The 54,786-nt window shown below is 74.0% G+C and carries 53 protein-coding genes and 1 pseudogene (2 of these 54 running past the window's edge); 13 read left to right on the top strand and 41 right to left on the bottom strand.

Translation table 11 applies throughout. From position 1 onward, the window contains the following. The 3 genes from ACZ6CZ_RS10840 to ACZ6CZ_RS10830 form a co-directional block, all read right to left on the bottom strand. Positions 1-1,881 carry the 5' portion of a rhamnogalacturonan lyase gene (locus tag ACZ6CZ_RS10840; protein WP_469017780.1) on the bottom strand. 36 nt of this gene lie to the left of the window's left edge, so only the first 1,881 of its 1,917 coding nucleotides appear in the window; the start codon lies at positions 1,879-1,881; the stop codon falls past the left edge of the window. Between the two features lie 117 nt (positions 1,882-1,998). Then, positions 1,999-2,748 carry a class I SAM-dependent methyltransferase gene (locus ACZ6CZ_RS10835; RefSeq protein ID WP_469017778.1) on the bottom strand — a complete coding sequence of 250 codons (750 nt, stop codon included), beginning with the start codon at positions 2,746-2,748 and terminating at the stop codon, positions 1,999-2,001. 5 nt (positions 2,749-2,753) lie between these two features. Further along, on the bottom strand, positions 2,754-3,059 hold the full coding sequence (locus ACZ6CZ_RS10830; protein ID WP_469017775.1) for a 4a-hydroxytetrahydrobiopterin dehydratase: 306 nt from the start codon (positions 3,057-3,059) through the stop codon (positions 2,754-2,756). A 129-nt stretch (positions 3,060-3,188) separates the two neighbouring features. On the opposite strand from ACZ6CZ_RS10830, the gene ACZ6CZ_RS10825 reads away from it, so the two are divergent. The 3 genes from ACZ6CZ_RS10825 to ACZ6CZ_RS10815 all read left to right on the top strand — a co-directional run bounded on the left by ACZ6CZ_RS10825 (position 3,189) and on the right by ACZ6CZ_RS10815 (position 5,812). Next, the gene (locus ACZ6CZ_RS10825) at positions 3,189-4,061 is read left to right on the top strand and encodes a helix-turn-helix domain-containing protein (protein WP_469017772.1); all 873 of its coding nucleotides are present in this window, start codon (positions 3,189-3,191) and stop codon (positions 4,059-4,061) included. 102 nt (positions 4,062-4,163) lie between these two features. Beyond that, a complete protein-coding gene (locus ACZ6CZ_RS10820; RefSeq protein ID WP_469017769.1) occupies positions 4,164-5,027 on the top strand; it encodes a helix-turn-helix domain-containing protein in 864 nt (287 codons plus the stop codon). Positions 5,028-5,260: 233 nt separating this feature from the next. Continuing rightward, a complete protein-coding gene (locus ACZ6CZ_RS10815) occupies positions 5,261-5,812 on the top strand; it encodes a nitrate reductase molybdenum cofactor assembly chaperone (RefSeq protein ID WP_469017766.1) in 552 nt (183 codons plus the stop codon). Between the two features lie 92 nt (positions 5,813-5,904). Here the strand turns inward: ACZ6CZ_RS10815 and ACZ6CZ_RS10810 are convergent, their stop codons facing one another. The 4 genes from ACZ6CZ_RS10810 to ACZ6CZ_RS10795 all read right to left on the bottom strand — a co-directional run bounded on the left by ACZ6CZ_RS10810 (position 5,905) and on the right by ACZ6CZ_RS10795 (position 11,676). After that, positions 5,905-7,101, bottom strand: a complete 1,197-nt coding sequence (locus ACZ6CZ_RS10810; protein WP_469017763.1) for a cellulose-binding domain-containing protein — start codon at positions 7,099-7,101, stop codon at positions 5,905-5,907. A gap of 93 nt (positions 7,102-7,194) precedes the next feature. Then, positions 7,195-8,577 (bottom strand): cellulase family glycosylhydrolase, encoded by a 1,383-nt coding sequence (locus ACZ6CZ_RS10805; RefSeq protein ID WP_469017760.1) that lies wholly within the window; start codon positions 8,575-8,577, stop codon positions 7,195-7,197. A 345-nt stretch (positions 8,578-8,922) separates the two neighbouring features. Next, positions 8,923-9,348, bottom strand: a complete 426-nt coding sequence (locus ACZ6CZ_RS10800) for an OsmC family protein (RefSeq protein WP_469017758.1) — start codon at positions 9,346-9,348, stop codon at positions 8,923-8,925. Positions 9,349-9,507: 159 nt separating this feature from the next. Continuing rightward, positions 9,508-11,676: a phage holin family protein gene (locus ACZ6CZ_RS10795; RefSeq protein WP_469017755.1), complete on the bottom strand. Its 2,169-nt coding sequence runs from the start codon at positions 11,674-11,676 to the stop codon at positions 9,508-9,510. A gap of 574 nt (positions 11,677-12,250) precedes the next feature. On the opposite strand from ACZ6CZ_RS10795, the gene ACZ6CZ_RS10790 reads away from it, so the two are divergent. Both ACZ6CZ_RS10790 and ACZ6CZ_RS10785 read left to right on the top strand, forming a co-directional pair. Then, positions 12,251-13,303 (top strand): fatty acid desaturase family protein, encoded by a 1,053-nt coding sequence (locus ACZ6CZ_RS10790; RefSeq protein WP_469017753.1) that lies wholly within the window; start codon positions 12,251-12,253, stop codon positions 13,301-13,303. Between the two features lie 566 nt (positions 13,304-13,869). Beyond that, positions 13,870-15,060, top strand: coding sequence for a PP2C family protein-serine/threonine phosphatase (locus ACZ6CZ_RS10785; protein ID WP_469017752.1), 1,191 nt, complete (start codon positions 13,870-13,872; stop codon positions 15,058-15,060). 175 nt (positions 15,061-15,235) lie between these two features. On the opposite strand, the gene ACZ6CZ_RS10780 is transcribed toward ACZ6CZ_RS10785, so the two are convergent. Further along, the gene (locus ACZ6CZ_RS10780) at positions 15,236-15,667 is read right to left on the bottom strand and encodes a hypothetical protein (RefSeq protein WP_469017749.1); all 432 of its coding nucleotides are present in this window, start codon (positions 15,665-15,667) and stop codon (positions 15,236-15,238) included. 83 nt (positions 15,668-15,750) lie between these two features. On the opposite strand from ACZ6CZ_RS10780, the gene ACZ6CZ_RS10775 reads away from it, so the two are divergent. Both ACZ6CZ_RS10775 and ACZ6CZ_RS10770 read left to right on the top strand, forming a co-directional pair. Next, positions 15,751-16,524 (top strand): MBL fold metallo-hydrolase, encoded by a 774-nt coding sequence (locus ACZ6CZ_RS10775; RefSeq protein ID WP_469017747.1) that lies wholly within the window; start codon positions 15,751-15,753, stop codon positions 16,522-16,524. A 5-nt stretch (positions 16,525-16,529) separates the two neighbouring features. Beyond that, positions 16,530-17,177: a DedA family protein gene (locus ACZ6CZ_RS10770; protein WP_469017915.1), complete on the top strand. Its 648-nt coding sequence runs from the start codon at positions 16,530-16,532 to the stop codon at positions 17,175-17,177. Positions 17,178-17,216: 39 nt separating this feature from the next. Here the strand turns inward: ACZ6CZ_RS10770 and ACZ6CZ_RS10765 are convergent, their stop codons facing one another. From ACZ6CZ_RS10765 to ACZ6CZ_RS10755, 3 genes are all read right to left on the bottom strand, one after another. After that, a complete protein-coding gene (locus ACZ6CZ_RS10765) occupies positions 17,217-18,308 on the bottom strand; it encodes an MBL fold metallo-hydrolase (RefSeq protein WP_469017745.1) in 1,092 nt (363 codons plus the stop codon). Beyond that, positions 18,305-19,552: an aminotransferase class I/II-fold pyridoxal phosphate-dependent enzyme gene (locus ACZ6CZ_RS10760; RefSeq protein WP_469017742.1), complete on the bottom strand. Its 1,248-nt coding sequence runs from the start codon at positions 19,550-19,552 to the stop codon at positions 18,305-18,307. The genes ACZ6CZ_RS10765 and ACZ6CZ_RS10760 overlap by 4 nt, the downstream gene beginning before the upstream one ends. 211 nt (positions 19,553-19,763) lie before the next feature. Further along, on the bottom strand, positions 19,764-20,441 hold the full coding sequence (locus ACZ6CZ_RS10755; protein ID WP_469017740.1) for a hypothetical protein: 678 nt from the start codon (positions 20,439-20,441) through the stop codon (positions 19,764-19,766). Positions 20,442-20,936: 495 nt separating this feature from the next. On the opposite strand from ACZ6CZ_RS10755, the gene pdxR (ACZ6CZ_RS10750) reads away from it, so the two are divergent. After that, positions 20,937-22,457, top strand: a complete 1,521-nt coding sequence (gene pdxR, locus ACZ6CZ_RS10750) for a MocR-like pyridoxine biosynthesis transcription factor PdxR (RefSeq protein WP_469017737.1) — start codon at positions 20,937-20,939, stop codon at positions 22,455-22,457. Here pdxR (ACZ6CZ_RS10750) and ACZ6CZ_RS10745 read toward each other — a convergent pair. From ACZ6CZ_RS10745 to ACZ6CZ_RS10680, 14 genes are all read right to left on the bottom strand, one after another. Beyond that, complete coding sequence (locus tag ACZ6CZ_RS10745; RefSeq protein ID WP_469017734.1) at positions 22,399-23,916, bottom strand: UbiD family decarboxylase domain-containing protein; 1,518 nt, start codon at positions 23,914-23,916, stop codon at positions 22,399-22,401. The two genes, pdxR (ACZ6CZ_RS10750) and ACZ6CZ_RS10745, sit on opposite strands and share 59 nt — an antisense overlap. Further along, complete coding sequence (locus ACZ6CZ_RS10740) at positions 23,913-24,239, bottom strand: chorismate mutase (protein WP_469017731.1); 327 nt, start codon at positions 24,237-24,239, stop codon at positions 23,913-23,915. Before ACZ6CZ_RS10740 ends, ACZ6CZ_RS10745 begins: the two co-directional genes overlap by 4 nt. After that, on the bottom strand, positions 24,236-24,580 hold the full coding sequence (locus tag ACZ6CZ_RS10735; RefSeq protein ID WP_469017728.1) for a cupin domain-containing protein: 345 nt from the start codon (positions 24,578-24,580) through the stop codon (positions 24,236-24,238). The genes ACZ6CZ_RS10740 and ACZ6CZ_RS10735 overlap by 4 nt, the downstream gene beginning before the upstream one ends. A gap of 104 nt (positions 24,581-24,684) precedes the next feature. After that, positions 24,685-25,353, bottom strand: a complete 669-nt coding sequence (locus ACZ6CZ_RS10730) for a flavodoxin family protein (RefSeq protein ID WP_469017725.1) — start codon at positions 25,351-25,353, stop codon at positions 24,685-24,687. A 119-nt stretch (positions 25,354-25,472) separates the two neighbouring features. Further along, a complete protein-coding gene (locus ACZ6CZ_RS10725) occupies positions 25,473-26,777 on the bottom strand; it encodes a TrpB-like pyridoxal phosphate-dependent enzyme (RefSeq protein WP_469017723.1) in 1,305 nt (434 codons plus the stop codon). Between the two features lie 60 nt (positions 26,778-26,837). Continuing rightward, positions 26,838-28,064, bottom strand: coding sequence for an MFS transporter (locus tag ACZ6CZ_RS10720; protein WP_469017721.1), 1,227 nt, complete (start codon positions 28,062-28,064; stop codon positions 26,838-26,840). Between the two features lie 2 nt (positions 28,065-28,066). After that, positions 28,067-29,365: an ATP-grasp domain-containing protein gene (locus ACZ6CZ_RS10715; RefSeq protein ID WP_469017719.1), complete on the bottom strand. Its 1,299-nt coding sequence runs from the start codon at positions 29,363-29,365 to the stop codon at positions 28,067-28,069. Between the two features lie 32 nt (positions 29,366-29,397). Continuing rightward, positions 29,398-30,174: a B3/B4 domain-containing protein gene (locus tag ACZ6CZ_RS10710; RefSeq protein ID WP_469017716.1), complete on the bottom strand. Its 777-nt coding sequence runs from the start codon at positions 30,172-30,174 to the stop codon at positions 29,398-29,400. Positions 30,175-30,335: 161 nt separating this feature from the next. Beyond that, positions 30,336-31,556, bottom strand: coding sequence for an MFS transporter (locus ACZ6CZ_RS10705; RefSeq protein WP_469017714.1), 1,221 nt, complete (start codon positions 31,554-31,556; stop codon positions 30,336-30,338). Continuing rightward, entirely contained in the window at positions 31,556-32,878 is a 1,323-nt protein-coding gene (locus ACZ6CZ_RS10700) for an amidohydrolase family protein (protein WP_469017712.1), read from the bottom strand. The genes ACZ6CZ_RS10705 and ACZ6CZ_RS10700 overlap by 1 nt, the downstream gene beginning before the upstream one ends. Before the next feature lie 18 nt (positions 32,879-32,896). Beyond that, on the bottom strand, positions 32,897-33,586 hold the full coding sequence (locus ACZ6CZ_RS10695) for a hypothetical protein (RefSeq protein ID WP_469017709.1): 690 nt from the start codon (positions 33,584-33,586) through the stop codon (positions 32,897-32,899). Beyond that, entirely contained in the window at positions 33,570-34,991 is a 1,422-nt protein-coding gene (locus tag ACZ6CZ_RS10690; protein WP_469017707.1) for a phenylacetate--CoA ligase family protein, read from the bottom strand. The genes ACZ6CZ_RS10695 and ACZ6CZ_RS10690 overlap by 17 nt, the downstream gene beginning before the upstream one ends. A 394-nt stretch (positions 34,992-35,385) precedes the next feature. Then, positions 35,386-35,973 carry an anthranilate synthase component II gene (locus ACZ6CZ_RS10685; protein WP_469017705.1) on the bottom strand — a complete coding sequence of 196 codons (588 nt, stop codon included), beginning with the start codon at positions 35,971-35,973 and terminating at the stop codon, positions 35,386-35,388. Then, positions 35,970-37,439, bottom strand: a complete 1,470-nt coding sequence (locus ACZ6CZ_RS10680; protein WP_469017702.1) for an anthranilate synthase component I family protein — start codon at positions 37,437-37,439, stop codon at positions 35,970-35,972. The genes ACZ6CZ_RS10685 and ACZ6CZ_RS10680 overlap by 4 nt, the downstream gene beginning before the upstream one ends. Before the next feature lie 334 nt (positions 37,440-37,773). Between ACZ6CZ_RS10680 and pdxR (ACZ6CZ_RS10675) the strand changes: the two genes are divergently transcribed. From pdxR (ACZ6CZ_RS10675) to ACZ6CZ_RS10665, 3 genes are all read left to right on the top strand, one after another. Beyond that, positions 37,774-39,213, top strand: coding sequence for a MocR-like pyridoxine biosynthesis transcription factor PdxR (gene pdxR / locus ACZ6CZ_RS10675; RefSeq protein ID WP_469017700.1), 1,440 nt, complete (start codon positions 37,774-37,776; stop codon positions 39,211-39,213). A 90-nt stretch (positions 39,214-39,303) separates the two neighbouring features. Then, the gene (locus tag ACZ6CZ_RS10670; RefSeq protein ID WP_469017698.1) at positions 39,304-39,681 is read left to right on the top strand and encodes a DUF2795 domain-containing protein; all 378 of its coding nucleotides are present in this window, start codon (positions 39,304-39,306) and stop codon (positions 39,679-39,681) included. Between the two features lie 107 nt (positions 39,682-39,788). Beyond that, a complete protein-coding gene (locus ACZ6CZ_RS10665; RefSeq protein ID WP_469017695.1) occupies positions 39,789-40,334 on the top strand; it encodes a type 1 glutamine amidotransferase domain-containing protein in 546 nt (181 codons plus the stop codon). Positions 40,335-40,397: 63 nt separating this feature from the next. Here ACZ6CZ_RS10665 and ACZ6CZ_RS10660 read toward each other — a convergent pair whose 3' ends face one another. The 3 genes from ACZ6CZ_RS10660 to ACZ6CZ_RS10650 all read right to left on the bottom strand — a co-directional run bounded on the left by ACZ6CZ_RS10660 (position 40,398) and on the right by ACZ6CZ_RS10650 (position 43,247). Then, positions 40,398-40,685: a DUF6158 family protein gene (locus ACZ6CZ_RS10660; RefSeq protein WP_469017693.1), complete on the bottom strand. Its 288-nt coding sequence runs from the start codon at positions 40,683-40,685 to the stop codon at positions 40,398-40,400. 87 nt (positions 40,686-40,772) lie between these two features. After that, entirely contained in the window at positions 40,773-42,392 is a 1,620-nt protein-coding gene (locus ACZ6CZ_RS10655) for an ABC-F family ATP-binding cassette domain-containing protein (protein WP_469017691.1), read from the bottom strand. Between the two features lie 108 nt (positions 42,393-42,500). After that, complete coding sequence (locus tag ACZ6CZ_RS10650; protein ID WP_469017689.1) at positions 42,501-43,247, bottom strand: histidine phosphatase family protein; 747 nt, start codon at positions 43,245-43,247, stop codon at positions 42,501-42,503. A gap of 72 nt (positions 43,248-43,319) precedes the next feature. Between ACZ6CZ_RS10650 and ACZ6CZ_RS10645 the strand changes: the two genes are divergently transcribed. Together ACZ6CZ_RS10645 and ACZ6CZ_RS10640 are read left to right on the top strand one after the other, a co-directional pair. Then, on the top strand, positions 43,320-44,813 hold the full coding sequence (locus ACZ6CZ_RS10645) for a phosphatase PAP2 family protein (RefSeq protein ID WP_469017687.1): 1,494 nt from the start codon (positions 43,320-43,322) through the stop codon (positions 44,811-44,813). Between the two features lie 199 nt (positions 44,814-45,012). Continuing rightward, positions 45,013-45,834 (top strand): class I SAM-dependent methyltransferase, encoded by an 822-nt coding sequence (locus ACZ6CZ_RS10640; protein ID WP_469017684.1) that lies wholly within the window; start codon positions 45,013-45,015, stop codon positions 45,832-45,834. 45 nt (positions 45,835-45,879) lie between these two features. Here ACZ6CZ_RS10640 and ACZ6CZ_RS10635 read toward each other — a convergent pair whose 3' ends face one another. From ACZ6CZ_RS10635 to ACZ6CZ_RS10575, 13 genes and pseudogenes are all read right to left on the bottom strand, one after another. Further along, a complete protein-coding gene (locus tag ACZ6CZ_RS10635) occupies positions 45,880-46,161 on the bottom strand; it encodes a gas vesicle protein K (RefSeq protein ID WP_469017682.1) in 282 nt (93 codons plus the stop codon). Further along, on the bottom strand, positions 46,158-46,388 hold the full coding sequence (locus ACZ6CZ_RS10630) for a gas vesicle protein (RefSeq protein ID WP_469017680.1): 231 nt from the start codon (positions 46,386-46,388) through the stop codon (positions 46,158-46,160). The genes ACZ6CZ_RS10635 and ACZ6CZ_RS10630 overlap by 4 nt, the downstream gene beginning before the upstream one ends. Next, positions 46,385-47,161, bottom strand: coding sequence for a GvpL/GvpF family gas vesicle protein (locus tag ACZ6CZ_RS10625; protein WP_469017678.1), 777 nt, complete (start codon positions 47,159-47,161; stop codon positions 46,385-46,387). The genes ACZ6CZ_RS10630 and ACZ6CZ_RS10625 overlap by 4 nt, the downstream gene beginning before the upstream one ends. Next, complete coding sequence (locus tag ACZ6CZ_RS10620) at positions 47,158-47,496, bottom strand: gas vesicle protein (protein ID WP_469017675.1); 339 nt, start codon at positions 47,494-47,496, stop codon at positions 47,158-47,160. The genes ACZ6CZ_RS10625 and ACZ6CZ_RS10620 overlap by 4 nt, the downstream gene beginning before the upstream one ends. Continuing rightward, complete coding sequence (locus ACZ6CZ_RS10615) at positions 47,493-48,743, bottom strand: SRPBCC family protein (protein WP_469017673.1); 1,251 nt, start codon at positions 48,741-48,743, stop codon at positions 47,493-47,495. Before ACZ6CZ_RS10615 ends, ACZ6CZ_RS10620 begins: the two co-directional genes overlap by 4 nt. Then, positions 48,740-49,465, bottom strand: a complete 726-nt coding sequence (locus ACZ6CZ_RS10610; RefSeq protein WP_469017671.1) for a DNA primase — start codon at positions 49,463-49,465, stop codon at positions 48,740-48,742. Before ACZ6CZ_RS10610 ends, ACZ6CZ_RS10615 begins: the two co-directional genes overlap by 4 nt. Beyond that, positions 49,462-49,725: a gas vesicle protein GvpG gene (locus ACZ6CZ_RS10605; RefSeq protein ID WP_469017668.1), complete on the bottom strand. Its 264-nt coding sequence runs from the start codon at positions 49,723-49,725 to the stop codon at positions 49,462-49,464. The genes ACZ6CZ_RS10610 and ACZ6CZ_RS10605 overlap by 4 nt, the downstream gene beginning before the upstream one ends. A 28-nt stretch (positions 49,726-49,753) precedes the next feature. Further along, the gene (locus ACZ6CZ_RS10600) at positions 49,754-50,524 is read right to left on the bottom strand and encodes a GvpL/GvpF family gas vesicle protein (protein ID WP_469017666.1); all 771 of its coding nucleotides are present in this window, start codon (positions 50,522-50,524) and stop codon (positions 49,754-49,756) included. Then, positions 50,521-50,949 (bottom strand): gas vesicle structural protein GvpA, encoded by a 429-nt coding sequence (locus ACZ6CZ_RS10595; RefSeq protein WP_469017664.1) that lies wholly within the window; start codon positions 50,947-50,949, stop codon positions 50,521-50,523. The genes ACZ6CZ_RS10600 and ACZ6CZ_RS10595 overlap by 4 nt, the downstream gene beginning before the upstream one ends. Positions 50,950-51,076: 127 nt before the next feature. After that, positions 51,077-51,427 (bottom strand): annotated as a pseudogene (gene gvpO, locus ACZ6CZ_RS10590) (gas vesicle protein GvpO); the annotation flags it as partial. A gap of 562 nt (positions 51,428-51,989) precedes the next feature. Beyond that, positions 51,990-52,916: a non-homologous end-joining DNA ligase gene (gene ligD, locus ACZ6CZ_RS10585; RefSeq protein ID WP_469017662.1), complete on the bottom strand. Its 927-nt coding sequence runs from the start codon at positions 52,914-52,916 to the stop codon at positions 51,990-51,992. Further along, a complete protein-coding gene (locus ACZ6CZ_RS10580; protein ID WP_469017660.1) occupies positions 52,913-54,763 on the bottom strand; it encodes a transketolase in 1,851 nt (616 codons plus the stop codon). Before ACZ6CZ_RS10580 ends, ligD begins: the two co-directional genes overlap by 4 nt. Next, a protein-coding gene (locus tag ACZ6CZ_RS10575; protein WP_469017658.1) for an NAD(P)/FAD-dependent oxidoreductase crosses the window boundary here: on the bottom strand, positions 54,760-54,786 show its 3' end. Its footprint extends 1,326 nt past the window's final position; only the last 27 of its 1,353 coding nucleotides appear in the window; the start codon falls outside the window, past its right edge — the gene reads right to left on this strand; its stop codon occupies positions 54,760-54,762. Before ACZ6CZ_RS10575 ends, ACZ6CZ_RS10580 begins: the two co-directional genes overlap by 4 nt.

The raw sequence follows: 54,786 nt of genomic DNA, 5'->3' as shown, positions 1-54,786 counted from the left end.
CATCCCGTCGCCCAGGAAGAAGCTCGGGTGGGGCGGCTGGTTGTAGGCGGTGTTCTGCCAGGCCAGGGCCGTGCGGTACTGCGTGTCGTGCAGCAGGGTGGTGATCCTCGTGGTGGTGTCGTACGGCGTGGAGTAGATCCGCAGGGCGGTGTTGTCCGTCGTGGGCCAGACGACCTCCTCGCGCCAGTCGCCGAGGATGTCGCCGGACAGGGACGGGGTCGCCTTGGTGCCGTTGCCGGAGTGGACCGAGGCTCCGGTCAGCAGCCGGGTGTCACCGGACGTGCCGTACTTGTCGATGTGGGTGCCGTCGAGGAGTTCCCGTACCGGGTCGCCGTCCCACCAGGACAGGAAGTTGGTGCTGGACGGCTTGCGGGTGGCCACCACGGTGCCCTTGGGGTTGCGGACGCCACTCTCGGACGACGACCAGGACTCGGCTCCCGCGCTGCCCGCCCAGACGTCGCCGGAGACGCCCCGGCCGTTGTCGCCGTTGGCGGGCGTGGACCACAGGACCTGCCCGGTCCTGGCGTCCGCCATCCAGGAGGACGGCTTCGAACCGTCCTCGTCGACCTTGAACTCCTCCAGGCCGGCGCGCGCGGGATCGAGGTCTCCGACGTGCAGGGCGTCGCCGTGCCCGTTCCTGGTGGTCCACAGACCGGATCCGTTGTCGTCGACGGCCATCGAGCCGTACACGATCTCGTCCCTGCCGTCGCCGTCGACGTCGGCCACCGACAGCTGGTGGTTGCCCTGACCGTCGTATCCCTTGCCGGAGTTGGACGAGGAAGCGGTGTCGAAGGTCCACCGGCGGGTGAAGGCGCCGCCCCGCCAGTCCCAGGCGGCGATCACCGTGCGGGTGTAGTAGCCGCGGGCCATCACGAGTGAGGGCCGGGAGCCGTCCAGGTAGGCGGTGGCGGCGAGGAAGCGGTCCACGCGGTTGCCGTAGGAGTCGCCCCACGACGACACGGTGCCGCGCGCGGGGACGTAGTCGACGCTCTGCATCGCCCTGCCGGTGCGGCCGTCGAACATGGTCAGGTACTCGGGGCCGGACAGCACGTAGCCGCTGGAGTTGCGGTGGTCGGCCGAGGCGCTGCCGATGACGGTGCCGGTCCCGTCGACCGTGCCGTCGGCCGTCTTCATCGCGACCTCGGCCCGGCCGTCGCCGTCGTAGTCGTAGACCTGGAACTGCGTGTAGTGCGCGCCCGAGCGGATGTTGCGGCCCAGGTCGACGCGCCAGAGGCGGGTGCCGTCGAGGGTGATGCCGTCGACGATCGTGTCGCCGGTGTAGCCGGACTGGGAGTTGTCCTTGGCGTTGGTCGGCTGCCACTTCAGCACGAAGTCCAGCCGCCCGTCGCCGTCGAGGTCGCCGACGGAGGCGTCGTTGGCCTCGTAGGTGTAGGCGACGCCGTCGGGTGTGGTGCCGCCCGCGGGCGGGCTGATCGGTACGTCCTTGTAGCCGGTGCGGAACTGGACGGCGTGCACCGAGTCCGGCCCCTCCACGCCGCCCACGACCGCGCGGACCGTGTAGTCGGCCTGTGCGGGGGCGCCGGCGTGGAAGAACGTGGTGGAGCCGGTGATCGGGGAGGCGTTGACCTTCGTACCGGCCCGGTAGACGTTGAAGGAGACGGTGTCGGGGTCGGTGCCGAGCCAGCGCCAGTCGACCAGGTTGCCGCTGTCGGTGTGGACGCTGACCACGCCCCGGTCCAGGGCCTCGACCTGCCGTGCGGTGGCCGCCTCGGCGGTCTGGGTGGACAGGGCGGTCAGGCCGGCGCCGAGCAGGGCCGCGACGGCCGTCAGCGCGGCGAGGCCGGCGGCCCGGCGGGCGCGGGGGCGGTGCGGGTGCGGACGGGGGCGTGGTGCGTGGGGGTGCGGGTGCGGGTGCTTCATGTGACGTACCTCCTGGGGAGGACGGACGGGTTCCTTACTCGAGTCGCCGCCGTTCGCGTTCACGTTGCCGGGTCCCCCGGGGGGATGGGCATCAACTCCCGTGCGGTACCGCCCGGTTCAGCCGGTCGTCGGCTTGGCGAAGGCCCGCAGGGCGAAGCGCGGGTCCGGGCGGCGCCGGTCCTGCTCCGGCAGCCGGGCCAGCCGCCCGGCGAGGTCCTCGGTGCGCGGATCGCCGGGCGGCAGCAGGGTGAACCAGCCGCGCCGCAGGTCGGCGATGGTGTCACGGGGGCTGCGGCCCTGCCCCAGGCCGGCGAAGGAGGCGGCACCCGCGGGGCGCAGTCCCGCCGCGGCGGCGCAGGCGGCGACGGTGCCGGCCGCGTCGGCGGCGGGGCGGCGCGGGCGCGGGACGAGGACGGCGTCGATGTCGCTGCCGACGTCGTGGGCGGCCGCCTTGTCGACGGTGGTGACGTACACCCCGCCGGGCCGCAGCACCCGGGCGCACTCGGCGACGACGGCCCGGACGTCCGCCGGGTGGTGCAGCAGGTGCAGCAGCCAGATGCTGGTGACCGCGTCGAACGTGCCGTCGGCGAACGGCAGTCGCCTGCTGTCGGCGAGGAGCACCGCGCCCGGCAGCCGGGTCGCCGCCAGGCGGGCCATGGGCGGGGTGATGTCGGTGGCCGTCACCCGCAGCCCGGGCCGGGCCGCCGCGAGCCGCCGGGTGACCAGTCCGGTGCCGCAGGCGGTGTCGAGGAGCCGGCCCGCGTGCTGGGATATCAGGCCGAGGGCGGCTTCGGCCGCCGCCCGGGCGCGCGGTTCGCCGCCCCGGGTCGCGTCGTAGTCCTCGGCTTCCTTCCCGTAGTCGAGCATGCCCGTCAGTGTGCCCCGTGGCCGGGGGCGATGTCCTCGATCCGGCGGGCCAGCCGGAAGTCGAGCGCGGTGACGGCGCCGCCCACGCTGTGGGTGTGCACGGTGAGGGAGACGATGTGGTAGCCCAGGGTCAGGTCGGAGTGGTGGTCCAGCTCCTCCTGGATGGCGGCGATGTGCATGACCAGCGCCGCCGCCGCGAAGTGCGAGCCGAGCCGGTACGAGCGGGCCAGGCGGTCCCCGTCGAGCGTCCAGCCCGGCAGCTCGGCCAGCCGGTCCTCGATCTCCTTCTGCGACAGCGGTTCCACGGCCATGCTCGGCTCCCTGCGTCGGTGACGGACCGTCGGTGGCGGATACCGGTTCAGCGTGCCACAGGGCGGCCGCACGGGCCCGCCGCTCCGGCCGCGTCCGCGGCCGGGTCGCCGTCGGTTACGGTCGTCCCCATGACCACTGCCGCGCCGAGCACCGCCGCGTCCCGGCCCGCCGTCGCCACCGCCCCCTCCGCCGGCCGGGGCGTCGGCCCCCTGCTGCGGGCCTGGCGGGAGCGGCGCCGGGTGTCCCAGCTCGAACTGGCGCTGCGTGCCGACTCGTCGGCCCGGCACATCAGCTTCATCGAGACGGGCCGCTCCCGGCCCAGCGAGGAGATGGTGCTGCGGCTGGCCGAGCACCTGGACGTCCCGGTGCGGGAGCGCAACGCCCTGCTGCTGGCGGCCGGTCACGCCCCGCGGTACCCGGAGACCCCGCTGGACGATCCGGCACTGGACGCGCTGCGGGACGGCATGGAGCGGCTGATCCGGGGCTACGAGCCGTACCCGGCGCTGGTGGTGGACGCCACGTACACGGTGGTCGCCGCCAACCGGGGCATCGCGATGCTGCTGGAGGGCGTGCCGGAGGCGCTGCTGGCGCCGGCGCCGAACGCGATGCGGCTGACGCTGCACCCGGAGGGCCTGGCGCCGCGCATCCGCAACCTGCCCGAGTGGCGCGGGCACCTGCTGGCGCAGATGGAGCGGCAGATCGCCCTGCACCGCTCGGCCGCGCTGCGCACGCTGTACGACGAGGTGGCGGCCTACCCGGTGCCGGACGCGGGGCCGTGGGACGGCGACGAGGAGGCGGACGGTGCGGGTGGACCCGCCGGGCCGGTGGCCTGGTTCGCGCTGCCCCTGCGGATCGAGCACGCGGGCCGGACGCTGTCGTTCGTGTCGTCGATCTCCACCTTCAACACGCCGATGGACGTCACGGTCGCCGAGCTGGCGATCGAGACGTTCCTGCCCGCCGACCCGGCCACCGCCAAGTACCTGCACACCGTGGCCGGTTGACCCGCCGGTGTGACTGTCACGCCGACCGGGTCGACCAGATGTGCGAAGCGGCGTCACATGGCACACTGCTCGCGTACTTCGGCGCGTAGGGGAGGGCGTGGCGTGAGTGAACGGCGGGCTGCGCCCACGGTCGGCCAGGTGGTGCTCGGCAAGCGGCTGCAGGAGTTGCGGGAGGCCGCCGGGTTCTCCCGTGAGGAGGCCGCCCGGGTGCTGCGGGTCGCGCCGGCGACCGTACGGCGCATGGAGATGGCCGAGGTCTCCCTGAAGATCCCGTACGTGCAGGTGCTGCTGACCACGTACGGCGTGTCCGACGAGGAGACGGTCGCGTTCGTGGAGCTGGCCGAGGAGGCCAACCAGCCGGGCTGGTGGCAGCGGTTCCACGACGTGCTGCCCGACTGGTTCAGCCTGTACGTCAGCCTGGAGGGCGCCGCCCGGATCATCCGCTCCTACGAGCCGCACTTCGTGCCCGGCCTGCTGCAGACCGAGGCGTACGCGCGGGCGGTGATGGAGGCCGGCACCATCGGGCAGGCCGGGCCCGGGACCATCGAGCGCCACGTGTCGCTGCGGATGGAGCGCCAGCGCCTGCTGGACAAGGACGACCCGCCCCACCTGTGGGTCATCATGGACGAGACGGTGCTGCGGCGCCCGGTGAGCGAGCACCCCGAGGTGATGCGCGAGCAGCTGGACCGGCTGCTGGAGTACGCGGACCGGGACGGGGTGACGCTGCAGCTCGCCGAGTTCGCCGCCGGACCGCACCCGGGGACGTACGCGCCGTTCACGCTGTTCCGGTTCGCCCAGCCGGAGCTGCCGGACATGGTGTTCACGGAGTACCTCACCGGCGCCCTCTACCTGGACGCGCGCCAGGAGGTCGCGGCCCACCTGGAGGTGCTGGACCACATGACGGCCCGGGCCGCCTCCACGCAGCGCACCCGCACGCTGCTGCGCCGCTACCGCGACACCTTCTGAGCCCCCGCACTCCCCCCGCGCCCTCCCCCGGGCCCTGCCCCGGACGGCCGGTCTGAACGGGTGGGGCCGCCGGGCCGGCCCTAGGTTCGACAGCACGGGGCGACCGAGGGAGCGCACGTGAGCGAGACGCAGGTTCCATCCGGCAGGCCGGGGACGCGCCCGGCGCCCGGCATACGGCAGACCGGGCGGCGACGGCACACCGGCGCCGCCCGCGCGGACGCGGAGGCGGCCTGATGCCCTCGGACGCGGTATTCTACCAGGCCGCGGCGCTCTGCCTCACCTACCCGGACGACGACTTCGTGGCCCGGCTGCCGCTGCTGCGCGAGGCCGCACCACAGCTGAGGACGTTCACCGACCACGCGGCCGTCACCCCGCCGCCCGCACTCGCCGCGCACTACGCCGAGGTCTTCGACTGCGCCCACCCGGTCCCCGAACCGGGCCGGCACAGCCTGTACCTGAGCTGGTGGCACGACGGCGACACCCGGCGGCGGGCCGCGTCCGTGGACCGGCTCAGAGACCTCTACCGGGCGCACGGCCTGGAGGTCAGCGGCCAGGAGCAGCCGGACTTCCTGCCCGCGGTGCTGGAGTTCACCGCCCGTACGGGCGACACGGCCCCGCTGGCCGGATACCGCGGCAGCCTGGAGCAGCTCCGGGCGCGGCTGACCGCCCTCGGCACTCCGTACGCCGGTGTCCTGGACGCGGTGTGCGCCACCGTCCCGGTCGCTCCTCCCCCGCGGCCCCGGTCCGCTCCGCAGGACGGGCCCGGGCACGGCGAGGAGAGCTGAGGCGGCGGCCGGGCGGCCGCCGCCGGGGGCCGGACACGGGCGAGCGTCCGGCCCGGTGTCCCGGCCGTGTGCCGCCGGGACACCGGGGGCGGTCAGCAGCCGATGGGGGCGGAGCCCACGGCCACGTCGTCGAACCACAGGGTGTCGTCGCCCACCCCGTAGCTCTCCCAGCCCAGGCGCAGGCTGGTGGGCCGGGGCGGGGTGGTGCGGGAGAGCCACTGCTGGTCGACGTCCTGGGTGGGGACGCCGTCGACGTGCAGGCCGGCGATCCGCTCGTCCCCGAGCCAGGTGTCGAGGTTGGGGGCCTTGGTGTCGATCGCGAAGCGCAGGCACTGCCAGCTTCCGGTCGGCAGCGGCTTGCTCAGTGCCACGCCGGCCGGGCTCTGCGCCGGCAGGGTGGCGTCGTCGCTCTCCCGGTTCCACTGCAGGGCGCCGTTCTGGCCGCCGATGCGCAGGCTCCGGCCGGCCTGGGAGGTGTCGGGCATCGAGACGAACGCGACATGGGCCGCGGGCAGCGCGGTGGTGTGCCGGACCCACATGCGGGCGTACAGCACCGGGCCGACCGAGGACAGGTCCGCGGTGGCGGCGACGAAGGCGTGGTTGCAGTAGCCGGCCCGGCCGTCGACCCGCAGCGACCGGCTGCCGCTGTGCGCGACCGAGGTGTCGACCGAGGCCGTGCCGGTGCCCTGGCAGTCGGGTGCGGTGAACCGCCAGGCGCCGGACGGGGTGGAGCCGGTCTGGTCCTCGAAGTCCGAGCAGATCACCGCGGACCCGCACTCCGCGCTCGGCGGCGGGGTGGTGGGCGGCGGAGTCGTGGGGGGCGGGGTGGTGGGGGGCGGGGTCGGCGTGGTGCCGTCGCCGCCGCAGGAGACGCCGTTGAGGGCGAAGTCGGTCGGTGCCGGGTCGGCCGAGCGCCAGGTGCCCTGCACACCGAAGTCGGCGCCGGCCCCGGTGGCCAGCGCGCCGTTCCAGCTCGTGTTCACGGCGACGACCGACCGGGCGGACTGGGTGACGGTGGCGTTCCAGGCCGAGGTGACCTGCTGGTCGCCGGTGTAGGTCCAGGTCAGCCGCCAGCCGCTGAGGGCCGGGCCGAGGTTGGTGACCTTGATCTGGGCGGTGTATCCGCCGGACCACTGGTTCACGGTGTAGTCCACCCGGCAGCCGGCCTCGGCGCCGCTCGCGGACATCGCCGTGACGCCGGAGACCGTGAGGCCGGAGACCAGCAGGGCGGCGGCCGTGAGGACCGCAGCCCAGGGCCGGCGCGGTAATCGGGGGAAGGGGACGCGCATGTGTGCCTCCGAGGTAGCGGGTGCGGGAGATTTTCGGGAGCGCTCCCAACCATCGGGACGGGGCTCCGGACCGGCCGGAGCCCCGTCGGGAGGTCAGCTGGTGGGGAAGTTGTCCGCGGTGCTGATCCGGTTCTTGACCAGCGCCCCGGAGTCGGTCAGCACGCCACTGCTGCTGTAGTCGGTGCCGTCGCAGGTGCCCGGCCGGAGTGCCGCGCTGCTCTCATTGGCGTCGGAGTAGGTCCAGTTCGCGTAGCTGATCTTCAGCTGATCGAGCAGGTCCAGCCAGGCCGTGGTGCTCGCCTGGTCCATCGCTCCGCCGCCGGTGGCGCTCACCGTGCCGAATTCGGTGACGAACAGCGGCAGTTTGGAGGCGGCCCGGCTCACCGCGGCGCGGTAGTTGTCCTTGTGGCTGGCCGCGTAGAAGTGGAACGTGTACATGATGTTGGTCGCGTTGACCGGGTTGTTGATGATCTCGCTCTCGTTGGAGCCGTCCGAGACGCCCAGCGAGGACCAGCCGCGGGTGCCGACGATGACGACGGCGTCCGGGTCGGCGGCCCGGATCACCGGGATGACCTGCTCGGCGTAGCTCTTGATGGCCGCCCAGCTCACGCCGTTGGGCTCGTTGGCGATCTCGTAGATGACGTTCTTCTTGGCCGCGTTGCGGGCGGCGACGTTGGCGAAGAACGTCTTCGCGCGGTCGATGTTGTAGTTCGGGTCGCCCGGCGTCAGGGTGTGGAAGTCGATCACCGCGTACATGCCGCGGGCCTCGGCCATGTCGACGTAGCTGTTCACGCGGCTGGTGAAGCCCGCCGGGTCGGTCTCGTAGCCGCTCTCCTGCACGTACATGGCGATGCGCAGCAGGTCGGCCTTCCAGTCCTTGGCCAGCGCGTCCATGGAGGCGGTGTTGTAGCACTTGCTGAACCACTGGATGCCGTGCGTGCTCATGCCGCGCAGCTGGATGGGGCGGTTGTACTGGTTGCACAGGTTCACGCCGCAGACGTGCAGCTGACCGTTGATGTCCAGGGGGGTGCCGGTGCCCGGGGTGGGCGGCGGGGGCTCGTCACCGCCGCCGACGGAGCCGGTACAGGCGACGCCGTTGAGCGTGAACGCGCTGGGCTTGGGGTTGGAGCCCGTGAACGAGCCCGTGAAGCCCAGGTCGGCGGAGCCGCCGGTGGCCAGCGTGCGGTTCCAGTCGAGGTTCGCGGCGGTGACGGCGGCGCCGGACTGCGACCAGGTGGCGTTCCAGCCCTGGGTGATCTTCTGCCCGGAGTCCGGCCAGGTGAACTTCAGGGACCATCCGGTGACGGGGGCGCCCAGGTTGGTGACCTTCACCCCGCCCTGGAAGCCGCCCTGCCACTGGCTGCTGATCGTGTAGTCGACCTTGCAGCCGGTGGCGGCCACCGCCTGGGGGCTGAACAGCGCCGTCAGGCCCAGAACCGTCGCGCAGGTGGCCAGTACGGCCAGAAAGCGTCTCAAGGTGTTCCTCCTCGTGCAAAGCGTGCGAAGTGGAAGCAGCGCGATGGGAGCGCTCCCAAAGCCCATCGGCCCGAGACCGTACACGGTGTGCCGGGGCGCGTACAGGCATCCGGCAGCGGAACAATGCGGCCGCGCGGACGGCCCCGGCATGACCGCTGCTCAGACGGACGCGGCCGGGGCGGGGTTGTTACCTCCGGACCCCGGACGCAGCGATGCCGCGCCCCGGTGCGGGGCGCGGCATCCGTCGGCCGTGCGGTGGACGGCCGGTCGTCGTGCGGTGGACGGCCGGTCGTCGTGCGGTGGACGGCCGGCCGTGGTTGCGGTGGACGGCCGGTCGTCGTGCGGTCAGGCCAGCTCGGCCGTGAGGGTGATGGTCGTGCCGGTCAGGGCCTGGCTGACGGGGCAGTTCTTCTTGGCGTCCTCGGCGGCGGCGGCGAAGCCGTCCGCGTCCAGGCCCGGGACCTCACCGCGGACGGTGAGGTGGATGCCGGTGATGCCCTCGCCCGGCTGGAAGGTGACGTCCGCCTTGGTCTCCAGCCGGGTGGGCGGGGTGCCGGCGCCGGCCAGGCCGTGCGAGAGGGCCATGGAGAAGCAGCTGGAGTGGGCGGCGGCGATCAGCTCCTCGGGGCTGGTCTTGCCGTTCGCCTGCTCGGCGCGCGACGGCCACGACACCGGCTGCTCGCCGATGCCGGAGGAGTCGAAGGTGACGACGCCGGTGCCCTTGAGCAGGTCGCCTTCCCAGACGGTGTGTGCGGTGCGCGTGGTAGCCACGGTGGTTCCTTTCGGGTGCGGTCCCGTTTCCGAGTCCCCTGGGTTTTCCCTGGTCCCATCCGATCACATCCGGGCGCACGACACCCGCGAGAACGGCCTACGGGGGACGAGCACCCGGTGCGTCCGCGCCGGCGCCGGGTGTCCCCGCGCCCCCGCCCCTCAGGCTGCCCGGTCGGAGTGTGCCGCCTGGCCGGTCTGCCCGGAGCGGTCGGCGTCGGCCGGTTCCCGCGCCGTTAGCGGCACCTGGGGCCCGGCCGGTTCGCGCAGCCAGCGGCGCAGTACGCGGTGCACCTGCTCGGCGCCCACCAGGTCCTCCCCGTCGGCCACCGGCGCGGACAGGGCCAGCGGGGAGAGCAGGAACGGGCGGCCCTGGTCGCCGCCGAGGCCGCCGTGGGAGCCGATCTGCTCCTCGAACGCGAGGACTTCGCCGTCGGCCGGGTCGTACGCGGAGTTGACCATGATGTCGGCGGTGTGCGGGAAGGAGTGGGTGCGGCGCACGGCGTCGGCGGCGCCCGGGCCGAACGGGCCCAGCGGGCCCGGCTCCTCGTCGAGGCGGTCCAGCGGGATCTGTGCCCCGTCGGCCCCGAGCACGACACCGCCGTGCTCCGCGCTGCGCACCAGCAGGAAGCCGATGCCGGGGTGGTTGGCGAGGGTGGTGAGCAGGCCGGGGTGGCGGACGTCGATCTCCTCCTTGGTCATGCGGTGCGGCACGTCCGGGAAGGAGATCAGGCCGAGGTTGCCCGAGGCCAGCACGATCGGCTCGGACCGCGGTCCGGGGCGGTGCCGTTCGCCGCCCTCCTCGACGGGCCTGCGCAGGGCGGCCCGTACGGCCGCGCGGGCCTCGGCGCCGCTGTGCGTGCGCTCGGCGCGGCGCGGGACGTGCAGCCCGCAGCCGGCCCGGACCAGGTCGGCGAGGGTGAGGCCGTAGCGGGAGCGGAAGGTCTCGCCGGGACTCTGCCCGTGGTCGGACAGGACCACGATCCGGTAGGGGCGCGGGGCGTGTTCGGCGACGTTCTCGATCAGCGCCAGGGAGCGGTCGAGGCGTTGCAGGACCCTCGCGGCGTCGCGGCTGCGCGGACCGGAGTGGTGGGCGACCTCGTCGTAGGCGACCAGGTCGGCGTAGACGGCGGTGCGGCCGGCGAGCATGTCGCCGGTCACGGCGGCGACCACGACGTCGCGTTCGACGACGGTGGCGAAGGCGCGGACCAGCGGATAGAGCCCGCCGCGCCCGACCCGGGGACGCTCCTTGCGCAGCCGGGCCCGGCTGGACTGGCCTATCTCGCGGGCCACCTCGGCGGCGAAGGACAGGGCGGTGCGCACGGCGTTGGCGGGATCGCAGAAGTAGGCGAAGTACCCGGCGCGGCTGCGGTTCTCGCGGCCGCGGCGGCGGGTGGCGATGGACAGCACCAGGGCCTGTTCGTCGGCGCCGCCGCTGAAGAGGTTGCCGCGGCTGGCCCCGTCGGCGGTGAGCAGCCCGCCGTCGCCGGTGCGTTCGACGGCCCGGCGCTGGAGTTCGGCGGCGCTGGTCGGGCGGTTGCAGACCATCACCTCGCGGTGCTCCTTCTCGTACCAGCGGAAGGCGGGTATGTCGAAGGTGCTGCCGTGCAGGATGCCGAGCTGGCTGGCGCCGGTCTGGCTGGACCAGTCGGTGCGCCAGGCGGTGAGCCGGTGGGTGGGCCGCGGGACGGGCCGGTGGGTGCCCCGGCGGCCGGTCCGCCCGGTGGCAGCGCTCGCGCCGTCGGCGGCGAGCCAGCGGGCGACGGTCGGCACCAGTCCCGCGCGGACGGCCTCGGTGAGGACGTCGTGGCCGACGCCGTCGAACTGGACGAAGACGATGCCGGGGGTCTCCGGGCAGGGCGGGCCGGAGCCGCGGCGGCGGTGGGCGAGCCGGTAGAGCCTGCGCCGGTAGGCGTCGTCATCGCGTACGGCCAGGGCGGCGCCGGTGGCGGAGGCGACCGCGGACATCACGGCGGCGACGATGACGGCGGTCTCGGGGGCGGCCTCGCTGTCACCGGAGGGGTTGATGCGCAGGGCGAGCAGCAGCAGGGAGCCGTTGAGGAAGAAGACCAGCAGCCCGAGGACGAGGGCGGGCACGAGCAGCAGCAGCCGGACCAGCAGGGGCCACACCACGGCGGACAGGAGACCGAAGGCACCGGCGCCGAGCGCGGCGGTGACCGCGATGTGGGTGGCGCTGTCCCCGTCCGGTGACTGGAGCCGGAAGTCGGGCAGCAGGCCGGCGAGCACGAGCAGGGTGAGGGTGCTGACCGCCCACACCGTCACGCTCCGCCCGACCTGACTGGCCACCCGCCGCCACCGCACGCCCCGCACACCTCACGTCCCGGCCCCCGACCGTCACGGGCCCCGGGCCACCCTGCCACACGGGCCGCGACCGCCCGACCGGACCCCGGCCCCGGGCCCCGCCCCCGGCCTCCGGGCCCGGCCGACACCGGGAGCGGCGGCCGGCGTGACCCGGCGTGGCGCCCCGCCGGCCACCTCTCCCTTCGTGAAGTGCGCCGGCAGTCGGTCACCGGTCGTGGGGATCCCTCTCAGCCGTCGGGGTGGTCAGCGCCCGGCTGTGCCCGTCATGCCGGCGGAGGGTCAGCCGTGGAGCGGGCCGGGCGCCGGGTCACCTCGGGGGACGGGACGGCGATCGCACGCGGTCCACTGCCGCGGACGGTTGCGGGACCGGCCGCCCGCCTCCTCGCACGCGGGGCACCCGCCGTCGTCGCGTGGACCCGATCGAGAAGCGGGCGGTCGAGGGCGGCCGTCAGGCCACGGACATCCGCACGCCGGAGCCGTCCGACTGATCGGCGGGGAGATGGGTACCCGGGGGCCGCCTCGCGTCCGGCGCGCACGCTCCGACCGGACACGGGCCGTCAGCCCGGAAGGACGCATCAGCAGCATGACCACGCACACCCCACCCCGTCGCCCGCCTCCGTCCACGGGCGGCAGCGACTTCGCCCGTCTGTCCAGGATGATCGCCGAGGCCGGCCTGATGAACCGGCGCCCCGGCTACTACACCGTCCGGTCCCTCGCCGTGACCGTCGCCTACGCCGGGGGCTGGAGCGCGTTCGTCCTCCTCGGCGCCGGCTGGTGGACCCTGGCGCTCGCCGCGTATCTCGCCGTGATGTTCGGCCAGGTCGCTCTGCTCGCCCACGACCTCGCACACCGCCAGGTCTTCCGCCGACGCCGGCCCAGCGAGATGACCGGCCGCATCGCGGCGGCCGCCATCGGGATGGGCTACGGATGGTGGCAGGACAAACACACCCGACACCACGCCAACCCCAACCACGAGGGCCTGGATCCCGACATCGACCCCGACGTGCTGGTGTGGTCCCAGGACCAGGCCCGTGCCGCGACCGGGCTGCCGAGGCTCCTCGGCCGCTGGCAGGCGTTCCTCTTCTTCCCCCTGCTTCTGCTGGAAGGGGTCAGCCTTCACGTCGCCAGCGCGCGAGCACTGGGCAATCGCGCCCTGAAGAAGCGCGCCCTGGACGGCACGCTGCTCTGCGGGCACCTCGCCGCCTACCTGACCGCCGTCTTCCTCGTCCTCCCGCCCGGCATGGGGATCGCGTTCCTGGCCGTCAACCAGGGCCTGTTCGGCCTCTACCTCGGTTGTCTGTTCGCTCCCAACCACAAGGGCATGCCGATCCTCACCGGCGACGACGGGCCGGACTACCTGCGCCGCCAGGTTCTCACCGCACGAAACGTACGCGGCAACCGGTTCACCGACCTCGTCCTGGGGGGACTGAACCACCAGATCGAACACCACCTGTTCCCCAGCATGCCCAGTGCCCACCTGCGCAGGGCGCGGCCCATCGTCCGCCGCTACTGCCAGGACCTGGGCGTGGACTACCTGGAAACCGGACTGATCGCCTCCTACCGGCAGGCACTCGCCAGCCTCCACCGGGCGGGAGCCCCGCTGCGGCGAGCCCGTGTCAGCACGGCCCCGGTGTGACGCACGCCCACCGACCGTAGAAGATCCCGCCGCCCCTCCCGGCCCGGAAGGACATCCCTCGTGAAGGGCCCGCCCCTCCGCCACCGGGCAGCCGTACGGATCACTCAGCGGTGGGCACGGCACGTCCCACTGCCGCGACCACCCCCGGTCGTCCGACCGGGGGTGGTCGGGGAAAGAGAACACGCGTCCGCGATCAGTCCACTACACTCGGGTGAAAGCCTCTGATCAGGGAAAACGGCAGAGCGCTACGAGGGCGCGCCGCCGGATGCCAGTAGTGAGGGCGTGCGGACCTGCATGTCCCGCCTTCGTTTCGGTCACAGCGTCACCGGAGCGTCGCCCGAACGTCGCGGACATGCCGGACGGCGCGTCACAGCTCCACCCCCTCGACCGGACCCGGCACGCAGCCAGTGACCCTGAGTACCAGCGAACGGCGAGGAGTCACCGTGACCGTAGGCGGGCCGGACGAGGACGGTGGGTCACCCGGTCGTACTCCACCCGACAGGGCTGGCCGGTACCGGGCGACGACCTTGGCGGGGGCGCTGGCGGCGGCGGAGTCCGCGGCGCCCGTGGAGTCGCTCGACGTCGTCGCGCGCATGCTCAGGGATCAGCTCGGGGCCGCGTCGGTCTCCTTCCTCATCACCGACTTCGCCGGCGGCTCGGTCGTACGACTGGGCACGGCGGGCAGCGTCGAGACCGACGAACCCCCCAGGCGCACGACGCTGCGGGGGACCCTGTACGACGACGTGATCCGCACCCAGCGGCCGGGCGTGGAGGAGGCGGGCGAGGGCGAGCCGGTCCGTGTCGTCGCTCCCGTGACCAATCGGGGAGACGCCATCGGTCTCCTCGAACTGTTCCTGCCCGCGGCGCCGGACGCGGAGGTGATGCGGGTGATCGGCGAGACCGCGCACGCGCTGGCCTACATCGTCATCGCGAACCGGTCCTACACCGACGTGTATCAGTGGGGCCGCCGTACCGTCCCGCTGAGCCTGGCCGCGGAGATCCAGCACCGGCTGCTGCCCGCGTCGCTGGCGTGCGAGGGAGCGCAGTTCGCGGTCGCCGGGGCGCTGGAGCCGGCGGACCACGTTGGGGGTGACACCTTCGACTACGTGATCGACCGGGACACCGTCCAGCTCTCCGTCACCGACGCCATGGGGCACGATGTCGCCGCCGCGCTGCTGGCCACCCTTGCGGTGGGCGCCCTGCGCCGGGCCCGGCGGGCCGGTGCCGACCTCGCCGAACAGGCCCGCCAAGCGGACCGGGCCATGCGCGAGCACGGCCGCCAGAGCTACGTCACCGGCCAGCTTCTGCGTATCAGCCTGATCGACGGCAGGACCGAGTTCGTCAACGCCGGGCACCCCTGGCCGCTGCGGATGCGCGACGGGCTCGTGCGGGAGATCGCTCCGGAGATCGATATGCCGTTCGGCTTCCATGTCCCTCACGGCTACCGGGTCCAGTCGCTGGACCTCCGGCCGGGTGACCGGTTGGTGATGCTGACCGACGGCATGCTGGAGCGCCACGCCCACCCCCTCGATCTGTCGGATCTGATCATCCGCACGCGCGCGCTGCATCCCCGTGAGGCCGCTCGCACCCTCATCGCGGCGGTCGTCGACGCCCATCACGGCCACCTGAAGGACGACGCGACCGTCATGTGCCTGGACTGGCACGGCGCCGGCCACTCCCGGCGGGACGCCGACACCGGGGCCGACCTCGCCGGCGCCTCCGCCCCGCGACCGGGGCGGACCGTTCCCGGGCGATGACCCGGGCACCGCTCCGGCACTCCGGTCACTCGCTCCCGCGGGCTCCTGGGCAAGTGGATGCTCGGCCCCGGGTGACCGCTCCACCCCGGACAGACGCCTACGACCAGCGGGGACCACTTCGCCGGCCGACAGCCGCTCGCCGACCGGTCGGCGGCGGTCATGGCCCGCCGACCGGTCAGCGGCCGTCGTAGCCGGCCGTCGGCATCGACAGCCTGCGGTGCACCCGTGCCTTCATCTGCGCGTCGTACGACGGCTCGGCCCGCCCCACGGTCTCCATCCGCACACCGCGCCGCGCGCACTCGGCGGTGAACTCCTCGACCGACGACAGGGCGCGCTCCAGCACCCGGCGGCTCGGCGCGACGAAGACGTCCACGCCGGAGCGGACCCCGTCCCACAGCGCGCAGTGGTCGAAACGCAGCCCGCGCACGAGGAGTTCCCGGGCGACCACGTACCCCCGCTCCGCGGCCCAGCGCGCGCACATCGCGTGCTGGCTGCGGGAATCGACGAGGAAGGGATCACGCTCCAGTTCCTCCAGGGGAGTAAGGCTGGCGATCGCGGTCACCCGTACCACCGCAGGCCGGCCGGAGGCCCTCCGTACCTGTCCCATGGCGTCCCCTCACCTCCGGTTTCGCCGCCGACCCTACTCCTGCCCGTAGGCTTCGGGGAGTCGCGCGAAGGAGGCAAAGGAAGGTGCCGGTGGAGATCACCTGGTGGGGTCACGCCACCTGCACGGTCGAGGACTCGGGCGTGCGTGTGCTGACCGATCCCCTGTTCGCCCGCCGGCTCGCGCACCTGCGCCGCCGCCGGGGCGCCACGCCCCCGGCGCACGCCCGCCGCGCGGACGCCGTCCTCGTCTCCCACCTGCACGCCGACCATCTGCACCTGCCCTCGCTGGCGGCGCTCGCGCCGGGCACGCGCCTGGTCGTGCCCCGGGGCGCGTCACGGGCGGTGCCGGGGCTGCGCCGGCTGACCGGGCTGCGCGTCACCGAGGTCGGCCCGGGTGACGTGACCCGGGTCGGCGACCTCACCGTACGGGCGGTGCCCGCGCTGCACGACGGGCGGCGGCTGCCGGTCGGCCCGCACCGCGCGCCCGCGCTCGGGTACGTCGTCGAGGGCGAGGCACGGACCTACTTCGCCGGGGACACCGGGCTGTTCGACACCATGGCCGAGGAGGTCGGGCCGGTGGACGCGGCGCTGCTGCCGGTGGGCGGCTGGGGACCGTACCTCGGCGAGGGGCACCTGGACGCGGGGCGGGCGGCGCGGGCACTGGCCCGGCTGGCGCCGCGCTGCGCGATACCGGTGCACTACGGCACGTACTGGCCGATCGGCATGGACGCCGTACGGCCGCACGAGTTCCACGCGCCCGGTGACGAGTTCGTGCGCCTGGCGGCCAGGTACGCGCCCGGCGTGGCGGTGCACAAGCCGGCGCACGGCGAGAGCGTGCGCCTGCAGGTCGCCCGGTGAGCCGGCTGCCGGCCGCGGCGGCCGTGGCCGCCGCGTCGACGCCGCCGGTCGTGCCGGTGGCGTCCGCGTCCCAGGCGCTGGGGTACCCCTCGCTGTTCCTGCTGGTGTTCTTCGGCGCGCTGGTCCCGGTGATCCCCACGGGGGCGCTGGTGAGTTCGGCGGCGGTGGTGGCGTTCCATCAGCAGGCGCCGCTCACGCTGGTCCTGGTCTTCCTGACCGCCTCGCTGGCGGCGTTCCTCGGCGACGCCGCGCTGTACTGGCTGGGGCGGCGCGGGTTGCGGTCGAAGAACGGCTCGCGCTGGCTGGAGGCGATCCGGTCCCGGGCGCCGGAGGACCGGCTGGACCAGGCGCGGGAGAAGCTGGCCGAGCACGGGACGGCGGTGCTGGTGCTGTCCCGGCTGGTGCCGGCGGGCCGGATACCGGTGATGCTGGCCTGCCTGCTGGCCGACTGGCCGCTGCGCCGCTTCGCCCGGGGCAACCTGCCGGCGTGCCTGGCGTGGGCGGTGACGTACCAGCTGATCGGCATCCTCGGCGGCTCGCTGTTCAAGGAGCCGTGGGAGGGCGTGGTCGCGGCCGTCGTACTGACGGTCCTGGTCAGCGCGGTGCCGAACGTGTGGAAGCGGGTGCGCGCCGCCGCGAGCGCTCCGCAGTAGGGGGCGGTGCCGCGGGCAGGAGGGGCGCCGCGGGCGGGGTCACAGCACGCGGGAGCCGCCGATCGGCATGTCCCACAGGTCGGCGCGGTCCCGGCCCGCCTTCTCCCAGGCCGCCCGCACCCGGGTGAGCGGTTCGAGGACCGGCTCGGCGGAGAGGACGAACGTGCCCCAGTGCATGGGCGCCATCCTGCGCGCTCCCAGGTCCAGCGTGGCCCGTACCGCCTCCTCCGGGTCGCAGTGGACGTCGCTGAGCCACCAGCGGGGGTCGTAGGCGCCGATGGGCATGAGGGCCAGGTCGATCCCGGGGTAGCGGCGGCCGATGCGCGAGAACCAGTGGCCGTAACCGGTGTCGCCGGCGAAGTAGAGGCGCTGCCCGTCGGCGGCGGTGAGGACCCAGCCGCCCCAGAGGCTGTGACAGGTGTCGGTGAGGGTGCGCTTGGACCAGTGGTGCGCGGGCACGAAGTCGAAGCGCACGCCGCGCAGTTCGGCCGCCTCCCACCAGTCCAGCTCGGTGACGCGGGTGAACCGGCGCCGGGCGAACCAGCGGCCGAGGCCGGCCGGCACGAACACCGGGGTGTCGCGCGGGAGCCGGCGCAGCGTCGGGGCGTCCAGGTGGTCGTAGTGGTTGTGGCTGATGACCACCGCGTCGACGGGCGGCAGGGCCTCCCAGGCGACCCCGACCGGGGTGATGCGGGCCGGGGTGCCCAGGATGCGGCGGGACCAGACGGGGTCGGTCAGCACGGTCAGGCCGCCGATCCGCACGATCCAGCTGGCGTGCCCCGCCCAGGTGACGGCGAGGGTGCCGGCGTCGACGCGGGGCACCGGGGCGGGGGCGTAGGGCAGCCGGGGGATGTCGGCGAGTCCCTCGGGCCCGGGGCGTACGGCGCCCTCGCGGGCGAAGCGGGCCAGGGCCTTGAAGCCGGGCAGCGGTGCGGTGAGCCGGTCGTGGAACGTCCGCGGCCACACCCGCCGTTCGCCCAGCGGGCGGGGCTCGGCGAGCGGCGGGGCGGGGGCGGCTAGGGGCCCCGATGTGACCGATCCGGACGGCTGCGGCTGGGTCGGCTCTGACCGCGTCGGCTGTGGCTGCGTCGGCTGGGATTGGGTCGGCTGGGACTGCGTCTGCTGCGTCATCGAGGAGGCTCCCATCGCTGAGCGTCGTCGCGGAGATCGTCGAAGGCCGACCTCAAGGAGATCAACGCGCGTTGCACGTGCGGCAGTTCCAACGGCGAGGGTGACGTGAGGGATGCCGTCCGCTCCTCGTCCGTGCCGCCCAGCAGGGGCCCGGTGGCGAGCCGTACGCGCAGCGCCCCGAGGTCGTCGCCGAAGCGGTGGCCGCCGGGCGCGGGCATGCCGAGCCGGGTGGTCAGGAAGTCCTCCAGTTCCTGCGCGTCGCCGACCCCCTGCGCGCCCAGCGCCGTGTGCAGGGGCCCGAGATCGGCGTACAGGTGGCGGCCGGCCTGCGGCGGCCGGGCCAGGGCGCCCGCGGCGACGACGGTGGCGTGCGCGGCGGCGGCCACGCGCGCGTGCAGCCGGACGGCGGCCGCGCGGCGCCGGGTGACCGGCTCGGGCTCCCCGAGGGCGTAACCGGCCGCGGCGGCGACCGGCGCGGCGACGTGCGCGCCGAGCGCGGTCAGCACGTCGAGCACGCGCGCGTGCAGCCCCTCCCCGGCCGGTCCGGCGGGGAAGCGGGCCACGGCGGCGGGCCAGCCCGCCGGCAGCAGCGCGCCCGCCAGGTCGGTGACGACGGTCACCCGGTCGGGCAGCATCTCCGCGGGGCTGAGCAGGACCGTCCCGTGCGGATCGTGCAGGGTGTCGCGCCAGGTCTCGTCGCTGACCAGGTGCAGTCCCTCGGCGGCGGCCGCCTGGACGGTCTCGTGCAGCAGTTCGGGCGGGGCGACGGTGGCGGTGGGGTCGTCGGCGACCGACAGCACCAGCAGCCGAGGGTCACCGCCCTCGGCACGGACCCGCCGGACGGTCTCCAGGAAGGCGTACGGGTCCGGCACGCCACCGCTCTCGGCGGGCGTGGGCACGTGGAAGACGGGCCTGCCCAGCAGCCGGGCGTACGGCGCCCACCAGGCGGCGCAGGGGCGGGGCACCAGGACGTCCCCGCCGATCGCGGCGGTCAGGGCGAGCAGCAGCGAGGGGGCGCCGGGGCCGGCGGTGACTCGGCCGGGGGCGCACCGCAGCCCGCGCCGCTCCCAGTAGCCGCGGGCCGCCTCCAGCAGGGCGGGGCCGCCGCCGGTGGGTTCCTCCCCGGCGCGGTTCGCGGCGGCGGCGAGCACCGCGGCGAGTTCCGGCAGCACGGGCAGCCCGTCGTCCGGCGACGGCGGACCGTAGCGGACGGGGCCGTGGCCTTCCGGGTCCGTCCGCCGCATGTCCGCCTCCGCGCAGTCCGTGCTGCCGTGTGCTGTCCCCGTCCGGGCCGTGCTTGCCGTGCTCCGGCCTCGGCCGCCGCGCGATCCGGCGCCGTGCGGCTGGTGCGTACGGAGTCCGGTGGTGCCCTTGGGCTTGCGAGTACCCGGAGACCGTGCCGTCCATGGCGACCGGTTCGCCTCGCCCGGCTCGCATCCGGGCGGTCCGGCCGGCTCAGCCGCCGCTGTGCCTGCGGCCCCACAGCCGGTACACGGCCCCGCCGCACGCCACGGCGACCAGCACCCCGCCGGCGGCCAGCGCCGGGACGGACACGCCGGAGGGGCCGCCGGTACCCGCGTGCGCGCCGTGCTCCACGGTGGGCGGAGCGCAGCCGGCCGCGTCCCCGGGCTCCCGGCAGCCGTGCCCGTCCTCCTGCCGGCCGCTGTCCTGCCTACCGCTGTCCTGCTTACCGGGGTCCTGCTTACCGGGGTCCTGCTTACCGGAGTCCTGCTTACCGGTGCCGGGTTCCTTGCTGGCGCCGGGTTCCCTGCCGGTGCTCGGCTCCTTGCCGGTGCCTGGGTCCTTGCCGGTGCCGGGGTCCTGTGCGCCGGTCCAGGGGGCCGCGCTGTCCGGCCCCACGACGTCCGGCCCGACACCTCCCGGCCCCACGACGTCCGGCCCCAGGACGTCAGGTCCCACACTCTCCGGCCCCACGACGTCAGGTCCCGCACTCTCCGGCCCCACGCCGTTCAGCCCGTCCCCGCCGTCGTCCCCGCTCCCCCACTCCTGCTGCGGCGAGGGCAGGCGCTGCCCCGGCGGCGCCTGCTGCCCGGCGGTGGCGGCGGGCGTGGCTATGGCGAAGGCGGCGCCGGCCAGAACGGCGACGGACACGGCACGTGCGGTGCGGCGCATGAGGTGGGCTCCTCGCGGGTGGGCGGACCGGCCGGCGGACCGGCCGGCTGGGGAGCACGGCGTGCCCCCGCTGCCCATCACAGCCCCCCGCACCGCCCGCCGCGCGCGGCCGGACCCCATTAGCGGGATGCGAACGGCCCAACGGGTGACCCTGGACCCCTCGGCACCCGCCACCCGGGAGGTGGCTGGGCGCGCCTCGGCGGGGCGGCGCGGGCGTGACCGGTGGCTGTGGTGAGCCGCTGGTGGGGAAGGGTCGGGTGGTAGGGTCGGGTGGTGTCGAGGGGTGTCTCCTCGGGTGCGTCGGCCGGCCTTCTCGCCCGGCTCTCCCGCCCGGTTCGGAGCCCGTGACCGGGTGGGCAACCGCGGTCCGGGGGCGGGGAGATGCACCGTCGGGGGAGTTTCGCGCCGGGTCCCGGGCGCGTGGTGGGGACGGGGTGGTCCGGCGTCGCGGCGGGTGGGGCCACCGTCGTCGTGCGGCGCGGCTGAGGGGGTGTCATGGGGTCCACGGAGCTGCTCATCACCCTGGACCGGGAGAGCCGCGCCACGCTGCAGCAGCAGGTGTGCGACCAGGTCACCGGGCTGGTGCGCGCGGGCCGGCTGCGTGCCGGTGACGCGCTGCCCGCCTCACGGGAGCTGGCCCAGCAGCTGGGTGTCTCGCGGACGGTCGTCATCCGGGCGTACGAACTGCTGCGCGCCCAGGGGATCGTGACGGCGCGGCGCGGCTCGGGCACCCGGGTCGCGGAGCTTCCGGCCGGTGGTGCCGCGGAGCGGGCGGCCGTGCCGAGGCCCGCGCAGCGGGTGCCCGCGCCGCCCCGGCCCACCGACGAGGGCAACCCGCTGTGGCAGCCGTGGGAGCCGCCGCCCGTGCTGCGGCGGCCCGGCAACGTCCTGGACTTCCGGCACGGCACCCCCGCGCTCGCCGCGTTCCCGGTCGCCCGCTGGCGCCAGTCCCTGCACGAGGCGTACGGGCGGGCCGACGCGGCCGCGCTCGGCTACGGCCCGGCCGAGGGGTCGGCGACGCTGCGCGGGGAGATCGCCGCCCTGGTGCGGCAGAGCCGGGCCGTCGACGCGGCCCCGGAGAACATCATGGTGACCGGCGGGGCCACGCAGGCACTGGACATCCTGGTGCGGATGCTGGTCAGGCCGGGTGACGTGGTGGTCATCGAGGACCCCAGCCACACCGTCCTGCGGCAGGTCTTCGGCTGCTCGGACGCGGCCGTGGTGCCCGCCCCGGTCGACGAGGAGGGCCTGCGGGTCGAGGACCTCGACGACCGCGTACGGGCCCACGGGCACGACCCGGCGCGGGTGAAGCTGGTGTACGTGACGCCGTCGCACCAGTTCCCGACCGGCTTCATCATGTCGCAGGCCCGCCGCCGCGCGCTGATCGCCTGGGCGTACGAGCGTGGCGCGACGGTCCTGGAGGACGACTACCACAACGAGTTCACGTTCACCGCGGAGCGGCTGCCCGCGCTCGCCGCCGAGCGGCACCGCGACACCGTCGTCTACGTCGGCAGCTTCAGCAAGACGCTGTTCCCGGCGCTGCGCATCGGCTACGCGGTGCTGCCGCCGCACCTGGTGCAGCCGTTCCTCGGGATCAAGTGGATCACCGACCGGCTCACCCCGACGGTGTCGCAGGAGGCGCTGGCCGACTTCATCGCGACGGGGGCGTACGCCCGGCACATCAGCCGGATGACGCGGCTGTACCGGCAGCGCAGAAGGCGGCTGCTGGAGGCGTTGTACGAGCATTTCGGCGCCGGGGTGCGCGTCTCCGGGGAGGCCGCCGGACTGCACGTGCTGATCTCCTTCACCGGGGCGCGCGGCGTGCCGGAGGAGCACATCGTGAAGCGGGCGGCCGAACGCGGGGTCCGGGTGTACCCCGCGTCCGGCTACTTCGTCCTGGAGCCGCCGGCCGAGCCGACGTTCCTGGTGGGTTACGCGGCGCTGACCACCGCCCGGATCACCGAGGGCGTGGCACGGCTGTCCGCCGCGGTGCGCGAGGCGACGGGCCGGGCCTGACCCGCGGTGACGGCACCCCCGCCGCCTCCGGTGGCGCGGCGGGCTCGGTGAAGCGGGGGCGGCGGAAGCGGGCGCGCTGCGCGTGCGGCACGGTGCAGTCGAAGTGCGCCTTCGCGGTGCGTCCGTCGGCGGAGAGGCCGGCGGAGTAGGCGGTGGACTGGGACGGGTCGAGGGGGAAGCCCTCGCGGTCGGACAGCACGGTCAGGTCCCGGTCGGCCTGGAGCCGGGTGGTCATCGCCCACCACAGGTCCGCGTCCGACTCGGGGTCGACGTCGTCGTCCACGGAGAGGACGAGCTTGGCCATCCGGAACTCCTCCAGGATCAGCTCGCCGGACTCGCGGACCAGCCGGTCGTCGGCGGGCGACCGCTTGGCGCGCCACTGGAGGACCACCATCAGCTGGCCCCCGCCCGCCGTGTGGCAGTGCACCGCCTCGACCGGTGCCCCCAGGCGGCGCAGCCGGCCCAGGACCGCGGCCTCCATGCCGAAGCCGAGCAGGACCGACTGCTCGTGCCCGGGGCCGGAGACGGTCTGCAGGATGGCCCCCTCGCGCGCGGTGATCCCGGTGACCCGCACCGTGGGCAGCGCCGGGTGGGCGCGCCCCTGGTAGCCGAGGAACTCGGGGGTGGCGGACGGGCCGTCCGGGTTCTCCGGGACCAGGTCGGCGAGGAGTTCGCCCTCGATGACGTACTCGGCGTGGGCGACGCAGTCGGTGTCGACGGTTGCGCACCGGGTGAGTTCCACCGGTGCGCCGCCGAGGGCGCCGGCCACGGCGAGTTCGTCGACGCCCGCCGGGACCAGGGAGGTCGGGCAGCAGGAGGCGAGCAGCAGCGCCGGGCCCAGGCCCAGGTGGATGGCGACGGGCAGGTTCTCGCCCCGGCGGCGGGCCGCCAGGTGGGCCGTCTCCAGGTCCCGGCCGGGCACCATCCAGATGGTCAGCCGGTCGGGGCCCTGGACGCACATCCGGTGCACGGACAGGTTGCGCACACCGGTGTCGGGGTCGGTGGCCAGGACCGCGCCGAGCGTCAGGTACGGTCCCGCGTCCTCGTCGGTGACGACGGGGACGGGCAGCGCCGTCAGGTCGGGCGGGAGGCGGTCGCGGGTCCGGGCCCGCCCGGCCGGGACCCGCGTCGGGGCCACCGGTGACGCCACGGCGTCCAGCAGCCGGGGCGCCATCTCGCCGGGGGTGAGGCCGAGGAGTCCCGCGGCGCGCCGGCGGCTGCCGTACAGGCCGATGAGGACCGAGCGGGGCGGTCCGGCGCCGGTGGGCACCACCCGCTCGAACAGCACGGCGGGGCCGGGGCCGGTGGGCGGCGGGGCGGGTGTCCCGGCCCACTTGGCGTACCGGGCGGTGACGCCGAAGCGGGCCGGGACCTCCTCGCGGACCCGCACCAGCTCGCCGGGGAACGGGTCCAGGCCGGCGAGTGCGGTGCGCAGGTCGGCTAGCCCGCGGCGGGTCATGCCGCCCCGTTCGCGGCGGCCGGGGACGGGGCGGCGGCGCGGCGTTCGGCGAGCCGCTCGAGCTGAAGGTCCGTCAGCTCGCGGATGAGTGTGCGGTACACGGCCTCGGCGACGGCGGGCGGCATGCCCTCTGCGTCGGCGAGCCGGCGCACCTTGGCGATCACCTGCTCGACCCGCCGCGGTGACCGGACGGTCTCCTCGTCGTGCTTGAACTCGGTCAGCTCCCGCACGACGGCCGTGCGCCGGGCGAGCAGGGCGACGATCTGCCGGTCGAGCGCGTCGATAGAGCCCCGCAGCTCCTCGATCCTGTCGGTGCCGCTCATGGCGCGGGCACCTCGTCGATGACGTAGACGACGGTGGGCTCGAGGTCGGAGCCCTGCGAGCGGTGCCGTTCGTCGCCGGGGATGATGAAGCCCATGCCGGGGCGGCAGGGCACCGAGCGGTCGTCGAAGTGGATGGTGAACTCGCCGCGCAGGACGTAGCCCTGGTGGCCGCGCTCGCACCACTCGTGTTCGTCGAAGCCCGCGGGCAGCTCCAGCAGGCGCACCCGGAACCCTCCGGTGTACGCGATCTTGACCCGGCCGTCGGCGCCGGGCTTGTTCCACTTCTCCCACGGGATGGCGTCGAAGTCGATGCCGACGAGGGTGGGGGTGACGGTGGACATGGTGTGGGCACTCCTGATCGTGCGGTGACGGGGTGGGCGGTGCGGGTGGTGCCGTGGTGCCGGTGGTGCGGGGGTGCGGGGCCGTGCGGGGCGGTGGGGCGCCGTCAGGCGGGGCGCTGGGCGGTGTCGACGAGGTGCGGCCGTCCCCGGGCGACGCGCTCGTTCCGGTCGTCGAGCGGCAGCGCGGGCTCTCCGGTGGCCGCCTGGTGGCGGCGCAGCAGCAGGGCCATGTCGACCATCCGGTGGGCCATGCGCTCCAGGGCGTCCACGCCTTCGGGGTCGTTGAGGCCCGGCTCCTTCGAGGTGTTGCGCAGCAGGGCCGGGAAGCCGCTGCCCACCAGGATCATCCGGTTGAGCAGCAGGTTGTCGACGAGCTGGTTGTGCACGGAGGCGTCGCTGTAGCGGCGGGCCGTGACGATGATGCCGCCGACCTTGTTGGCGAGCGGCCGTTCGAAGCGCAGATAGCCGACGCCCGCCCGCTCGATGAAGATCTGCATGAGGTGGGCGAGGCCGAAGCCGTGCACCGGTACGGCGTAGATGATGCCGTCGGCCTGCCGCATCCGGTCGATGATGGCGGGCATGTCGTCGGGCAGTGCGCACGGGAGCGTGCGGTTGTTGCAGTCGCCGCACGGGCTGCACGGCGCGATGCGGTGTTCGCGCAGGTACACGGCCTGGAACTCCGCGCCGCGTGCCCGTACCAGTTCTCCCGCGTACTGGAGCGCCAGGTCGGTGTTTCCACCGGCCCGCTCGGATCCGGAGATGCCGAGGATCACGGGCCGGTCCCCCCGTATGTGTCCTGGTGTTCCCTGTGCTGTGAGCAAGATTTCCCCCTGTTGTGATCACCGGCGGGGTGGGTTTCCCTCCGTCCCACCCCGCCCGCGGTGTGCTCGTCTCAGTCGGTCAGCTTGCCGCCGAAGTAGTCGATGTAGGCCTGCATGTCGAAGTGGCCGTGGCCGGAGAGGGAGAACAGGATGGTCTTCGCCTCGCCGGTCTCCTTGCAGGCGAGCGCCTCGTCGATGGCGACGCGCACCGCGTGCGTGGACTCCGGGGCGGGCACGATGCCCTCGTTGCGGGCGAAGGTGACGCCGGCCTCGAAGCACGCGGTCTGCGGCACCGCGCGCGCCTCCAGGTAGTCGAACTCCTTCAGCTGGCTGATGATCGGGGACATGCCGTGGTAGCGCAGGCCGCCCGCGTGGATGCTCGGCGGCACGAAGTCGTGGCCGAGGGTGTGCATCTTGGTCAGCGGCGTCATCCCCGCGGTGTCGCCGAAGTCGTAGTCGAAGCGGCCCTCGGTCAGGGTGGGGCACGACGAGGGTTCGACGGCGATGGCCCGCACCGAGCGGCCGCCGCGCAGCTGCTCGCCGAGGAACGGCAGGGCCAGGCCGCCGAAGTTGGAGCCTCCGCCGGCCGCGCCGATCACGATGTCCGGGTAGTCCTCGGCCAGCTCCATCTGGAGCTGCGCCTCCTTGCCGATGATCGTCTGGTGCATCAGCACGTGGTTGAGCACTGAGCCGAGCGCGTACTTGGCGGTGCCGCCGCTGGTGACCGCGGCCTCCACCGCCTCGGAGATGGCGAGGCCGAGGCTGCCGGGCGAGTCGGGGTCGGCGGCGAGGGCGGCGCGGCCCGCCTCGGTGCGCTCGCTCGGGCTGGCGGTGACACTGGCGCCGAAGGTCTCCATCAGGCCGCGGCGGTAGGGCTTCTGCCGGTAGCTCACCTTGACCATGTAGACCTCGCAGACGAGGCCGAAGTAACGGCAGGCCAGGGACAGGGAGCTGCCCCACTGCCCGGCGCCGGTCTCCGTGGTGAGCCGCTCCACGCCGGCCTGCTTGTTGTAGTAGGCCTGCGGGATGGCGGTGTTGGGCTTGTGACTGCCGGCCGGGCTGACGCCCTCGTTCTTGAAGTAGATGCGGGCCGGGGTGTCCAGGGCCTTCTCCAGGCGGTGCGCCCTGACCAGGGGGCTGGGCCGCCACTGCCGGTAGATGTCCAGCACGGCGCCGGGGATGTCGGTCTCGCGCTCGGTGGAGAACTCCTGGGCTATGAGTTCCGCGGGGAACAGCGGCGCCAGGTCGTCGGGGGTGAGCGGCTGCCGGGTGGCGGGGTGCAGCATCGGGTCGAGCGGCTTGGGCAGGTCGGCCACCACGTTGTACCAGGTGGTGGGGAGCTGGTCCTCGTCGAGCAGGAACTTGGTGCGGGCCATGGATACTTCCCTGTGATCGTCGGTGCGTCGGGTCGGGTGGTCGTGGGTGCCGGGCGGGCGTCAGGGGACGGCCGCGGCCTCGGCGGGTGCGGGCGGGGCGGTGGCGGCCGCGGGCCGGGTCGGCAGTACGGCGTAGGCGGCCATGCCGATGAGCGGTGCCGCCAGCAGGGTGAGGAAGACGGGCCGGTGTCCGTGGGCGGTCCACAGGGCGCCGAGTCCCGCGGGGACCGCGAGCCGGGCGAGGCCCAGGACGAAGCCGTTGAGGGCCATGAAGCTGCCGACCCTGCGCTCGTCGACGTGGTCGGCCACGTAGGTGGGTACGACCACCGAGACGATGATCTCGCCGAGCGTCCAGATCACCGTGGACAGCAGGATCGCCGGCAGCGAGAAGGCGACGACGATGACGGCCAGGCCCAGTGCCCAGAGCGCTCCGCTGATCAGCAGCAGCGGTCTGGTGCCGTGGCCACGCATGCGCTTCTCCATGAGCAGGCCCAGGCCCACGACGACGACGCTGTTGATGGTGTAGACGGCGCCGACCAGTCCCGCGGAGTCGTGCAGGGTGGTGGTGACGGCCAGCGGCAGCGCGTACTCGAGGCCGATCAGCGGCACCACGTAGAAGAAGGACACCAGCACCAGGAGCAGCACGTGGCGGTGGCCCAGCGGCCCCCTGCGCGCCCTGCCCGCGCGGCTCCCGGCGCGGCTTCCGGCGCGGCCGGGGCGGTCGCGCGGCACCCAGAGGGCGATCAGCGCGGCGCACACCAGGCCGGCGAGGATGTTGCCCGCGAACATGACCTGGTAGGAGTAGGCCGCCGCGAGGCCCCCCAGCAGCGGGCCGATGCCCATGCCGAGGTTGTTGCCGACGTAGCTCACCGTGTAGGCGAACGGCCGCTGCTCGGGTTCGGTCAGGTCGGCGACCAGGGTGTTGGACGCCGGCCCGAACATGCCCATGCCGACCAGGGCGACGAACAGCAGTCCGGCGTACGTCCACGCGGGCCCGTGCAGCACGGCGAGGCCGAGGTAGCCCGCGGCGTTCAGCAGCAGCGCGGTGAGCAGGGCGGTGCGCCGGTCGCGCAGGTCGCACAGCGGTCCGCTGAGCAGGCTGCCCACGAGCAGGCCGGTGCTGCCGACGGAGATCAGCAGGCCGGCCTCGCCGGGGCTGAGGTCCTTGCCGCGCACCAGGTAGACGGCGAGCAGCGGGAAGACGAACATGCCCGCGCGGTTGATGAAGGAGGCGAGGAACAGCACCCGCAGCGCGAGCGGGAGCTGCCGCAGCCGGGTCAGCCACATGGCTACGCCTGCCCGGCCGCGGCGGCCGGGGCTGCCGCTGCGGACTCGGCGGGTGCTGCGGACCCGGCGGGTTCGGCGGGTGCGGTGGCCGGCACCGTCTCCACGCGGAAGGCGTCCCGCACGGTCTTGAAGCGGGCCCGTACGTCCTCGAAGTCGGCGCCCTCGCACACGTACCAGCCCAGGACGTCGTTGGAGGCGGTCGGCGGGGCCAGGACGTCGCCGACCCGCTTCCACACGTCCGCGTCCAGGACGCCGTCCAGCGCCATCAGGTCGGCCGGGCCGGTGATGGCGGTGATGCGTCCGTAGCGGTCCGAGGTCAGGTACTCGGTGCCGATCTCGGGGCCCAGCCGGGCCTCGGTGCGGTGCTCCGGGTCGAGTTCCAGACGGCACCACTCACCCGCGAGGTTGATCCCGCGTCCGGCCTCGATCGCCGGGACGATGGAGCCGCCGCCGGCGCGCGCGCCCGCCTCGCCGAAGACCACGTCGCCGTCGTCGAGCAGGAAGAACTCGGCGTGGACCACGCCGGTGCCGAGGCCGAAGCCGCGCAGCACCACCGAGTTCAGCTCCAGGACGCGGCGCTCGCCCGGGGTCAGGTCGTGCTTGCGGGAGATGGTGCCGCCGGGCTCGTTGCGGTACTCGAGGACGGAGTAGGTGTAGCGGGAGAGCTGGGCGAAGACGGGATCGCCGTCCCGGAAGAGCGAGTCGACGTGGTACTCGGTGCCGCGGATGAACTCCTCGACCCGGTACTCGTGCCGGTCGTCGCCCATCTCGGCCCAGACGCGCTCCAGTTCGGCGGGGCCGTCCACCCGGTAGGTGTGGCCGCAGGCCCAGCCCGCGTACGGCTTGACGACGATCGGGTAGCCCACCTCGGCGGCGAACTCGGTCACCGCGCCGAGGGTGTCCGGGCGGCAGGACCGGGCGACCCGCACGCCCAGTTCCTCGGCCCGGCGGTGCATCACGTTCTTGTCGCGGAAGTTGAGCGCCTGGTCCGGGGTGAGACCGGGGATGCCGTGGTCGCGGCGGGCGCGGCTGGCGGGCAGCACGTCGCCCTCGAACAGCGGGAAGATGCGCTCGACGTGGTGCTCGGCGACGATCCCGTCGACGGCGGCGCGCACGGCCACCGGGTCGTCGAGGTCGGCGTGGTACTGGGCCAGGCCCTCGGCCTCGGGTGCCTGCCATCCGGCGGGCAGCAGCACCACGGTGTCCACGCCGAGGTCGGCGGCGGCCGTCACGACGCTGCGGAACTGGGCGGCGTAGCGTCCGGCGGCGGGCCGGTAGACCACCAGGATCGAACGGTTCATGTCCTGCTCCTCATCCATGGGTCGGGGCCGGCTCAGCGGACCGGTGCGGCCGACGGGGCGGTGAACAGCTCCACCCGGGCGGTGTCGCCGTCGAGGACCCGGGGCGGCTGCGGCTCGGCCCCGAGGCCGCGCAGCGCCTCCGTGAGCAGCCCGAGGGTCCGCTCCACCTCGTCCCGGCCGCCCTCGTGCGCCGACTCGACGGTGAGCAGCAGCCGGCGTCGTCCGAGGTCCGTCCTGACCACGTCGCCCTGCCGCCAGTTCCAGCGCCGCGAGTGCGCGCGGTCCCGGGCGTCGGCGTAGACGACCTCGCCGGGCTCGGGGTGCTCGGGGGCGTCGGGGGCGCCGAGCGGCAGGAAGGTCTCGCCGCCGTGGGCGAGCCGCACGGTCAGCTCCTCCTCGATGTCGCCCACGTCGCAGGAGGCGACGGGCAGCCGGCTCTCCAGGGAGGCGGCGTTGCACAGGTCGACCAGGGAGTTGATGCGCGGCAGCCGGTCGCCCTTGGCCACCCTGCGCAGCACCGACTCGGCGGCGCACGGGTACCGGTTGGGGTTCACGCCCGTCTCGAGGTAGGCGTTGCGCCAGGCGGCGATGGAGGGCAGGGCGGAGACGTCCGCCTTGGAGAGCCCCGCGCCGTGCAGGGCGTCCTCCGCGGCGGTGAGCCGGTCCGCCACCCCGGGGGCGTCCGCGACGACGTCGATGTCCGGTACGGCGATCAGACCGAGGACGTAGTCGGGCACGCGGTGCCGCAGTCGCGCGTCGACGCCGACGGCGAGGGGGCGGGGACCCGGGTGGAGGCGGTCGCTGTCCATGGGTGAGTGGTCCTTCGTTCGCGGGGGGTGTGGCGGCCGCCGAGTCGGTTCGGGGGGCCGGGCCGTTGCTGACGGGTCGACAGTAGGAAGCGGGCAGGGGTCCGGCGGTGGCCAATTGCGGGGCAATGCGTGAGGCCACTTGCCGGTCCCCGCACCGGAGGTCAGCCGGGTTCGCCCGCCGGTACCGGCGACGGCGGCGCGTCGGCGCGCGGCCGGGGGTCCCGTATCCGCGTCCCGATCACGGCCGTCAGGAGTCCGGCCGCCGCCAGCGCGGCCCCGGCCTGGCCCAGCCGGTCGAGCCCGTGGACCCCGCCGTGGGCCAGGACCCGGCCGCCGATGAAGCCGCCCAAGGAGATGCCGGCGAAGGTGGCCGACGAGTTCAGGGAGAGCAGCAGCGGTCCGGACGCCGGTGCGATCGCGAACAGCCGGTGCTGCTGGGGCGGCTGGGTCGCCATCGCGGTGACCCCCCAGGCCGCCATCGCCGCGGTGGCGCCGCCCAGGGAGTCCCGGCTCAGTGGCAGCGTGGCGAGGACGGCGGCGAGACCGGCGACCGACACCAGCAGCACCGGGGCGGGTCCCCAGCGGTCGGTGGCGCGGCCGCCGGCGAGCGTGCCGCAGACCGCGAAGGCGCCGAAGACGAGCAGCAGCAGCGCGAGGGTCGTGCCGTCGCCGTCGGTCGCCGGGGCGAGGACCGCGCCGATGTAGGTCAGCGCGAGGTAGCCGCCCGTCATGAACGCCAGCGTGGTCAGCACGGTGCACAGCACCCGGGGGTCCCGCACCGGTGCGAGGCGCGCCGCGAGCCCCGGGGCGGCGGGCAGCCGCACCGCGGGCAGCCCGCCGGCCACGGCGGCGGCGCACACCGCGCCGAGCCCGGCCAGCAGCCAGAAGGTGGCGGCCCAGCCCAGGTCGGCGGCGAGCCAGGTGCCGAACGGCACTCCGGCCAGGGTCGCCGCCGACAGCCCGCCCAGCACCACGGCCATGGCCCTCCCCCGGCGTTCCGGGGCGGCCAGGGCGGCGGCGGAGGCGGAGGCGGCCGGGACGTAGAGGGCGGCGCCCGCCGCCGTCAGGACGCGTGCCGCGAGGAGCGCGCCGAGGCCCGGGGCGAGGGCGGAGGCCACGTTGCCGAGCGCGAACACGCTCAGCGAGACGACGAGGACGGCGCGGCGCTCCAGGCGTCCGGTGAGCGCTCCGAGCACGGGCGCGAGGACGGCGTAGGTGAGGGCGAAGAGGGTGCTCACCCAGCCGGCGTCGGCCAGGCCGGTGCCGAGGTCGCGGGCGACCTCGGGCAGCACTCCGGCCACCACGAAGGTGTCGGTGCCGATGGCGAACGCGCCCACGGCGAGCACCGGTGTCACGGGGAGGCGGGCGGGGGACTCGGACATCACAGGGCTCCCGCGGGCGCCGCCGCGCCGTCGGTGGCCCCGTGCCGTCCGGGGCCGGTCCGGAAGGGTTCGGTGCTGCCCGCGACGGGGACGCCGCCGAGCAGCACCAGTTCGATGCCGCCCGGGCGGCTCAGCACGGAGATGTCCTCGGCCGGGTCGTCGCCGGTCACCACCAGGTCGGCCAGGCGTCCGGCCCGCACCGTGCCCGCGTCGTCGCCGCGTCCCGCGAGCCGGGCCCCGTTGGCGGTGGCCCAGGTCAGCACGGTGGGCGCCGGGATGCCCGCCATCGTGACGTACAGCTCGAGCTCCTTGGCGTAGGTGCCGTGCGGGGTCCAGGCGAAGCCGAAGTCGTCGCCCGCGACGACCGGGATGCCCAGCTCCACCATGATCGGCAGGATGCGCAGGGTGTTGGCCACCTCGGCCTCGAACTCCAGCGTCTCCAGATACTCCGTGGTCTTGCCGTGCTGCGTCCCGGTGGTCAGCAGCTTGTGCGGCTGGTAGAGGCTCGGCACGACGAAGATGCCGCGCTCGGCGATCGCGTGCAGCGCCTCGTCGTCGGCGTAGGTGGCGTGGTCGATGACGTCGACGCCGGCCGCGATGGCGTTGCGGATGCCCTGCAGGCCCCGGGAGTGGGCGCGGACCCGGGCTCCGTGCTCGTGCGCGGTGCGGGCCGCGATCACCAGCTCCTCGGCGGTGAAGAGGAGTTCGTGCGAGCGTCCGTTGGGGAAGGTGTCGTCGCCCGAGGAGAACACCTTGACGATCTCCGCGCCCTGCGCGATCTCCCCGGCGACGTAACTCGCCATCTCCTCCGGGGTGTCCGCGAGGCGCATCAGGTCGCTCGGGATCCGCTTCTTCACCTCGGGGTTGCGGCGCTCGGGCGGTCCGGACACCATCAGGTCCCGGCTGCACGGGGTGATCCGGGGCCCGCGCAGCTCGCCGGCGTCGACGGCGCGGCGCAGTGCCATGTCGATGCCGGCGACCGAACCGGCGCCCACGAAGGCGGTGTAGCCGAGGCCCAGCAGGTTGCGGGCGTTGCGGGCGGCGGCGAGGGTGACCTCGGGGACCGAGTGCTTGAACAGCATCTCCCGTCCGTCGAGGACGTTCAGGTAGGCGATGTGGGTGTGGCCGAGGGTCATGCCGGGCATGACCGTGCGCCCGTCGAGGTCGAGCACGTCGATGCCGGGTGCGTGCAGCGGGGCGAGCCCCTCCGGCAGTACCGCTTCGATGCGGTCGCCGCCGAGCAGCACGCTGTGCCGCGGCAGGGAGGGCCGGCCCAGGCCCTCCTGGACCGTGGCGCGGTGGAGCAGGGTCTTGCGTGACACGTCGAATCTCTCCTGTGATCAGGGTTGCTGGTCGGCGGCGGAGGGTTCCCCGGGCTCCCGCGCGTGGTCGAAGAGCGTCCAGAGGATCTCCGCGCCGGGGCGGGACGCCACCCAGCGCAGTCCGTGTGTGCGCACTCCGGGGGCGTTGGTCACCGCGAGCTGGGCGCCGCCGCCGGCGACGATGCCGGCGGCGTGCTGGGTGGAGGAGGCGTCCACCCAGTCGACGTCCCGGCCACGCAGGCCCGGCGGGACCACCTCGGCGTAGATGCGCCGCACCTCCCACATGGCGGCGACGGACACCGGCCCGTCGCCGGGCGGGAACCGGCCGCTCGTGGCGGCGATGCCGTACTCCGGGGTGGCGCGCGGGAAGAAGGCGCGCAGGCGCAGGTCCCGGTGCCAGTGGAAGCGGGTGAGGCCCGCGTAGGCGCTCGGTACGAGGGCGAAGTCGACGCGGCGGCGCACCAGGTGGTCCAGGACGTCGTCGAAGGTGTCGAACAGCTCCACGCGCAGGCCGTGTTCGGCCGCGAGGTACCGGGCGACCAGGTCGCTGGAGGTCCCGGCGGGGCCGAGCGTGCCGAGCAGTGAGCCGGGGCGCGCCGCCCACCGGTCGGACAGTTCGCTCCAGCGCGCGGCGTACTCGCTGGTCAGGGTGCGGGGCAGCGGCGCCGCCCGGGTGGGGCCGGCCGCCAGGTCAGTTCGCATAGCCACGGTTCGCCGCCATCCGCTGGGCCACCGAGGTCTCGTGGTCGGCCGCGGTGCGCCGGTCGACCACGCGGGCGGCCTTCCAGCTCACGAACGCGCCGGTGCTGACGATCGGGTCGAGTCCGTCGCTGAGTTCGACGGTGACGGGCACCCCGAGCGCGTCGGCCGTCCGGGCGCGTACCGCGCCGGCCAGCTCCCCGGGGTCGGCGACCAGGCCGGAGAGCAGCTCCAGGCGCACGGTGAGCCGGTCCTGCCCGGCGGTGTCCTGTTCGATGACCACCTGGTAGCCGGCCGACCCGGTGACGCCCGTCATCACGGCCGTCTCGATCTGGCCGGCCGTGAACCGGCGTCCGCCGAGGTCGATGCGGTCCAGGGTGCGCCCGACGATGCGGACGAGGTCGCCGGGCAGCTCGCAGTCGCAGTCGGACTCCGTCACGTCGACGACGTCGCCGGTGCGGTAGCGGACCAGCGGTTTCACCCCGTCCATCAGCATGGTCACGGTCAGTTCGCCGGTGCCGCGCGGGCCGCCGGACTCACCGGTCTCGGGGTCGACGACCTCGACGATGTAGTTGGTCTGGGACAGGTGCATCCGCTTGTTGCGGCAGGCGGTGGCGACGACGAAGGCCTCCTGGGAGCCGTAGAGGATGTTGTAGACGTCGGCGCCCCAGACCGTCTCCAGGTTGTGGGCGAGCGCGGGGGTGCACATCTCGCCGGTGACGAAGAGGAGCTTGACCGCGAAGTCGCGCCGCAGGTCGTAGCCGTAGTGTTCGGCGGCCTTGGCGAGGGTGAGGGCGACGCCGGGCGTGCAGCAGATGACCTCGAGTTCGAGGTCCTTCATCAGCTGAAGCGCCTTCTGGAAGCCGATGACCGGGGAGTAGGGCCAGATCTTGGCATTCAGGGAGCCGGTGTTGCGGGCGACGTCGCCGAGCGTGTCGCCGAAGGAGTGCACTTCGGTGGGGCCCATCAGGCCGATGCGCGGGGCGTGCGCGCCGAAGTGGTGCCGGAAGATCGACGCCCACGACTCGGTGACGTGGGCGTTGCTGGCGACGATCTCCCGCCCGTCGCGCGGGCAGGGCGTGGCGCGGCCCGTGGTGCCGGTCGTCTCGTAGAAGAAGAGGGCCTCGGCGAGTGGCCGGCTCAGGACGTTCAGCATCTCCTCGCGCAGATGGGCCTTGGTGGTGAAGGGCAGCGCCGTCAGGTCGTCCGGGGTGACGGCGGACAGGTCGGCCTGTTTCAGGTGGCGTGCGTAGAACGGTGAGCCGGTGCTGACCTGCTCCAGGACCGCGGCCAGCTGCCGGCGGCGCCAGTCGTCGAGGGCCGCGGCGGGCAGGGTGCGGGCGTAGAAGGCGCGGTGCAGGTCGAGGTAGCGGGCGGCGAACTCGGCCGCGGGTCCGTGCGTGGGAAGCCACATGGGCGTCTGGTTCCTTCGTGCGTTCGACGGTGTGCGGTGCGCGGGCGTGCCGGGGCGCGCCGGGGTGGCCCGGGTCGCGCGGAGGCGTGGCGGAGCACCGCCGTGGTGGGCGGCCGTGCGGTGGGCCGGGACAGGCGGGGCGTGCACGGCGGTGGGCGTGCGGCGGGCCGGGCGGGCGCGCACGGTGATGGGCGTGCGGTGGGCCGGAGGGCGCGGCGGGACGGTGGTCGTGCCGCGGGATCGGGGCGCCCCGGGGCGCCGGGCCGGGTGCGGGCCCGCGGGATACGGCGACGTGGTGGACCCGTGCGGGAGGAGCCCTGGCGTCGGCGGCAGGGCGTGGGCGCGGGTGTGAGGTGCCGTCGCCGCGCCGGCGGCGGTAGGAGCCCGCGGAGGGTTACCGCAGGGCGGTGGCGGGTGCGGCGGCCCGGGCCAGGAAGTTGCCGAACAGCCGCATCCCGTCCTGGGTCATGACGCTCTCCGGGTGGAACTGGACCCCTTCGACGTCCAGGGCCTCGTGGCGTACGCCCATCACGCAGCCGTCGTCCGTGGACGTGGCCGTGACCACGAGCGGCGCGGCCGGGTCCTTGATCACCAGGGAGTGGTAGCGGGTGGCCGTCAGGGGGCGCGGGGCGCCGGCGAAGACGCCCTGCCCGTCGTGATCTACGGGGCTGGTCTTGCCGTGCATCAGCCGCTCGGCGACGGCGATCCGCGCCCCGTAGGCGAGGCCGATGGCCTGGTGCCCCAGGCACACCCCGAGCAGCGGGACGCGTCCGGCGAAGGCGTGCACCAGCTCGACGTGGCCGGAGTCCGCCGGGTGCCCGGGCCCGGGGCCGAGGACCACCGCGTCGGGTGCGGAGGCCACCAGCGCCTCCACCGGGCGGGTGCGTGAGCGCACCACGTCGGTGTGCGCGCCGAGGCTGAGCAGGTACTGGTCGATGATGTGGCTGAAGCTGTCGTACGCGTCCACCAGCAGGACCCTCATGCGAGCAGCTCCTCACCGGTCAGCGCCCAGTACGTGGCGCTCATCTTGGCCAGCGTCTCGCGCCATTCGGCGGCCGGCTCCGAGTCCGCGACCACCCCCGCCGACGCCTGCGTGCTGTAGCGGACACCGTCGTGGACGGCCGTGCGGATGCACAGCGCCAGGACGGCGAACCCGCGCACGTCGACGAGGCCGAGGGCGCCGGCGTAGATGCCGCGCGGCTCCTCCTCCAGGTCGTTGATGATCTCCATGGCGCGCAGCTTCGGCGCGCCGGTCATGGTGCCCGCGGGGAAGGTGGCGCAGATCGACGCCCAGACGTCGAGGCCGTCGCGGACCCGCCCGGAGACGGTCGACACCAGGTGGTGGACGTACGCGAAGGGTTCCACCTCCATCATCGTGTCGACGCGCAGCGTGTCCGGCACGCACACCCGCCCGATGTCGTTGCGGCACAGGTCGACCAGCATGACGTGCTCGGCCCGCTCCTTGGCACTGGCGCGCAGCCCGGCGACCCGGCGGGCGTCCTCGGCGGGATCGGCGGCCCGGGGTGTGGTGCCCGCGATGGGCCGCATGGAGATGTCGCCGTCCTTGATGCGCACGAACAGCTCGGGGCTGGCCCCGATGACCGTGCGGCCCGCCCAGGGCACCAGGTACATGTACGGCGACGGGTTGCGGTGGCCCAGCCGCCGGTACACCTGAAGGGGCGTCAGGTCGGTCTCCACGTCGATGCGGTGGCCGATCTGGATCTGGTAGCTGTCCCCGACCCCGATGTGTTCCAGGCACCGCTCGGCCCGGCGGACGAACGTCTCCTCGTCCACCGTGCCGCGCACCGAGGCCGGCTCGGGCGCGTCCGGCACCGCCGCCCGCGCGGGACCCAGCGACCGGGCCCGGTCCAGAGCGGCCCGCAGGTCCGGGGCGGGGCCGCCGAGGTACGGTCCGTGGGCGGCGAGGTGGCGGGCCCCGCCGTCGCGCAGGTCGTACCAGACGGTGTCCTTGAACAGGGTGAGCGTGCAGCGGGGCAGGTCCGAGCCGGAGCGCTGGGCGGGCAGCTCCTCCATGGCCCAGGCGGCCTCGTAGGAGAGGGTGGTGAGGAACCCGAACGCGAAGGTCCCGGTGGGCACGTCGGTGTCGACGTCGAACACGCCCTGGGCCGCGCGCAGCACCCGCCAGACGGTGTCCGGACCGTCCAGCGGCCAGCTGCGGGTGGTGTCGGCGGTCCTCGGCGCGCGGGCGGCCGCGGCCGTGACCGCGGCGGCGAGCGCCTCGCCGAGGGCGCCGGGCGCGATGAGGTCCACGCGGTCGGCGTAGACCCGCAGTTCGGCCAGCCGGCCGCAGCCGACGGCCGCGAAGTGCCGGTCCTGGTCGGGGCCGTCGAGGCTCTCGAAGAGATAGATGTCACCCGCTGCCCGGGTGGCGGACAATTCCTGGTAGAGATTGAGGGCGTCGACGTGGGGAATGTCCTCCGCCGTCACCCGCACCGCGACTTCGGCCGTCCGCGGATCCCCTGCGGCCGCCCCCCGACCTGAATGGGCCATTCCGGAAGGCGGCGCCTGTGCGCCTGATGGGTGCGGCGACGCCGCAGCCGATTCCACCGAAACCAATGACACAACGCTTGCCTTTCGATCTCCATGACCGCAGGGGCGTCGAGGAATGGACCTCAAATGACCGCGGGCGTGCCTTCTCCGGGCACCGCGCCGCACACCGCACGCTCCGGACCTCGTCGGCCGGATTCCCCCCTGCTGCACCAGCCGCCGGTGGTGACCGGCACCCGAATGCGCGTGCGAGACAACTCCATCAAATGTTTCAATGCCCCGGCCATACCACTTCGGCCCTTCAGGAGCAGACCACTTGTCGCGGCACATCGCCCTCACGGTGGACCGGAATTCGCGGCTCCCCCTGGCCCTGCAGATACGCGACTCCCTCCGCGCTTCAGTTGAGAACGGAACTTTGAAGCCGGGAATTCGTATCCCTTCCAGCCGTCAGCTCGCCGCCGACATCGGAGTTTCCCGCAGCGTCGTGGTCGAGGCCTACGACCAGCTGACGGCCGAGGGATATCTGACCGGCCGCCGGGGTTCGGGCACCTGCGTCACCGAGCGCGGCGGAGCCGGGGCGGCCGCCTCCGCCCGCGCTCCACTCGCCGAGGAACCGGCCCCCGAGGGCCTGTGGGACCTGCGCACCGGCACCTCCAACACCGCGGACTTCCCGCGCACGGAGTGGCTGCGCTGTGTGACCGCCGTGATCACCGAGGCCGCCCACCAGGAGTTCGGGTACGCCCCGCCGGCCGGTGTCGCCCACGCCCGGCACGTCCTGACCGGATACCTGGGCCGGGTCCGCGGGGTGCGCAACCGGCCCGAGGACCTGATGATCACCTCCGGCTTCGCCCAGGGGCTGGCGCTGCTGTGCCGGGTCCTGCTCGACCGGGGGCACACCACCCTGGCCGTCGAGGACCCCGGCCATCCCGGGGAACGCGAGTTCATCGCCACCTCGGGGCTGCGGCCCGTCGGCGTCCCCGTCGACGAGGAGGGACTCGACGTGGCGGCCCTCGCGGCCTGCGGCGCGCGGGCGGTGCTGGTCACTCCCGCCAACCAGTTCCCGACCGGCGTACGGCTGAGCCCGCACCGCCGCGAGCAGCTCATCGCCTGGGCCCGCGAAACCGGCGGTCACGTGCTGGAGGACGACTTCGACAGCGGCCTGCTGGACCTCGCCGACCGGCTGCCCGCGCTGCAGAGCCTCGCACCGGACCGCGTCGTCTACGCGGGCAGCGCCAGCAAGACGCTGGCCCCGGCGCTGCGGCTCGGCTGGCTGGTGGGCCCGCCGGAATTCATGGCCTCGGTCGACCATGTCCGCGCGGGCTGGGACATCGGCTGCTCCGGGTTCGAACAGCTCGCCTTCGCGCGGTTCATCGACACCGGTGCCTTCGACCGCCACCAGCGCAGGCTGCGCACCGAGTTCCGCCGTCGCCGGCGTACCGTGCACGCCCTGGTGCGCGCCCAGCTGCCGGGCGCCTGGCAGGTGGGCGCCGCCGCCGGTCTCCAGGCGTACGTCCGGCTGCCGCCGCACATCGACGAACAGGCCCTGGTCCGGGCCGCCCGCCGCCGCTCGGTCCTGCTGCGCGGCGGCCGCCACTACGCGGTGTCCGCCGCCGGGGGCCCGCCGGCCCTGGTCGTCAGCTACGCCACGGCGAACTGCGCGACCCTCTCCCGCAGCCTGGCCGAGGTGGGGGCGGCGTACCGGGAGCAACGCTGACGGCGAACCGCCGCATACCGGGCCGGGACCGCCGGTGTCGGCTCGCCGCACCCGGGTACGCGGAGCGGACCCGAGGATCTGGAGGGACACATGCAGCGAGGCAGCGACCGGCTGAGCGTCCACCGGGACGACGAGATGAAACACGAGCTGCAGGGCCTGCTCAGGTCCGGGCACCCCACGCACACCGAGGAGTGGAACGACCCGGAACCGACCGCCGAGGACGACCCCCAGGTGTGGGGCGGCCCGGTGACTCCCGGGCAGGCCGGCACGTCGATGGAGACGGTCCGGCTGGAGCTGGCCCGGATCCTGGGCCGCGGCCCCTTCCCGGCCGGGCCGGGCGAGCTGACCCGGGCCCTGCGCCGCAACCACGCGCCCGACGCGCTGACCGAGCCGGTGGCCCGGCTGCCGCAGGCGGCGCGCTACGACAACGTCCAGCAGCTGGCCGAGGCGCTGGTGGGCCGGGACTGACCGGGCCCGGGCCACCGCGACCGGCGGCCCGCGGCGACGGCACCGCAGACGAAGCACACGCGGGCCGGGGAGGCCCGCCACAACGCCCCGAAAGGAAGTTGATCACCTTGCGTATCGCATTCCTGGTGGCGCCCGAGGGCGTCGAACAGGTCGAGCTGACCGAGCCGTGGAAGGCGGCTTCCGACGCCGGGCACGAACCGGTGCTGGTGTCGACCGAGCCCGGTGAGATCCAGGCCTTCGACCACCTCGACAAGGCGGACACCTTCCCCGTCGACGAGGTGGTGGGCGAGACGTCCGCGGGCTCCTTCGGCGGCCTGGTACTGCCGGGCGGAGTGGCCAACCCGGACTTCCTGCGGACGGACGAGAAGGCCGTCGCGTTCGTGAAGGAGTTCTTCGACCAGGGCCGGCCGGTCGCCGCGATCTGCCACGCCCCCTGGACGCTGGTCGAGGCGGACGTCCTGCGCGGCCGGGTGCTCACCTCCTGGCCCAGCCTGCGGACGGACATCCGCAACGCGGGCGGCACCTGGGTGGACGAGCAGGTCAAGATCTGCGACCACGGCTCCAACCAGCTGGTCACCAGCCGTAAGCCCGACGACCTGAAGGCCTTCTGCGACACGTTCCTGCACGTGTTCGCCGGCCAGGCCGCCTCGTAGCAACCGCACCGGCCCCCACGACGCCCGGTGGCGCGTGGGGGCCGACCGCGGTTCGGGGCCGGCTCAGGTCGCCGGGGTGCCCGGGGTGGTGTCCTCGCCGCTGCCGCGCTCCCGCGCGCCCTCGCGGGTGCGGGCGGCGCTGACCAGGCGGCGCGGATTGCGGCGCAGGTACTCGCCCTCCAGCTGGGCCATGCGCTCGTTGTGGGCGCGCAGGGCGTCGTTCGAGCCGTACAACAAGGTGTCGTGGCGCGTGCGGTGGATCGTCTCCAGCTCCTTCATGAGCTGCTGGTCGTCCAGCCGGCCGGGGTCGACCCCGGTCGCCGTGGTGCCCCGCTCGTCGTGTGCGTTCATGCGGTACGAGTACCCCGCCCGGCGCGGACGTCCCCGGGCAGTCGCCCCGAGGACGCCGCGGGCCCGCCGGCGGCCCGGTGCGTGCGGCTACCGGGCCCGCTCCACCCGCCGCTCGTCCCAGACCGGCTCCGGCGTCTCGCGGACCCGGCCGTCGCTGCCGAAGACCAGGTAGCGGTCGAAGGCGCGCGCGAACCAGCGGTCATGGGTGACCGCGAGGACCGTCCCGTCGAAGGCCTCAAGACCCTCCTGGAGGGCTTCGGCCGACTCCAGGTCCAGGTTGTCCGTCGGCTCGTCCAGGAGCAGGACGGTGGAGCCGGCCAGCTCCAGCAGCAGGATCTGGAAGCGGGCCTGCTGGCCGCCGGAAAGCCGCTCGAAGGCCTGCTCGGCCTGGCCGGTGAGTTCGTAGCGGCGCAGCCGGGACATCGCCGCGCCCCGGTCCTGGGCGTGGTTCTTCCACAGGATGTCCAGCAGGGTGCGGCCGCGCAGCTCCGGGTGGGCGTGGGTCTGCGCGAAGTGGCCCGGCACGACCCGGGCGCCGAGCTTCCACGTCCCCGAGTGCGCGACCTCCTCGCCCGCGAGCAGGCGCAGGAAGTGCGACTTGCCGGAGCCGTTGGAGCCGAGGACCGCGACCCGTTCGCCGTAGAAGACCTCCAGGTCGAAGGGTTTCATCAGGCCGGTCAGTTCCAGGGCCTCGCAGGTGACGGCCCGCACCCCGGTGCGGCCGCCCTTCAGCCGCATGGTGATGTCCTGCTCCCGGGGCGGCTCCGGGGGCGGTCCCGCCTCCTCGAACTTGCGCAGCCGGGTCTGGGCGGCCTGGTAGCGGGAGGCCATCTCATGGCTGACCGCGGCGGCCTGCCGCAGGTTCAGCACCAGCTTCTTCAGCTGGGCGTGCTTCTCGTCCCAGCGGCGGCGCAGCTCCTCGAAGCGGGCGAAGCGCTCGCGGCGGGCCTCGTGGTAGGTGGCGAAGCCGCCGCCGTGCACCCAGGCGTCGGCGCCGGCCGGGCCGGGCTCGACGGAGACGATCTTCTCGGCGGCCCGGGAGAGCAGCTCCCGGTCGTGGGAGACGAACAGGACCGTCTTGCGGGTCTCCCGCAGCCGCTCCTCCAGCCAGCGCTTGCCGGGCACGTCGAGGTAGTTGTCCGGCTCGTCCAGCAGCAGCACCTCGTCGGTGCCGCGCAGCAGCGCCTCCAGCACCAGCCGCTTCTGCTCGCCGCCGGAGAGGGTGCGCACCTCGCGCCACTGGGCCCGCTCGTAGGGCATGCCGAGCGCGGCCGTGGTGCACATGTCCCACAGGGTCTCGGACTCGTAGCCGCGCACCTCCGCCCAGTCGGCCAGGGCCTGGGCGTACTGGAGCTGGGCGGCCTCGTCGTCCACGGTCATCAGGGCGTGCTCGGCGACGTCGACGGCCCGGGCGGCCGCGCGGATGCCGGGCGGTGCCACGGAGACCAGCAGGTCGCGCACGGTCGTCTCGTCCCGTACGGATCCCACGAACTGGCGCATCACCCCCAGCCCGCCGCTGACGGTGACCGTGCCGGCGTGCGGTTTCAGCTCGCCGGAGATCAGTCGCAGCAGGGTGGTCTTGCCCGCCCCGTTGGGGCCGACGAGGGCGACGACGGCGCCCTCGCCGACCCGGAAGGACACGTCCCCGAGCAGGGTCCTCCCGTCGGGGAGGTGATACTCCAGGTGCGCGGCTTCCAGATGTCCCATGGGGAGGCATTCTGGGCGGCGCCCCCGACCCGGGGCAAACCCATATCCGGCGGCCGGCCTCCGCGGGGGCGGGCGGTCACCGTCCGCGGCCGCGGGCGGCCGCCGCGGTCACCGGCCGGCGGCCTCCCCGCGCACCGGCCCGTCCACGTCCACCGGCGGCTCGCCCGGCGACGGCTCGTCCGCCCGGGGCCCGCCCGCCGACGGCCCGTTCGCCAGCGGCTCGCCGGCCGGGCCGCCCCCGCCCGCGGGCGTCACCGTGGCGCCCGCCCAGGACAGGGCCTTCCAGCCGTCCGCGGGCGAGCCCTCCAGGATCACCACGCCGGTGTTGTCCAACGGCCGGGAGGCGGCGAACGGCACGTCCACGTTGGCGGCGCGCGCGGCCGTCCACACCCGGATCGCGGCGCCGTGACTGATCATGACGACGGTCCCGGCACCGCTCGCGGCGGCCTCCGCGACCACCGCGTCGTACCGGGCCAGCGCCTCCGTGCCGCTCTCCCCGCCGGGCATCCGCAGCGCGGTGTCGCCGGCCGCCCACGCGAACACCGTCCGGATGTACACCTCACCCTGCGGGGAGTGGCCGGACGCCATCTCCAGGTCCCCCGCGGACAGCTCCCGGATGCCGTCGCGCACGCGCACCTCCAGGCCCCGGACGGCGGCCAGCGGCGCGGCCGTGAGCTGGGTGCGGACCAGGGTGGAGGCGTACAGCGCCTCGATGTCCTCACCGGCGAGGACCTCGGGCAGCGCGGCGGCCTGCCGCTCGCCGAGCGGGGTCAGACCGGGGCCGGGCGCGGCCGTGTCCAGCAGGTAGTCGACGTTGGTCGGAGTCTGGCCGTGGCGGACGAGCAGCAGACGCATCCGGGTGGTCCTCTCGGGTCGGTGGCACCGGGGGCACACAAGAAACGGCCGCTTCAGGGTAACTGCAAGGGCATGAGCCCAGACGTCGACCTGACCGCCCTGAAGCCCGGCCGGCACGCCCTGCGTGAGCGGCTGCTCGCCCTCGACTCCCGGCTGTTCGAGGTCGCCGCCGAACGGGACTGGCCCGCCGCCGGACCGGTGCTGCCCCGGCTGAGCCGCAGCGCCAACCACGGCGTGCTGTGGTTCGCCACCGCCGCCGCCCTGGCGGCCAGCCGCACCCCGCGGGCCCGCCGCGCGGCCGCCCGGGGACTGGCCTCCCTCACGCTGGCCTCCCTGACCGTCAACACCCTCGGCAAGCGCTCGGTGCGCCGCCCGCGCCCCCGGCTGGACCCGGTGCCGCTGGCCCGCCGGCTGAAGCGGCAGCCGATCACCACGTCGTTCCCGTCCGGGCACGCGGCGTCGGCGGCGGCCTTCGCGGCCGGCGTCGCCCTGGAGTCGCCGGCCTGGGGCGCGGTGGTGGCGCCGGTGGCGTTCTCCGTCGCCGCCTCCCGCGTCTACACGGGCGCGCACTTCCCGAGTGACGTGCTGGCGGGCGCGGCCCTCGGCGCGGGCGCCGCGTTCGCCGTACGGGCCCTGGTGCCCACGCGCAGCCAGGTCGCGCCGCCCGCGCGGCCGCGCACCTCCGCCCCGGCGCTGCCCGAGGGCGAGGGTCTCGTCGTGGTCGCCAACCGCGCCTCCGGCACCTCGGACCGGGTGCGCGCGCTGCACAACGCGCTGCCCGGGGCGGAGATCGTCGAGTGCGATCCCGAGGATGTCGGGGAGGAACTGGAGAAGGCCGCCGGGCGCGCGAAGGTGCTGGGGGTCTGCGGCGGCGACGGCACGGTGAACGCGGCGGCGTCGGTCGCCCTGCACCACGGCCTGCCGCTGGCGGTGCTGCCCGGCGGCACCCTCAACCACTTCGCCTACGACCTCGGCATCGAGGACGAGCGCGCCCTCGCCCGGGCCGTCCGGCAGGGCGAGGCGGTCCGGGTGGACGTCGGCCGGTTCGCCGCCGGCGGCCGGGACGGCGTCTTCCTCAACACCTTCAGCCTGGGCGTCTATCCGGAGCTGGTGCGGGAGCGGGAGCGCTGGTCGCCCCGGATCGGCGGCTGGCCCGCCGGGGTGCTCGGGGCGCTGCGCGTGCTGCGTGCGGACCGGCACCCCCTGGAGGTGGAGGTCGGCGGTGAGCGGCGGCCGATGTGGCTGCTGTTCGTCGGCAACGGCATGTACCGCCGGATGGGGCTGGCACCGGGCCGGCGCACCGACCTCGCCGACGGGCTGTTCGACGTGCGGGTGGTGCACGGCAGCCGCCGGCCGGCGCTGCGCCTGCTGTCCGCCGCGCTCGCCGGTCCGCTGACCCGCTCCCCCGCCCACGCGGCGGTGCAGGTGAACCGGCTGCGGCTGACCGGCGTCGCGCCGGGCACCCCGCTCGCCTTCGACGGCGAGGTCGTCGAGGTCGGCGGCGAGGTGCGCCTGGAGAAGCTGCCCGAGGCCCTGACGGTCTACCGCCCGCTGCCCGCGTCCTGACCTCCAGCCGGTCCCCGATCCCCACCGGCTCCCGCCCCACGAGAGTGCATGACGGCTCGTCAGATCCCGGCCGCCCCCGACCGGTTGTCCACATAGTAAAACGCGTATCTCACGATTCGATTCGCCCGCGTACGGTGAGGCGTACCGGACGGGGCTTCGGCCGCGCCGGGACGACGAGCGGACGAGAAGGGGCACAGCCATGCCGGAGGCGCGGGAAACGGCCGTCTACACGCACGGGCACCACGAGTCGGTGCTGCGCTCGCACACCTGGCGGACCGCCGCGAACTCCGCGGCCTATCTGCTCGGCTCGCTCAAGCCGCACATGAGGATCCTGGACATCGGCTGCGGTCCGGGCACCATCACCGCCGACCTGGCCGAGCTGGTCCCCGACGGCCGGGTCACCGGCGTCGACCACGCGGCCGGCGTGCTGGAACAGGCCCGGGCCACGGCGGCCGCCCGCGGGCTGGCGAACACCGACTTCCGGGTCGCCGACGTGCACGCGCTGGACTTCCCCGACGACACCTTCTGCGTGGTCCACGCCCACCAGGTGCTCCAGCACGTCGGCGACCCCGTCCAAGCGCTGCGGGAGATGCACCGGGTGACCCGGCCCGGCGGTTACATCGCCGTCCGCGACTCGGACTACTCGGCCATGACCTGGTACCCGTCCCTGCCGGGCCTGGACGACTGGCTGGAGCTGTACCTGCGGGTCGCCCGCGCCAACGGGGGCGAGCCGGACGCCGGGCGCCGGCTGAAGTCCTGGGCGCTGGCCACCGGGCTGTCGGACATCACCGCCACCTCCAGCACGTGGACCTTCTCCACCGCCGGGGAACGGCAGTGGTGGGGCGGGCTGTGGGCGGACCGCACCGTGGCCTCCGCCTACGCCGAGCGGGCCACGGAGGGCGGCCACACCACCCCCGAGGGGCTGCGGGCCGTCTCCCGGGCGTGGCGGGAGTGGAGCGCGGCCGAGGACGGCTGGTTCGCCGTGCTGCACGGGGAGATCCTCTGCCGCAAGAGCGCCTGAGCGGGCTCCGGGCTCCGGGCGGGCTCCGGGCTCCGAGCGGGACCGCTACTCCCGGGGGAGCAGCGGTCCCAGCGGGCCGAGGTCGAGGTTGAGGTCCTCGGGCCGCAGCCCGTAGCGGTCCCGCAGCTCGGCCATCCGGTCCTCCAGGAGCATCAGGGTGAGCCCGATGCGCTCCTCCTGCTCCTCGGTCAGCTCCCCGGTGTCGAACCGGCGCACCGCCTGGCGCTCCATGAGCTGGCGCAGCAGCTCCACCACCGTGAGCACCAGCTTGACCAGGTCGCGCTCGACGGTGTCGGGCTCGAGATCTAGGCGCTTGCGCTGCGTCATGCGGACTCCTCGCCGCGCGGTCCGCCGGAGGGCAGCCGCGCGGGCGGCAGCTCGAAGGGGGAGGGAACCTGTTCGTTGACCGAGCTGATCAACGCGTTGAGGTCGATGCGCACCAGGTCGACGTCCGCGATCCGCAAGGTGATGTCGCCGGTGATGACCACCCCGCCGGCCAGCAGCCGGTCGAGCAGGTCGACCAGCGCGATCTCACGGCGTTCGACTACGGTCACCGTTCCTCCCCCGAGAACGAATAGGCGGCCCACGGCCCGGTCAGTTCCACCCGGAGCCCGGGCTCCTCGTCCTTCGTGCGGTCCACGAGTTCCACGAACTCCTCGCTGTGGGCGCGCGGCACCAGGTAGGCCGCGTTGAGCACGTTCTGCCCCTCCGCGCCGGACAGCGCGGAGTTCTGCGGAGCGTGCAGCCGGGAGTCCTCGGCGTAGTGGGTCAGGCGCTCGTGCAGCGACTGCGCGAACTGCTCGGCGCGCTGCCACCGCTCCTCGTGCGCCCGGTTGCGCGAGCGCCGCTGGCGCAGGTAGTCCCGGCCGGTGGCCGGCTTCCCGGCGGACGCGGCATCGGCGCCGGTGGCGCCGGCCTGCTCGGCCGGGTCCCGTTCCACGTACACCTTCACGCCCCACTCCACCCGGCCCCAGAGCCGGTCGAGGATGCGCCGGAACTCGTCCTCCCGGGACTCGATCATGGTGCGCACCCCGCTGTCGTCCCGGAAGACGGTGGCCAGCCGGAGCGGCAGCGGGGTGGTGACGGTGGTGAGCGCGTCGATCACGCCCTGGTGGGCGCGGGCCGTCGCGGCCAGCCAGTCCAGGTCCTCCAGCCGGGCGCGCAGCGCCTCCTCGGCGAAGTCGGCCTCCGGGACCGTACTGACCACGGCGATCAGCCCGTGGTGGTGCAGCAGCTGCGGCGGAACGCCGGCGACCCCGGTGAGCTGGGACTGCAGGGCCGCGCCGAAGGGACGGCAGACGGCGTACACGTACCGCAGACCTGTCATGGTGCCTCCTCCGTCCGCGCGCGCCCCGACTCCAGCTCCTCGAGGCGCGCCAGGCGCTCACGCAGCTCGGCGTTCTCCCGAGCCAGTTCGTCCCGCCGGGCCCCGGAGGACAGGGCGGGGTCGGTCTCCCACCAGTCAATGCCCATCTCCTTGGCCTTGTCGACCGAGGCGACGATCAGCCGCAGCTTGATCGTGAGCAGTTCGATGTCGAGCAGGTTGATCCTGATGTCGCCCGCGATGACGACACCCTTGTCGAGCACGCGCTCCAGGATGTCCGCCAGGTTGGCTCCCCCGCCCTGTCCATAGGGCTCGGGGAACCGGCTGGGCACGGTCATCGACGGCTCCCGCTCTTGGCGCGCTCAGGCTCGGCTTCCTCTTCCTCTTCTTCCTCTTCGGGCTGCTCCTCGTCCTCGGGCTGCTCCTCGTCCTCGGGCTCCTCGTCGTACTCGGCCGACTCGTCCTCGGCGTAGGTGCCCTCCTCCTCGGCCTCCTCCTCGGGCTCGTCCTCGCCCTCGGCGTACTCGTCCTCGGCTTCCTCGGGGCCCTCCTCCTCGGCCTCGTCGTCCTCGTACGCGCCCTCGGCCTCGGCGTCCTCGTCCTCGGGCTCCTCGTCCTCGGACTCCTCGTCCTCGGCGACGGGACCCTCGCCCTCCTGGTCCTCCTGGTCCTCCTCGCCCTCCTGGTCCTCCTTCGCCTGTTCCTCCTCCTCGGCGACGGCGTCTTCGTGGCTGCGGACGACCTCGCCGTCGCGGATCTCACCGCGCCAGCCGTCCTCCGCCTCGCCCTTGAGGGTGATGAACCGCGCGAAGTTCTTCAGGTCCAGCCGGGCCCGGCGGCCCTGGGCCCGCCAGATGTTGCCGGTCTTCTCGAACAGACCCGTGGGGTAGTACTCCATGACCAGCAGGACCCGGGTGAGGTTCTCCCCCAGCTCGTGGAAGGAGACGACGCCCTTGGTGGTGCCCTTGGCGCCCTCGGAGGTCCACTGGATGCGGTAGTCCGGGATCTGCTCGGTGGTGTGCGCCTTCCAGCTGCGGCTGGACCAGAAGACCTTCGCCTGCCAGTCGGAGTGGGTGTCGTCGGCGCGGCTCGCGCTCTTGACGCCCTTGGCGAAGGAGGAGAAGTCCTTGTACTGCGTCCACTGGTCGTAGGCGTCACGCAGCGACACACCGACGTCGATGTGCTCCATGATCACGGTCGGCTTGGAGCCGGAGCCGCCCTTCTTGCGCCCGCCCTTGCCGCCGAGGTTCTTGAAGGCGCCCATGACTTTCTCCTTGGCGGACGAGGCACCCACCTCGAGCATGGACCGCACCGGGCCCTTGCCCTCGGCGAGCTTGCGTCCACCGTCGAGGGCGAGCTTGGCGAAGCCCGGGCTGTTCCCCTCGGCGATGTCGTTCAGCTTCCCGGTGGTCTCGCCGAGCTTGCGCCCGAAGCCGACCAGCAGCCGCTGTGCCTGCGCGGAGAGGTACTCCTGCGCCTCCGCCTTCAGGCGGTCGGCGGCCTCGCTGTGCGCGAGGTTGGTCAGCGGGTTGTCCTTGGCCGTGTCCGTGGCCTTGCCGGCCGCGTTCCCGAGGGTCTCGCTCATCGGTCGTCACCGCCCTTCGGCGTCCGGGACCGGGCGTCGCCCGCGGCCCGGCCGGCCGTGGCCGTCTTCTTCGCGGCCGTCTTGCGGGCGCCCTCGGTCTTCTTGGCCGCCACCTTCTTGGCCGGGGCCTTCTTCACGGCCTTCTTGGCGGGCGCCTTCTTGGCCGGCGCCTTCTGGGCCGCCTGCTTGCGGGGCCGCTGCTCCCGCCGGTCCTCGTCGTCGTCCGCCGACTCCGCCGGACCGCGGGACTCGTCGTCCTCGTCGGTCTCGTCGTCCTCGTCGGTGTCCTCGGCCCGGTCGGTCTGGTCGCGGTCGTCGTCCTCGTACGCGTCCTCGTCCTGGCCACGCGCCTCGTCGTCGTCCTGGTCGCGCGCCTCGTCGTCCTCCGAGCCGGAGCCCGGCACCACGTCGGCGAGCTGGTCGCGGACCTGGTTGGTCCGGCCCTGCAGCCGGTCGGCGAGCGCGCTCATCTGCCGCTCGACCATGGCGCCCGAGGCCGCCTTGCCGACGCCCCGCAGATCCTGGCGCAGCTGGTCGCCGATCTCCTTGAACTGCGGGTTGTTCTTGAGTTGCTGCTGCATGACGTCGGCCAGCATGCGCGGACTGAGGTTCAGTTTCTTGCCGGCCACCAGGGACCCGACCGCGAACGCCAGTTTCATCTTCTTGGTACGTCCGAGGACGTATCCGGCCCCTACGGCGAGGCCCAGTCCCATTCGGTTCATCGTGCCGTCCCGTTGCCTGTGGTGTCGCCGGAGCGCATCGCGATCTCCAGCCGGTCGAGCAGTTCGTCCTCTATCCGGTCGAACTCCTCCTCACTGATCTCGCCCGCCTCGAGCTGTTCCTCGAGGCGGGCCAGCTCGGCCCGTACGGTGGCGGGGTCGTAGTAGATCCGCTCCGCCTCGCGGAGTACCTGTCCGATGGCCCAGGCCCCGCCGCGCACCGGCGCGAACGGCAGCAGGAGCACCTCACTGATCAGTCCCACGACATCTCCTTCCCGACGGGCCCGTACGTCAGCCCGTCCCGGTGTCCGCGCCCGCCGCGGCGCCCGCGGGCTCGGCGGGGCCGGGCTCGACGAAGCTGTACGGCGGCAGGGGCCCGTTGACCCGCAGGTCGAGGTGGGCGTGGCTCTTGCGGATCTGCTCGACGACCGCCAGGAAGTCCTCGGCGGAGTCCCGGGCGACCAGGTAGGACACGTTCACCAGCCAGCCGGTGGACTGCGGACCCACGCTCGTGGCCGCGGCGGCCGGCTCCAGCAGCTCGCGCACGTCCTGGGCGTCCTCGGCCTCCTTGGCCTGGACGGCGGCGGCGACCATCTCACCGAGGCGGATCTTGTCGTCGTAGCTGCCGCCGCCCGCCTGGCGGTTCGCCTCGGCCAGGCCGCGCAGCTCCTGGTTCTCGGCCATCACGCGGTGCAGGACGGCCTCTTCGACGTGGCTCGCCTTGACGTTGTACTCGACCTTGCCGTCCAGCTCGCGAAGGCGTTCCTGGTAGTGAGCGGCGCGTTCGGCGAGCACGCCGGTGACGGCGCTGTCGTCGGGGGCGACGCTGCCGAAGCGCATCGGCAGCACACAGCCGCCCGCGCCGGCCTCCGCCAGTACGTTCTGGTGCGCGAGGAGATCCCTGCGCTTGGGGCGCAGGTCGTCGGGGGCGTCACTGACGATCGCGGCCAGTTCGCCCTCCGTGAGGACCCGCACGGGCATGGGCGGATCACCGACGCCGCCCATGCCCTCGGGGAGCGCCGGGTGCGACCCCGCGGTGATCGCGTAGACGTACGTGCTCACTCCTGCTCCTCCTTACGGCGCGCCGGGGCCTTGCGGGCCCGCGGTCGCGACTGGGTCTGCTCCGAGCCCTCCTCGCGCGCCTGCTTGAAGGCGTCGGAGACGGTCTGCGCGGCGCCGGACAGCGCGCCCTTCGACTTGCCGCGCGCGCCGGACTCGGTCATGTCGCCGACGATCTCGGGCAGCCCGGGGCTCTTGTTCGGGCCGGATTCCAGGTCGAGGCGGTTGCACGCCTCGGCGAACCGCAGATAGGTGTCGACGCTGGCCACGACCACGCGCACATCGATCTTGAGTATCTCGATACCCACCAGAGAGACCCGCACGAACGCGTCGATCACGAGCCCCCTGTCGAGGACCAGTTCAAGAACGTCGTAGAGGCCGCTGCTGCCGCCTCCACCGCCACTCTGCTGTGCCGGGACAACGGTCATGCCGGCCACTCCTCCTTCTGTCGTGCCTGCTGGTGCTGTTCCTGTCGGTGCTTGTGCTGTTGCCGTGTGTCCTGCCGGTGCGCGGCCGCTCGGGCCGGGCACGGACGCACGCGCGGGGTCCCGCGGGTCAGCGGCCGCCGGACCTGCGCGCGTCGGCCCGCCCGCGCTCGTAGCGGCGCACGCGCCGGTATCCGGTGAGCTGTCCCTCCGGGTCGAGTTCCACCTGGTAGCTCCCCATCAGGCTCATCGTGTCCGGAACCCGTTCGAGTTCGAGCACCTCCACCTCCAGCACCCACCCGTCCTCCGTCTGCGCGAAGGAGGACACCGACTCGGGGACGAGTCCGGTCAGCTCCGCGAGCTGGGCGCGTGCCTGGCGCAGAACCTCCATGGGGGCCGGCCGCCGGTTCTCCGCCATCTGCCGGTCCTCACGCTCCTGCGAGTCGTCGTCCGCCGATTCCCCGGACTCCTCGGATGTCTCTTCGAACTCCTCAGCGTCGTCGGACTCCTCCGAGCCCTCCGACTCCTCGGCGTCCTCGGGCTCCTCATAGCCGTCGGACTCCTCGGAGTCTTCAAGCTCCTCGGTGTCCTCCGGCTCCTCGGATTCCTCCGCCTCCTCCGAGTCCTCGGTCTCAGCCGCATCCTCCGGCTCAGCCGATTCCTCGACGTCTTCGGTCTCCTCGAAGTCGCCGGTCTCCTCGGCGTCCGCGGAGCCTTCGGGCTCCTCCGACTCCTCGGGCTCGTCCGACTCCGGGTCTTCAGGGTCCTCCGATTCAGCCGATTCCTCGAGTTCTTCCGGCTCCTCGGCTTCCTCCGGTTCCTGAGGCTCCTGTGACTGGGACTCCTGTGACTGGTGTGATTTCTGAGAGTCGCTCGTGCTTCGCGATCTCTGTGGTTTCTGTGAACCACGTGTTCGGCTCGTGTTTCTTGTGTTCGTCATGGCCACCTCTTAGTGCGGGTGGCCGCAACATCTCTGGCCAAACCTTCAGGAGCCCACGGGTCCCGCTTTTCACGCGTTCCCGCAGGTCAGCGCGGTGTATGTGTCAGCCACGCAGTGCGTCCAGGCGACGTCGGGCCGGCCCCAGGGCACGGCCCCGGCCGAGCAGGCCGGCCCAGGGCTCGGCGCGGGCCTGCTCGACGGCGTCGTCGATCGTCCAGCGGCGCGCGTGCACGGCCGGGTCGGCGAGCTGCTCCCAGGTGAGGGGCACGGCGACGGGCGCGCCCGGACGGGCGCGGACCGTGAAGGGGGCCACGGCGGTCTGCGCGTAGGCGTTGCGCCCCACGTCCAGGTAGAGGCGGTCGCCGCGGTCCTTCTTGCGGGCCGCGGTGGTGAGCCGGCCGGGGTGTGCGGCGGCGGCCGTCTCGGCCACGTCCCGGGCGAACTCCCGTACCGCCTCGATGTCCTCGCGGCCGTCGAGGGGCACCACGAGGTGCACGCCGCGGGAGCCGGTGGTCATCGGCGCGGACGGCAGCTTGAGCGCGTCGAGCAGCTCGGCCAGCCAGCCGGCCGCCTGCCGCACCTCTTCGAAGTCGTCGCCGGCCGGGTCGAGGTCGAAGACCAGCCGGTCCGGGAAGCAGGGCCTCTCGGCCCGGCTGAGCCAGCGGTGCAGGGTGACGCAGGCCTGGTCGGCGAGGTGGACCAGGGTGGCGGTGTCGTCGCAGACGGTGTGGGTGACCGTGCCGCCCTCCTTGGGGAGTTCCGCCCGCCTGATCCAGTCCGGATAGTGGTCCGGGGTGTTCTTCTGCATGAACCGGGGCCCGTCGAGGCCGTCCGGATACCGTTCGAGCATCAGCGGACGGCCGCGCAGGTGGGGCAGCATGTACGGCGCGACGGACCGGTAGTAGCCGGCGAGGTCGCCCTTGGTGTACTCCTTGGCGTCCGCGCCGCCGGGGAAGAGAACCTTGCCGGGCCGGTGGACCGCCACCGTGCGGCGGCCCGCCCGTACCGGCCGTACGTCGCCGTCGCTCATCGCACGACCGCCTCCTCCACCAGCAGCCGCGCGGCGGCCGCGATCGCCTCGGCGTCGATCCCCGCGGCGTGCAGCTGCTCGTCCGGCTCCGCAGAGCCCGGCATGGTGCGCACCGCGAGCCGGACCAGGCGGGGCACGGGCCGGCCGTCGGTGAACGCCTCCAGCACGGCGTCCCCGATGCCGCCCTCCTCGTGGTGGTCCTCCACGGTCAGCAGGCAGCCGGTCTCCTCGGCGGCGCGGCGCAGGGTCTCGCGGTCCACGGGCTTGACGGAGTACAGGTCGACGACCCGGACCCGGATGCCGTCCTCGGCCAGCCGGTCGGCGGCGGCCAGCGCCTCGTGCACGGTGACCCCGGCCGCGACGACGGTCAGCCGGTCCTCGCCGGAGGAGCGCAGCACCTTGCTGCCGCCGACCTCGAACTCCTCGTCGGGGCCGTAGATGACGGGGCTGCCGCCGCGCGAGGTGCGCAGGTAGCGGATGCCGTCCAGCGAGGCCGTCGCGGCGACGAGCTTGGCGGTCTGGTTGGCGTCGCAGGGGTAGAGCACGGTGGAGCCGTACACGGACCGGAACATCGCGAGGTCCTCCAGGCCCATCTGGGAGGGCCCGTCCTCACCGATGGCGACGCCCGCGTGGGAGCCGACCAGGTTGATGCCGGCGCCGCTGATCGCGGCCATGCGCACGAAGTCGTAGGCGCGGCTGAAGAAGGCCGCGAACGTCGAGGCGTACGGCACCCAGCCGCGCGCCGCCATGCCGACGGAGGCGGCGACCAGTTGCTGTTCGGCGATGTAGCACTCGAAGTACCGCTCCGGGTGCTCCTTGGCGAAGAGCTCGGCGCGGGTGGAGTCGCCGACCTCGCCGTCCAGCACGACGACGTCGCCGCGGGCGTGGCCGAGGGCGGTGAGGGCCTTGCCGAAGGCGTCCCGGGTGGCGGCCTTCTCGCCCAGCTCGAAGCGGGGCAGCTCCAGCGAGGCCGCCTCGGGCACCGAGTGCAGCATCCGGGCGGCACCCGGCTCGCTCACGCGGACGGTGAGGTCGCGCGGCCCGCCCAGCTCGGCGATGGCGTCCTCGGCCTCCGGCAGGGGCTTGCCGTGCATGCCCTCGCGGTCCTGGACGGCGGCGACGCCCTTGCCCTTGAGGGTGCGGGCGAGGATCACCGTGGGCTGCCCGGTGGTGGAGGCGGCCTCGCCGTACGCCCGGTCGATGGCGTCCACGTCGTGCCCGTCGATCTCCACGGTGTGCCAGCCGAAGGCCTGGAAGCGGCGGGCGTAGGCGTCGAGGTCGTGGCCGTGCCGGGTGGGGCCGCGCTGGCCGAGCCGGTTGACGTCGACGATCGCCGTGAGGTTGTCCAGCTGCTCGTACGCGGCCTGCTCGGCCGCCTCCCACACCGACCCCTCGGCCAGCTCGCTGTCGCCGCACAGCACCCAGACGCGGTACCCGGTGCGCTCCAGCCGCTTGCCGGACAGCGCGATGCCGACGCCGACCGGCAGGCCCTGGCCGAGCGAGCCGGTGGCGGTCTCCACCCAGGGCAGCCGCCGGGGCGTCGGGTGGCCTTCGAGCCGGCTGCCGAGCTTGCGGAAGGTGAGCAGCTCGGGGTCCTCGATGGCGCCGGCCGCCTTGTAGGCGGCGTACAGCAGCGGGGAGGCGTGCCCCTTGGACAGGATGAAGCGGTCGTTCCCGGGGTGCTCCGGGCGCTCGAAGTCGTAGCGCAGGTGGTGGGCGAGCAGGACCGCCATCAGGTCGGCGGCGGACATCGAGGACGTCGGGTGCCCCGACTCGGCCGCGGCGGCGGCCCGCACGCTGTCCACGCGCAACTGCTGACCGAGTTCGGCGAGTTCGGCGGTGTTCATGAGACTCCTTCACTGTGGACGGA

The sequence above is a fragment of the Streptomyces sp. NPDC041135 genome (assembly GCF_055592085.1).
The sequence above is the reverse complement of the archived record's forward strand: the minus strand, read 5'-3'. Positions and strand labels throughout refer to the sequence as shown.

Coding starts and splice junctions, on each gene's coding strand:
- ACZ6CZ_RS10810 (WP_469017763.1), bottom strand. CDS start 7,101: ATGCGCGTCCCCTTCCCCCGATTACCGCGCCGGCCCTGGGCTGCGGTC.
- ACZ6CZ_RS10670 (WP_469017698.1), top strand. CDS start 39,304: ATGCAGCGAGGCAGCGACCGGCTGAGCGTCCACCGGGACGACGAGATG.
- ACZ6CZ_RS10735 (WP_469017728.1), bottom strand. CDS start 24,580: ATGTCCACCGTCACCCCCACCCTCGTCGGCATCGACTTCGACGCCATC.
- ACZ6CZ_RS10740 (WP_469017731.1), bottom strand. CDS start 24,239: ATGAGCGGCACCGACAGGATCGAGGAGCTGCGGGGCTCTATCGACGCG.
- ACZ6CZ_RS10710 (WP_469017716.1), bottom strand. CDS start 30,174: ATGGACAGCGACCGCCTCCACCCGGGTCCCCGCCCCCTCGCCGTCGGC.
- ACZ6CZ_RS10595 (WP_469017664.1), bottom strand. CDS start 50,949: ATGACCGTTGTCCCGGCACAGCAGAGTGGCGGTGGAGGCGGCAGCAGC.
- ACZ6CZ_RS10625 (WP_469017678.1), bottom strand. CDS start 47,161: ATGACAGGTCTGCGGTACGTGTACGCCGTCTGCCGTCCCTTCGGCGCG.
- ACZ6CZ_RS10620 (WP_469017675.1), bottom strand. CDS start 47,496: ATGACCGTGCCCAGCCGGTTCCCCGAGCCCTATGGACAGGGCGGGGGA.
- ACZ6CZ_RS10650 (WP_469017689.1), bottom strand. CDS start 43,247: ATGCGTCTGCTGCTCGTCCGCCACGGCCAGACTCCGACCAACGTCGAC.
- ACZ6CZ_RS10715 (WP_469017719.1), bottom strand. CDS start 29,365: ATGAACCGTTCGATCCTGGTGGTCTACCGGCCCGCCGCCGGACGCTAC.
- ACZ6CZ_RS10725 (WP_469017723.1), bottom strand. CDS start 26,777: ATGGCCCGCACCAAGTTCCTGCTCGACGAGGACCAGCTCCCCACCACC.
- ACZ6CZ_RS10635 (WP_469017682.1), bottom strand. CDS start 46,161: ATGACGCAGCGCAAGCGCCTAGATCTCGAGCCCGACACCGTCGAGCGC.
- ACZ6CZ_RS10830 (WP_469017775.1), bottom strand. CDS start 3,059: ATGGCCGTGGAACCGCTGTCGCAGAAGGAGATCGAGGACCGGCTGGCC.
- ACZ6CZ_RS10760 (WP_469017742.1), bottom strand. CDS start 19,552: ATGCGGCGGACGGACCCGGAAGGCCACGGCCCCGTCCGCTACGGTCCG.
- ACZ6CZ_RS10780 (WP_469017749.1), bottom strand. CDS start 15,667: ATGGGACAGGTACGGAGGGCCTCCGGCCGGCCTGCGGTGGTACGGGTG.
- ACZ6CZ_RS10685 (WP_469017705.1), bottom strand. CDS start 35,973: ATGAGGGTCCTGCTGGTGGACGCGTACGACAGCTTCAGCCACATCATC.
- ACZ6CZ_RS10825 (WP_469017772.1), top strand. CDS start 3,189: ATGACCACTGCCGCGCCGAGCACCGCCGCGTCCCGGCCCGCCGTCGCC.
- ACZ6CZ_RS10720 (WP_469017721.1), bottom strand. CDS start 28,064: ATGTGGCTGACCCGGCTGCGGCAGCTCCCGCTCGCGCTGCGGGTGCTG.
- ACZ6CZ_RS10610 (WP_469017671.1), bottom strand. CDS start 49,465: ATGAACCGAATGGGACTGGGCCTCGCCGTAGGGGCCGGATACGTCCTC.
- pdxR (WP_469017737.1), top strand. CDS start 20,937: ATGGGGTCCACGGAGCTGCTCATCACCCTGGACCGGGAGAGCCGCGCC.
- ACZ6CZ_RS10645 (WP_469017687.1), top strand. CDS start 43,320: ATGAGCCCAGACGTCGACCTGACCGCCCTGAAGCCCGGCCGGCACGCC.
- ACZ6CZ_RS10690 (WP_469017707.1), bottom strand. CDS start 34,991: ATGTGGCTTCCCACGCACGGACCCGCGGCCGAGTTCGCCGCCCGCTAC.
- ACZ6CZ_RS10655 (WP_469017691.1), bottom strand. CDS start 42,392: ATGGGACATCTGGAAGCCGCGCACCTGGAGTATCACCTCCCCGACGGG.
- ACZ6CZ_RS10790 (WP_469017753.1), top strand. CDS start 12,251: ATGACCACGCACACCCCACCCCGTCGCCCGCCTCCGTCCACGGGCGGC.
- ACZ6CZ_RS10705 (WP_469017714.1), bottom strand. CDS start 31,556: ATGTCCGAGTCCCCCGCCCGCCTCCCCGTGACACCGGTGCTCGCCGTG.
- ACZ6CZ_RS10745 (WP_469017734.1), bottom strand. CDS start 23,916: ATGACCCGCCGCGGGCTAGCCGACCTGCGCACCGCACTCGCCGGCCTG.
- pdxR (WP_469017700.1), top strand. CDS start 37,774: ATGCCCCGGCCATACCACTTCGGCCCTTCAGGAGCAGACCACTTGTCG.
- ACZ6CZ_RS10765 (WP_469017745.1), bottom strand. CDS start 18,308: ATGACGCAGCAGACGCAGTCCCAGCCGACCCAATCCCAGCCGACGCAG.
- ACZ6CZ_RS10835 (WP_469017778.1), bottom strand. CDS start 2,748: ATGCTCGACTACGGGAAGGAAGCCGAGGACTACGACGCGACCCGGGGC.
- ACZ6CZ_RS10815 (WP_469017766.1), top strand. CDS start 5,261: ATGCCCTCGGACGCGGTATTCTACCAGGCCGCGGCGCTCTGCCTCACC.
- ACZ6CZ_RS10580 (WP_469017660.1), bottom strand. CDS start 54,763: ATGAACACCGCCGAACTCGCCGAACTCGGTCAGCAGTTGCGCGTGGAC.
- ACZ6CZ_RS10615 (WP_469017673.1), bottom strand. CDS start 48,743: ATGAGCGAGACCCTCGGGAACGCGGCCGGCAAGGCCACGGACACGGCC.
- ACZ6CZ_RS10640 (WP_469017684.1), top strand. CDS start 45,013: ATGCCGGAGGCGCGGGAAACGGCCGTCTACACGCACGGGCACCACGAG.
- ligD (WP_469017662.1), bottom strand. CDS start 52,916: ATGAGCGACGGCGACGTACGGCCGGTACGGGCGGGCCGCCGCACGGTG.
- ACZ6CZ_RS10660 (WP_469017693.1), bottom strand. CDS start 40,685: ATGAACGCACACGACGAGCGGGGCACCACGGCGACCGGGGTCGACCCC.
- ACZ6CZ_RS10755 (WP_469017740.1), bottom strand. CDS start 20,441: ATGCGCCGCACCGCACGTGCCGTGTCCGTCGCCGTTCTGGCCGGCGCC.